Here is a 40783-nt window from a genome sequence, read left to right as displayed (position 1 = left end):
GCCGTCGTCGCCTTCAACAACACCCCGCGACAATGCCTGGACTTCCGCACCCCAGTTGAGGTCTTCTCCGAGCACCTGTTGCACTTCAAACGAGAATCCACCTCCCGGCATTCGCCGGGATGAGCGGGGTTGAGTTTGGACCCTACCGCAGCGCCGCGTTGATCTTCGCCAGCGCCGCCGAGCCCGGGACCAGTTCGGCCTCGTTCAGTTCGTTCAGCGGGGTGTCGATGGTGTTCACCGCGTCGTGCAGGTCGCCCGCCGCCGGGTCGACGTAGAGAAGGCCGGTGACGACCTGTCCCCTCGCCTGCCGGGCCTGGAGGTAGCCGAGCGCCTGGGCGCGGTTGGAGGGGTTGTAGAGCTCGGCCAGCTTGTGGAGGCTGAGGATCGAGCCGTCGTGCTGTTGCACCTTCACCGTCTCGCCGGGCTTGTAGTCCACCTTGATCGGGTCGCGCGGCATGATCACGTCAAGACGGTTCACGGCCTCGTTGTGCTCGCGCACATAGTCGAAGCTCTTGGTGGAGCCGGTGTGGTTGTTGAACTGCACGCAGGGGGAAACGCAGTCGATGAAGGCGGCGCCCTTGTGGGCCAGGCCCGCCTTGATCAGGGGGGTGAGCTGGTCCTTGTCGCCGGAGAATGAGCGGGCGACGAAGGTGGCGCCCATCTGTAGCGCCAGGCTGACCATGTCGATGCCGGCGTCGTGGTGCTCGACGCCCTTCTTGGAGCGCGAGCCGCGGTCGGCGGTGGCGGAGAACTGGCCCTTGGTGAGGCCGTACACGCCGTTGTTCTCCACGATGTAGAGCATGTTGACGCCGCGCCGGATGGCGTGGGCGAACTGGCCGAGGCCAATGGAGGCTGAGTCACCGTCGCCGGAGACGCCGAGGTAGATCAGGTCGCGGTTGGCGAGGTTGGCGCCAGTGAGCACCGAGGGCATGCGGCCGTGCACGGTGTTGAAGCCGTGGGAGTTGCCCAGGAAGTAGTCCGGCGTCTTGGACGAGCAGCCGATGCCCGACAGCTTGGCCACGCGGTGGGGCGGCAGCTCCAGCTCGAAACAGGCCTGGATGATGGCGGCGGAGATGCTGTCATGCCCGCAGCCGGCGCAGAGGGTGGAGACCGAGCCCTCATAGTCGCGCCGCGTGAAGCCCAGGCTGTTGGTGGGCAGCTTGGGGTGATGCAGCTGGGGTTTGAGGATGTAGGTCATTCCGCAGCCTCGATCCGGCCCGCATCCGATTGGGCGGGCGCCATGCGATTGGCGATTTCACGGGCGATGAAGCGCGCCGTGATGGGTGTGCCGTCGTAGTGCAGCACCGATATCAGCTTGCCCGGATCGACCCCGCCTTCGGTGGTGATCAGGGTCTTGAGCTGGGCGTCGCGGTTCTGTTCCACCAGGAAGATGCGGTAGTGGGCGGCGATGAAGTCGAAGATCTCGTCGGCGAAGGGGAAGCCGCGGACGCGCAGGGCATCGAGGCGCAGGCCCTTGGCCTCCAGCATCTCCAGCGCCTCGTCCATCGCCGGCGAAGTGGAGCCGTAATAGATCACGCCGTCGCGGGTCTTGCCGGCGGCGTTGCGGATGACGGGCGCGGGGACGAGGGACTTGGCGGTCTCGAACTTGTGCAGCAGGCGCTCCATGTTGTCGACGTAGACGGAGCCCTCCTCCGAGTAGCGCGCATAGGGGTTTCGCGAGGTGCCGCGGGTGAAGTAGCCGCCCTTGGTGGGGTGGACGCCGGGATAGGTGCGGTAGGGGATGCCGTCGCCGTCCACATCCTTGTAGCGGCCGAACTCCTGGGTGGCGGCCTCCAGATCATCGTGGCTCATGACCTTGCCGCGGTCGAGCTTGCGGGTGTCGTCCCATTCGAAGGGCTTGGTCAGCCACTCGTTCATGCCGATGTCGAGGTCCAGCATGACGAAGATGGTGGTCTGCAGGCGATCCGACAGGTCGAAGGCCAGCGCGCCCATCTCGAAGCATTCGCCGGGGTCGGCGGGCAGCAGCAGCGGGTGCTTGGTGTCGCCGTGGCCGGAATAGGCGGCGGCCAGCAGGTCGGACTGCTGTGTGCGGGTGGGCATGCCGGTGGACGGGCCGCCGCGCTGGACGTCGAAGATCACCGCGGGGATCTCGGCGAAGTAGGACAGGCCGATGAACTCGGTCATCAGCGAGATGCCGGGGCCGGAGGTGGCGGTAAAGGCGCGGCAGCCGTTCCAGCCGGCGCCGATGACCATGCCGATGGAGGCGATCTCGTCCTCGCCCTGGATGATGGCGTAGCGGTTCTTGCCGGTTTCCGGGTCGACCCGCAGATCCTGGCAATATCCGGTGAAGGCCTCGGCGAGCGAGGTGGACGGCGTGATCGGATACCAGGCGCAGACGGTGGCCCCGCCGTAGACGGCGCCCAGGGCGGCCGCCTCATTGCCCTCGACGTAGATCCGGTCGCCCACGGCGTCGGCCTTGCGCACCTGCAGCGGCAGGGCCTTGAGGTAGGTCTGGACGTAGCTGTGGCCCATGGCCAGGGCCTCGACGTTGGCCTTGATCAGCCGGTCCTTGCCGGCGAAGTCCTCGGCCAGCAGCTCCTGGATCGCCTGGATGTCGATCCCCAGCAGGGCGGCGAGCGCGCCGACGTAGATGGTGTTCTTGAACAGCTGGCGCTCGCGCGGCAGTTCGTAAGCCTCATTGCACATGGCCGTCAGCGGCACACCGATCACGGTGATGTCGTTGCGGAAGCGACTGGCGGGGATGGCCTTGGTGGAATCGTAGAAAAGATAGCCGCCGCTCTCGATTTCGGCGACGTCGCGGTCCCAGGTCTGGGGGTTCATGGCCACCATCAGGTCGACGCCGCCGCGACGGCCCAGATGGCCGGCCTCGGTGATCCGGACCTCGTACCAGGTGGGCAGGCCCTGGATGTTGGACGGAAAGATGTTGCGCGCCGCCACCGGCACGCCCATGCGCATGACAGAGCGGGCGAACAGGCCGTTGGCGCTGGCCGAGCCCGAGCCGTTGACGTTGGCGAACTTGACGACGAAGTCGTTGATGCGGAGTTGCTCAGGCATTGACGCCCTCCGCATGGGTCATCTCGAGGAAGAACTTCTGCATGTCCCAGGCGCCGGTGGGGCAGCGCTCGGCGCAGAGGCCGCAGTGCAGGCAGACGTCCTCGTCCTTGGCCATGATCCGGCCCGTCGGCAGCTTGCCGGAGAGGTAGAGATCCTGGGTCAGGTTGGTGGCCGGCGCTTTCAGGCGGGTGCGCAGGTCGGCCTCGTCGCCGTCCTCGGTGAAGGTGATGCAATCCATCGGGCAGATGTCGACGCAGGCGTCGCACTCGATGCAGAGCTTGTCGGCGAACACGGTCTGGACGTCGCAGTTGAGGCACCGCTGCGCCTCGCCCAGCGCCAGCTCGCGATCGAAGCCCAGCTCCACCTCCAGCCGGATATCCTTCAGCGCCTCGTGCTTGTCGCGCATGGGCACGCGGTAGCGATGATCGTTGGAGACGTCGTTGTCGTAGCTCCACTCGTGGATACCCATCTTCTGGCTGACCAGGGTGGCGCCGGGCGGCGGGCGGACCGAAACATCGTCGCCCCGGCAGAACTTGTGGATCGAGACCGCGGCGTCATGGCCGTGGGCCACGGCCCAGATGATGTTCTTGGGCCCGAACGCCGCATCGCCGCCGAAGAAGACGCTGGGCAGGGTGGACTGGAACGAGGCCTGATCCACCTTGGGCATGTGCCATTCGTCGAACTCGAGGCCGATGTCGGTTTCGATCCAGGGGAAGGCGTTCTCCTGGCCGACGGCCACCAGTACGTCGTCGCAATCATAGTGTTCGTCGGGCTGGCCGGAGGGGACCAGGGCCTTGCGCCCGCGCCCATCGAGCCCCCACTCCACGACTTCAAACAGCACGCCGGTGAGCTTGCCGTTTTCGTGGGTGAACGCCTTGGGGACGCGGAAGTTGAGGATCGGAATGTCCTCGTGCATCGCGTCTTCTTTTTCCCAGGGCGAGGCCTTCATCTCCTCGAAGCCCGAACGGACGATGACCCGGACGTGCTCGCCGCCCATCCGGCGCGAGGACCGGCAGCAGTCCATGGCCGTATTGCCGCCGCCCAAGACGATCACGCGCTTGCCGATCGTCTCGATGTGGCCGAACGAGACCGAGGCCAGCCAGTCGATGCCGATGTGGATGTTGGCGGCGGCTTCCTTGCGACCGGGCAGGTCCAGATCGCGACCGCGCGGCGCGCCGGAGCCGACGAACACCGCGTCATAACCCTCGCTCAGCAGCCCCTTCAGGCTGTCCACCCGCTGGCCCAGCCGCATGTCGATGCCGCCCAGGCCGGTGATGAAGCCGACTTCCTCGTCGATCACCTCTTCCGGCAGGCGGAAGCGGGGGATCTGGCTACGGATCATGCCCGCCGAGCGGGTGTCGCCGTCAAAGATCGTAAGGTCGTAGCCCAGGGGCGCCAGGTCGCGCGCCACGGTGAGCGAGGCAGGGCCGCAGCCCACCAGCGCCACGCGCTTGCCGTTGCGCGCCGCGGCCGGCGGCGGCATGCGGGCCGTGACGTCGCCCTTGTTGTCTGCGGCCACGCGCTTGAGGCGGCAGATGGCGACGGGCTCATCCTCCACCCGCACACGGCGGCACGCCGGCTCGCAAGGGCGATCGCACGTCCGCCCCAGCACGCCGGGAAAGACATTGGACTTCCAGTTGATCATATAGGCGTCGGCGTAGCGGCCGTCAGCGATCAGACGAATGTACTCCGGCACCGGGGTGTGGGCCGGACAGGCCCACTGGCAATCGACAACCTTGTGAAAGTAGTCGGTCTCATTCCTGGTCTGCAAAACCCGTTTCCTTCCGGCAACGCTCTACTCCCGGAAACGGGGAGCCCCTGCCCTTGCAGACCTGGCTCCGCAGCCCCGACGCGGCGTTAACAATTCAGATTATGGCGGCGTCACGCCCGAAGCCAACCGTTTCCTGATCAAGGTTCACCAGTTTTCGCTCTCAGAGGCATGAACGTGCACACCAGACTGTGATCCGGCCAGGCCCGTGAACGCCACGAAGCCCATTGCCGCCCGCAGCCGGTAAATGATATCTTAATGATCGGGGAAGCTTCGCGCATGCGCGATAAGGGGGAGACCGACACATGGAACTGCCGATCGAGAACCTGAACGAGACCACACCGCCGACCTATGAGTCACGCGTGAGCTCCAGCCTGCTCCCCCTCGACCCCAACGAAACCCTCGACCTGCACCGCGCCATCAACGAGCGCCGCGCCCAGGTGGAGAACGCCGAGCTGCTGAAGCATTTGCGGTCGATGTAGGGGCGTTTTCCGCCAAAGTCGTAAGCGCGTCAGGTTGCGTCGGGGCTGCTACGTCCGTCCAGCCGCGACCTTGTAAACCAGGTTCCGGTCCCGCCGTCCGACGGCGACCACGACAACCGTCACCACGGCATCATCGACCCGATAGACCAGCCGATAACCCGCCGCACGCAACTTGATCTTGTAGCAGTCCGGCATGCCACTGAGCCTGGATGCGGGCACATGTGGCGACTGCAGGCGTTCCTGTAGCTTCTTCTTGAATTGATCCCGGACATTGCCGCCGAGCGCGCGCCATTCCTTGAGTGCACTAGGCAGGAATTCGAGACTGTAGACCACCTGGGTCCTACAGCTCGTCGAGCGTTACGCGAACGGGTGTCTCGCCGGCTCGGGCCCGAACCAGCTCCGCCAGCTCGATGTCCTCCAGGCGATCCATCAGCTCTTCCCACGCCTTGGCCGGCACCAGATAGGCCGCCGGGGTGTTACGATTGAGCACCGCCACCGGAAAACCGCCCGCCGCCTCGATCACGGCAGTGGGGTTCTTTTTGAGGTCCGAAATGCTGACGCCGGATCCGGCCAGAAGCTGATCGATCATGACCTTTTATTGGGTCTCTGGACAGGTCATGTCAAGGGTCTGGGGCTCAGGTCGCGGGGAGCTCTGTTCTGAACGAACGGTCCAGAAGTGGTACGTGTCCCAACTTTCCCGCTTAAGGTTCTCCACGCAGTACGGCTTGGAAGCGTTGTATGAAAGTCTCGATGTTCGCTTTGACAGAGGCCTCGTTTGCAAGGCGCAACCGTTCAACAGCTATCAAGGCGTCGCCTAACTTTGCCGTTCCCTTAGCGGCGACAGGCTTATCAAACACCGCTTGGCCGCTGTTTGTTTCCACCACTTTGTATTGCACCCGGGACTCCACGGTAAGATCAAGCCCCGCCAAAGGCCGATCCAAGTTCAGCAGCTGTGCCGTGACGCGATACTTTGCGTCCGCTTCAACCGGCGCGAGCATGCCCGCCAGCTCCAGTGAGGAGCGCAGTGCGCTGCCAAACTCCTCGCTGGAGACGTTCGACATCCATAGAGGATTGGTCGACGAGCCTCCTGTCGTGGGCGCCAAGGCCATCGACATATAGCCCGTCTGTCCTGGCTTAAGAGACGTACTGCCCAACCCCGTGGCGATCATCTGCGTTGAGCGAGCGCCCGACGCACAAGCAGTCAGGGTGAACCCAGCCAATACCAGGGTCGCCGCTACCATTAGTGTGTTCAAACGCACCACAACATATCCTCTGGGTTTTAGAATTCTGAGAAGAGCAGAGCTCAAGGTAACAACCTGAGCGTCCTCACTCCGGCATAAGGGCAGGATAAACGGTATCCGGTTAGATCACCAAGATAAAACCCCAACATGTTTCTCTGGAACCGGAAACGGGACACGGAGACGCCATCGGTGGCTGCGGCGAGCGAGGCGGTCCACCTCCCGGCATTCGCCGGGATGAGCGTCCCGCTTGAAACGAGCGGAAGAAAACTCTCTACTCGGCGTAGCCCGCCGGTAGATCGTCTTCCTTCATCAGCTCGTCCTTGGAGACCTCCTTTTCCTTGACCTTCGCCTGGGCGACGATCAGGTCGACGACCTTGTCCTCGAAGATCGGGGCGCGGAGTTGCGCCTGGGCGTTCTGGTTTTCGCGGAGGAGATTGAAGACCTCCTGGGCCTGCGGGCCGTACTTCATGGCTTCGCGACGGATCGCCTCGTTCAGTTCCTGCTCGGTCACCTGCACGTTGTTGGCGCGGCCGATCTCGGCCAGGATCAGGCCCAGGCGCACGCGGCGCTCGGCGATCTTGCGGTATTCCTTCTGCAGTTGATCGTCGGTCTTCTCGGCGTCTTCCGCGGGCAGGCCGCCCGATTCCTTGTCCTGCTGCACCTGATCCCAGATGGAGGCGAATTCGGCCTCGACCATCTTGGGGGGCAGCGGGAAATCGTGCTTGGAGTCCAGCACGTCCAGCAGGGCGCGCTTCAGCTTGAAGCGGGAGGCGTCGGCGTACTGGCCTTCCAGATTGCCCTTGATCAGTTCCCTCAGCTTCTCGAGGTTTTCGATGCCGAGGCGCTCGGCGAAGGCGTCATCGGCGGGCGAATCCACCGGCGCGCGCACTTCCTTGACCTTCGTTTCGAACTCGGCGGCTTTGCCGGCCAGTTCCTTCGACTGATAGTCCTCGGGGAAAGTCACCTTCACGGTGATTTCGGCGTCGACCTTGGCGCCGACCAGTTGCGCCTCGAAGCCGGGGATGAACTGGTTGGAGCCCAGCACCAGCTCCACATCGTTGGCCGTGCCGCCGTCGAAGGCCACGCCGTCCACCCGGCCCAGGAAGTCGATGAGCAGCTGGTCGCCATCCTTGGCCTTCACGGTCTTGCCGGTGCGCGGCTCGTAGGTGCGGTTCTGCTTGGCCAGCTCGGCCACCGCCTCGTCGACTTCCTTTTCGGTCGGAACATAAACCGGCTTGGTCAGCGACAGGGTCGACGCATCCACCGGCTGGAAGTCGGGCATGATATCGATGGCCAGGTTGAAGGCGAGATCGGCCTTGCCGTCCATCACCGCCTCGATGTCGCCGTCGGGCGTCAGGTCCGGCTCGCCGGCGGGGCGCAGATTGTTGTCGGTCAGCACCTTCTGGGTGGTTTCGGTGAGCGTGGCCTGCACCACTTCGCTCATCAGCGCCTTGCCGTAGAGGCGGCGAACATGGGCCTGCGGCACCTTGCCGGGACGGAAACCCTTGATGTTGAGCGTCGGGGTGATTTCCTTGATCCGGGCGTCCAGACGTTCGCCCAGGTCCGCCATCGGGACGGTCACACCGTAGACCCGGCTAAGGCCTTCACCAGACTTTTCAACGATTTGCATCGACATTCTCGAATTCTCAGAGCCCGGCGCAAAACGGCGCCACACGACAAACGGGAAGGGCCGCCGAACAGGGTCCGGCGGCGCGCGGGCGCTCTTATGTCACGACCCGAAGGCGCGTCCAAGCCCCCTGCCCCTTGACCGCGCGTTGCTTCCTCTTTCCCGCGGCCTCGCGTTTGCGAGGACGACGAGAGGGAGAGGGTTGGGAGAGGGCCGGCTGGGCAACTCTGATGTGATGGCGAAGGCCCATGAGCGTCTCCGCCCTGCATCCTCGCCGTCCCATCGGCGGATCACATTTTCACGAGCCAGCCCTCTCCCAACCCTCTCCCTCTCGGCTTCGCCGGGGGAGAGGAGAAGAAAGGCAAACCCCCTACCCCTTGACGCGGCGCCTGTGGCCCTGCGATGGGCAACACCGCTGCGGCTGTGGCGGAATTGGTAGACGCACTGGTTTTAGGTACCAGCGGGAAACCGTGGGGGTTCGAGTCCCTCCAGCCGCACCATTCTTTACGTGCAGGGCACGCTGTGACTCAAGTTTCATGCGCGCCTTTACCTCCCCGCGAAGCAGCGGGAGGTAAAGCAGCCGGGTGACACGGCCTGCACCGCCGCGCTAAAGCCGCTCCATGCCCAGCGGGGTTCTCTTCGTTCACAACAATTTCCCGGGCCAGTTCCGGGATCTGGCGCGCACGCTGATGGCGCGCGGCGTGCCATGTTGCGCGGTGGGACAGGGCCACTCCGGCGGTCTGGAGGGCGTGCGGCTGGTGCGCTACAACCTGCCGCGCGGGACGGGCAAGGATGTCTATCCGCTCGCCGTGCGCGCCGAGGCTGACCTGATCCGGGGCCGTAGCGCGCTGGAGGCGGCACGGCTGCTGGCCTCGGAGGGCTGGGACCCGGCCGTGATCGTGGGCCACCCCGGGTGGGGCGAGATGGTGTTCCTCAAGGAGGTCTTTCCGAACGCCCGGCAGGTGGCTTTCGCCGAGTTCTTCTACCACGCCCACGGTTATGACGTCGGCTTCGACACCGAGTTCATTCCGCTGGACGCCGAGGCGCCGTTCCGGACCAAGGCCAAGAACGCGATCATGTCGCTGACCTACAGCGAGGCGGACGCCATCGTGGCCCCTACCCGATTTCAGGCTGAATCGCTGCCTCCCGCGTTCCGGCACCGCGCCCGGGTGATCCATGAAGGCGTCGACGTCGAGGCGATCCGCCCCGGGCCACCGGAGCCCTTCGACCTGCCCGACGGGCGGCTCATCCTGCCGGGAACGCCGGTCATCACCCACGTCAACAACGCCATGGAGCCCCTGCGCGGCCTGCACATCGTCGCCCGCGCCCTGCCCCGGCTGCTGGCGGAGGTCCCGGACGCCCAGGTTCTGCTGATCGGAAATCCCGGTCGTCGCGCCTATGGCGGCAATCCGCCGGAGGGGAAAACCTGGAGGGACGTCTGTTTCGAGGGCGTGGATTACGACCCGGCACGGGTTCACTTCCTGGGCGCCCTGCCGCACGCGCGCATGCTTCAGGCCCTGCGCCTCGGAGCCGCCCACGTCTACTACAGCTACCCCTTCGTGCTTTCCTGGTCGCTGGTCGAGGCGATGGCGGCTGGCTGTTACGTGATCGGCTCGGACACAGCGCCGTTGCACGACGCCATCACCGACGGCGTGGACGGGCGCCTGCTGCCGTTCTTTGATGTGGCTAGGCTCTCCGGGGCCCTGATCGACGCCTGCCAGAATCCGGCAGGGTCCATGGCGATGCGACTGGCCGCGCGGCGGACGGCCGTGGAGCGGTTCAGCGCGGCCAGTGGACGCGCCGCCTGGCTCGCCCTGCTCGCTGAACAGGGCCTCTCAATCCCCGCCGCCTAGCCGCACCTCACGGCGATGATCAGCCCCGTCGCCCCGTCGAAGATGAAGTTGAGGCGGGTCTCGTCCGCGTCGGTCGCCACCGGACAGGTCGCGCAGGTCACCCGGTGGTATTCAGGCCGGATCGGCACCGGAACCTCTGTGCGTGGTCGGCCCACAAGGTGCTGCAACTCTGCAGCCCCGCAGGTGTCCAGCGCCGCAGCCACGGTCGGCGCCCGCTTCGCAGCGATAGCGACCGGCGTCGGGGCGGGGGCCGGCGGGGTCGAGCAGGCGCTCAGGGTCGCCATCAACGCCACAGCCGCAAGGCCTCTCATCCCTGCTTTTCCCAACCCCGCGCCCCCTGCCGCCAGTAGGTCGCCGGAAGGCCGCGCGCCTGAATGGACTTCCACTGTCCCCGCGCGATCTGGAGTTGCGCCTCATCCGCGCCGTCGAACAGCACCACGCAGCGCTGGTATGCAGAAAGATCGCCGGGCTCGGCGCCATCCACCAGAAACAGCGCCTCGGCCGCATTGGGCCGCTCCTCTCCTGCGGTCAGCAGGATGGGCTGACGCGCCGGGTCTGGCTCTTCAACCGGGGCATGCGGCAGGAAGCTGTCGTCGCGATAGCTCCAGAGCCAGCCGTCGAAATGGTCGATTCGCGCAGGCGTTACGGTGCGGACCACGGCTTTCCAGCCCTTCTGCAGGGTCTTTTCCAGAAGCTCGGGCAGCGCCTGATCCAGCCCGGTCTGCTCCAGGTGATAGAACCAGACCTCGCAAACGCCTGCGTCAGCCAAGGCGCGGCTCCAGTCGCCCGGCCAGGCCCTCGATCGCCGTGGCCACCGCCTCCACATGGGTCAGCATCGCCAGATGGTGCATCGGCAGGCGCACGAGGGGCCAGCCCTGCCGCGTCGCCAGACGGCCTTCCTCGTCATAGGCGCCGCTCAATTGAAGATAGGCCGCAGGCCGCGAGATCTGGATGTCAGGCGCCGCCTCCTCAAAGTAGGCCAGCGGCAAGGGCTCCAGTTCCGACGTCAGCGCCTCGCGTATGCTCTCGTCCGGCAACAGGCGTTGCAGCGCCCCAGGCGGCCACCAGGCGTCCCAGGCCGGCAGCATCCCGAACTCGGCGCCGCCACGCAGGCTCTGGGCCAACGGGGGCGGCGCTGTGTCGAACCAGCTGCGCCCGGGGTGCGGCAGGATGGCGTCCACGAAAATGAAGCCCTGAACGGCGCCGGACGCCGCCTCCAGCGCCGGCGCCAAGGCCCCTGCCCCACTGTGCAGCACCGCGATGGTCGGCGTGTCACCCAGCTCGGCAGCCATGCCCAGCGCCAGACTGCGATAGAAATCGCCGCCCAGATCGCCCAGTTTCGGCCAGGCCGGAGCCGTGACCTCCCGGCCGCGCGCCCGCAGACCCTGCGCCACGCCACGCCAGCTCAGGTCGCCCAGCAGCGGGCTGTGCAACAAAGCAAGGGGCGTGGGCACGGCGGTATCAGCCCTCGTACCGGTCCTGGACCATTCTATTGAGCAGGCGCACGCCATAGCCGGTGGCGCCGTCCGGGCTGGTGGGGGCGGACGACGGCTTGCTCCAGGCCGTGGACGCGATGTCCAGATGCGCCCAGGGCAGGCCGTTCACATAGCGCTGCAGGAACAGCGCCGCGGTGATCGAGCCACCGGGCCGCCCGCCGGTGTTTTTCATGTCGGCGATCATGGAGTCGATCTGCTTGTTGTAGGCCTCGGGCAGAGGCATGCGCCACAGCCCCTCGTTCTCCGCCGTCGCCGCCGCCAGCAGATTGGCGCTCAGCTCGTCATTGTTGGAGAAGCAGCCGGCATAGTCATTGCCCAGCGCGATGATGATCGCTCCGGTCAGGGTCGCCAGATCCACCATGAATTTCGGCTTGAAGCGGTCCTGGCAGTACCAGAGCGCATCGGCCAGCACGAGACGGCCCTCCGCGTCGGTGTTGACCACCTCGATGGTCTGGCCCGACATGCTGGTCAGCACATCGCCCGGGCGATAGGCGTTGCCGTCTGGCATGTTCTCCACCAGGCCCAGAATACCGATGGCGTTCACCTTGGCCTTGCGGCCGGCCAGGGTGTGCATGAGACCTGAAACGGCGCCGGCGCCGCCCATATCCCATTTCATGTCTTCCATGTTTTCGGCGGGCTTGATCGAGATGCCGCCGGTGTCGAAGCACACGCCCTTGCCGACAAAGGCTACCGGCTGGGCGGACTTGTCGTCGGCGCCGTACCACTTGATGATCGCCAGGCGGCTCTCGCGAATGCTGCCCTGCCCGACGGCCAGCAGGGATCCCATGCCCAGCTCGGTCATCTCGGGCTCACCCAGAATCTCGACCTCCAGGCCCAGGCTCTCCAGAGCCTTGACCCGCGCTGCGAACTCGGCTGGGAACAGCACGTTCGGCGGCTCGGACACCAGATCGCGGGTGAAGCTGATCCCGTCGGCCAGCGCCGAAAGCGGCCCGAACGCAGCCAGGGCGGCGTCAGCCGTGTTGGTCGCGACCTCGGCCTTGACGATCGAGGGCTTCTTTTCGGCCTTTTCCTTCGTCCGGTACTTGTCGAACCGGTAGCCGGCCAGGCGAAGGCCCAGGGCAGCATGAGCGGCCAACTCCGCGTCGCCGGAAACCTCGACCCTCAGCACTGTGAGGCCCGAGAGCTTGACCTGATTGTAGCCCGTCGCAGCCGCGTGCTCCGCGCCAAGGGCGTTGAACCCGTCACGTTTGCCGGCGCCCACCAGCACCAGCCGCGCCGCCGCCTCGCCCTGAGGGGCCAGAATGTCGAGGGTCTGCCCCTTGGCGCCGGTGAATCGGCTGGCGGCGACCGCCTGAGCCAGCGGGCCAGTATAGGTGTCACCCTCAAAGACGATCCGGGCGACAGCCGCATTGGCCGCCAGCGCCGCATCGGCCGCGACAAACTGAATGTCCATTCGTATTCTCTCTTCCAGCCTGCATGATGCGCCCACGTCCGGTTGTGCGGGGCCGCGACGCATGGTTTAGAACAGGTCCGCAGCCGGGGCGCGTCAAAATCTCGGAGCTAGCCGTTTTTAATACGATGCGCTTGATTGATCGGTATCTTCTTCGTCAGCTTCTTGGCCCCGTGGTCCTGGCCACGCTCGCGCTCACGGCTGTCGCCCTGCTGAGCCAGAGTCTGGCTGGACTGGACCTCATCGTGAACCAGCGACAGAGCGCGCTGGTCTTTCTGAAGATCACGCTGCTCTACATGCCGCAGCTGATCAATCTGGTGTTGCCGATCGCGGTGTTCGTCGCGGCGCTGGTGGCGCTGAACCGCTTGCATATCGAGCAAGAGATTGTCGTCTGCTTCTCGGGCGGGATGAGTCGCTGGCAGGTGATCTCTCCGGCCATGCGGCTGGCCTGCACGATCGCGTTCATGGCCCTGCTGATCAACATCTTCGTCCAGCCCGCCTCGTTCCGGGCCCTGCGCGCCGAGCTCTTCAACGTACGGACCGATCTGGCCGCCACCCTCGTCCGGGAAGGGGAATTCTCGCAGCCCGCACCTGGCCTCACCGTCTACGCCCAGAGCGTCGACAGCGACGGGAACCTGGTGAACCTGTTTATCCATCAGGTGAAGCCCGACGGCTCGGACACCACCTACACGGCCGAAAAGGGTCGAATCGCACGCGCGCAAGGTCGCCCGGTCCTGATCCTGCAGAACGGATCCAACCAGGAGATTTCCGGGCGCGGCGTGCTCAACTTCCTCAGCTTCGAGAGCTACACCTACGATCTAAGCCCCCTCTCGAATTCCGATGAGCTGATTCACTACAAGCCGTCGGATCGGTGGATGCACGAGCTGTTCTTCCCCGATCTGCAGCAGGACTGGGAACGCCGGAACCGCCTGGATCTGCTGGCCCAGGGCCATGCCCGGATCGCGACCCCGCTCTATAATATCGCCTTCATGGCGCTCGCCCTGTCAGCCATCATCGGCGGCGGCTTCTCGCGCATGGGGTACGGGCGACGCATCGCCGGGATCGCGTCCATCGCCGCCCTGGTCCGGCTGATCGGATTCCTGGCGCTGTCGGCCAGCGAGGACAACGCCTGGCTGAACAGCCTGCAGTACGCCGTGCCGCTCGGGGCAACAGGGTTCGCCCTGGCAACGATCTTCCGCCAGAAAGTCGACCGACAGATCGCGATCGGCCGGGCCCCGCCGAGTGATCTCGCCGCCAGAGGCCGAACATGACGGGCTTCGGTAGGGTTGAACGTTATGTGATCGGCCAGATGCTGCTGGGGGTCATCGCAGCCCTGGCGGTCATCACGGCGGTGGTGGTGCTGATCCAGTTCGTGGAGCTCTCCAGCCAGGTCGGCACCCGCGTCGAGGTGAGCGCCGTCAGCATCTTCGAACTCACTCTGCTGCGCGTTCCGTCGCTCGTGCAGATTCTGCTGCCCTTCTGCTTCCTGGGGGGCGGCATGATCGCCTTCGTCGGATTGAACCGGCGCAGCGAACTGGTGGCGATGCGGGCTGCGGGGGTTTCCGCCTGGCGGTTCATTCTTCCCAGCGCCATCTGCGCCCTGTTGCTGGGCGTGCTCTGTGTTGGCGCGCTGAACCCCATGGCGGCGAACCTGAACGCCCGGTTCGAGGTCCGGCGCGAGCAGGTGATGGAAAACTATCTGGGCGACCAGCCACGCGACATCTGGCTGCGGCAAGGCGACGAGACCACGCAGATCGTCATCCATGCGCGCGACCGCGACAGCCGGCAAGGCGCGGTGACGTTCCGGGGCGTGTCTCTCTTCATCTATGAGAAGAACGATCGCGGCATTCCCGCGTTTCGCCGCCGCCTGGAGGCCTCTGAAGCGACCTTGTTGCAGGGGTTCTGGAGCCTGAAGAATGTGCGTGAGGCGACCGCGGGCGCCTCCTCCATGCGCTCGGAAACCCTGACCCTGAAGTCGACCCTTGACGCCGAGGCGGCCATGGAGAGCCTGGCTTCACCGGAAACCATTCCGTTCTGGCGACTTCCTACGGCGATACGGCTGACAGAACAGGCCGGATTCTCAGGGTCTGGCTACGAACTCCGGTTCCAGCAGCTCCTGGCCACCCCCCTGCTGTTCGCCGCGATGACGGTTCTGGCAGCGGCGTTTTCGCTTCGCCTTACGCGCCTCGGCGGCCTCGCCGGGATTGCCGGGGTGGGTGTGGCGCTCGGCTTCGTCATGTTCTTCTTCAACCAGTTCGCCGGAGCTCTCGCCCGCGCGGACATCGTCCCCCTCTTCGCCGCCGCCTGGGCGCCGGCAGTGGTGGCCCTGCTCTCCGGCATTACCCTGCTTTGCTACACCGAGGACGGGTGAGGCGGGCGGCGCGCTGGCGGCGGCGGTTTCCAGGCCGCGATCACCTTGTTCCCGACAACGTTTCCTGAAAATGGAGGGCTCCAGATTCGTCGGCCCACTATCATCCCATTTCCACAATCCCGTGATGCGCTCTATGCAACCCGGGCCTAAAGACTAAGACACGCGCGGTGCGCCAAGAATCGAGAGGCTTGATGAGTTCCCGTCGGAGAACGCCGCAATCGGCTGGTAAACGGGCCCTTCTGGCGGGCGTCGCGATGGCGATCCTCTGTTCGGCCAACGCCCAGGCTCAGGAACGCGCCGTCACAAAGCTTAAAGCCGCCGACGCGGTCAATGCCGACGGTTTGCAGAGCGACGAAATGTACATGGAGGCCGATGAGGTCGTCCGTAACGACACCGATAGCCGGACAACGGCCACCGGCAATATCGAGGTGCGCTACAACGGTCGAACCCTGCGCGCTGACCGGTTGGTGTACGACGACAAGACCGGTGTCATCCGAGCGTTCGGCAACATCGCGATCGTGAACCCGGATGGCACGTCGGAATACGCCAGCGAGATCGTGCTGGACGAGAATATGGCCGCCGGCGTCGCGCTGGGCTTCTCCATGCGGCTGCAGGAGAACGTCAAGATCGCCGCCGCCAGCGCCGCCAAGCGCAGCGACGATTTTCAGGAACTCAACAAGGCGATCTACACCCCGTGCGAGGTCTGCGCGCCAGACGGCACGGCCAGGACACCGACCTGGTCGATCGCCGCCGACCATGTGGTCCGCGACAAGAAACGCCGGATTGTCTATTATAAGAACGCGCGTTTCCGCCTGTTTGGCGTTTCGGTGGGCTACCTGCCGCTATTCTGGCATGCGGATCCGGAATCGCCGAGAAACTCCGGATTTCTGGTGCCCAAGGCCTCGGCCTCCGACCGCCGGGGCATCTCCTACGAGCAGCCTTACTACTGGGCGATCTCGCCCTCGCTCGACCTGACGATCAGCCCCCAGATCAACACCAAGGTCGCGCCCTTTCTTAACGGCGAGATCCGCAAGCGCTTCTACTCCGGAGAGGTCGCTGTCCGGTTTGGCTACACCAACGAACGCGACTTCGACGGCAAGGGCAACGAGTTCGGCCGCAAGGGAGATCGCAGCTACATCCTCGGCCGCGGCGCTTTCCAGCTGAATGATAAATGGCGGTGGGGCTTCACGGCGGAGCGCACTTCCGACGATCTGATTTTCGACAAGTATGAGATCAGCAAGGTCTATGAGAGCCGCGGCCCTTATGTCGCCGACGACCGACGCCTGATCTCGCAGATCTACGCGATCCGTCAGGATCAGAAATCCTACTTCTCGGCGGCGGCAATCACCCTGCAGGGGTTGCGGCCAGCTAGTTTCGACACGGTGCTCGGGTTCAGCTCGGGTGAGAACGACCGCGTCTTCCCGGTCATTGGCCCCCTGATTGAGGGGCACTATGAGCCCGCCGGCAGTATTCTTGGCGGCAGGCTACGTGTCCATACGAGCGCCGTGGTCCTGGCCCGCGAGCAATCACAGACCAATCTGGCGGTGCGTCTGCCCGGTCTGGACAGCGCCCGGATCACCGGGGAACTGGACTGGCGCCGCGCCTTCACCTCGGCGGCTGGCCTCAGGGTGGAGCCATTCCTCAGCGTTCGCTCCGACGCCTACCAGATCCACGATATTCTCACCGGCGTCGGCTCGGCGACCCGGAACGAGACCATGGGTCGCGCGCTGGCGACAGGCGGCGCCGACATCACCTATCCGCTCTTCAAGCGCACCAAGGACTCGACGCTGATCCTCGAGCCGCTATTGCAGGTTGTGGCGTCCCCCGATTCCAAGCAGGTGGTCATCGGCCGAACCGCCAGGGGCGCGCCGATTTATCTGAACGAGGACAGCGTCGCCTTCGAGTTCGACGAGACCACGCTCTTCCGTCCGAACAAATTCCCGGGGTACGACCTCTATGAGGACGGACTGCGGGTGAATGTCGCCGGGCGGGCGGGCGTACTCTGGGATGATGGGCGCCGCGCCAACTTCATGCTGGGGCGCAGCTTCCGCACGAAACAGAACACGGTCTTTTCGGATCGCTCGGGCCTGCGCAACAAGAGCTCCGACTGGGTCGTCGCAGCCGACGCCCAGCCGCTTCCCGGCCTTTCGGTGTTCAGCCGCGCCAGGCTCGGCAGCGACTCTCTCGACATCAAGCGCCTGGAAGCGGGCGCCAATGCGTCTTTGAAGTATGGCAACGGCTTTGTTCGCTATCTCACCGACGATTTCGACATCAACGGCGCCAAACGGGAAAACCTGGACCTGGGAGGCGAAGTTTACGTCGGCAAGAACTACGGCGTCAGCCTTTACGGCAATCGGGATCTGAAGCGGGATGCCTGGGTAATCCGGGATGTCGGTGTCTTCTATCGCGACGATTGTCTGCGCGTTGACGTGATATATCGACGCGAAGACACGATCATTGGCCGCCTGCAGCCCAGTGAGACCGTATCGGTGCGCCTAACGCTCGCCACATTGGGCGGCTCATTCAATGGTAGATAGACTAAGGACCGCAGTCCGGTCGTACGAAGGAAGACTCCCGTCCATGAAGCGTTATCTGTCGGGCTCTGCAGCGCTGGGTGCGCTGCTTGCCGGCCTCCTGACCGCCTCGTCCGTCATCGCCCAGCCCGCCGAAGCCCCGGTCGGGACAGCCCCGGCGGAGGCGCCAGCTGCGCCCGCGCGGCCATTGCCGCAGGGTATTTCGGAATCCGTCGCTGCTGTGGTCAACGATGACATCGTTTCGACCTACGACCTGGCTCAGCGCATGCGCCTGCTGATCGCCACCTCCGGTGTCCAGCCTACCGACGAAAATCTCCAGCAATTCCAGCGGGAAGCGCTGGTTTCCCTGGTCGACGAGCACCTTCAGTTCCAGGAGCTTCGCCGGGTCGAGAGGGAACAGAAGATCGATATCCTGGCCGACGAGACCGAGGTGACAGAAGAGATCGCCGGCATGGCGCAACAGAACAACATGAGCGGCGATCAGTTTCTGACCTTCCTGGCGCAGCGCGGGATCGGGCCGGAAACCCTGAGAGATCAGCTTCGCGCCCAGATCAGCTGGGCCCGCTGGATTCGGGGGCGTTATGGCTCCCGGCTCCGGGTTGGCGACGATCAGATCGCGGCCGCCCAGGCCCGTCTGTCCGCCGAGGCGGCCAAACCCCAGTACAACATCGGCGAGGTCCTGATCGATGCATCTCGGGTGGGCGGCATGCCGCAGGCCATGCAGGGCGCGCAACAACTTGTCGCGCAGTTGCAACAAGGGGCTCCCTTTCCTGCCGTGGCTCGTCAGTTTTCCGCGCTGCCCACCTCGGCGGCCGGCGGCGACGCCGGATGGGTCGGCGCCGGCGAGATGCCCCCCGAGGTTGAAGCCGTGGTCGCCCAGATGCGGCCCGGTCAGCTGTCCCAGCCGATCCCGGTGAAGGACGGCGTCTACATTCTCTATCTGAAGGAAAAGCGGGCCGGTGGAACCGCGATGCTGGTCAATCTGAAGCAGGCGGCGGTGGGGCTTCCCCAGACAGCCACGCCGGCCGATGAAACGGCCGCACGGGCCAAGCTGGCGGCGCTGAAACCCGACATCAAGAGTTGCGCCACCCTTGAGGCCACAGCCGGCAAGGTTCAGGGCGTGATCGCTGGAGACCTGGGCGAGGCGGAGGTCGCAGATCTGGCCCCGCAGTTCCGCGAAGCGGCCGAGAAGCTGGCTATCGGCGAGATCTCCGATCCGATCCGCACCCAGGCCGGGCTTCACCTTGTGGCGGTCTGCGGTCGTCGTGCGGCATCCGCCGCGCAGGTCGACAAGCAGCAGATCGAACAACGGCTGTTTGGGCAGCAACTGAGCATGATCGCGCGCCGATACATGCGCGACCTGCGCAACTCCGCCACCATCGAGACGCGCTGAAGCCGGGGGCCGGGGTGAACACAGCTCCCCTTGCCGTCACCCTCGGCGATCCGGCCGGAATAGGGCCGGAAATCGTCGTCAAGGCCTGGATGGCGCTGCGGGAGGGCGGGCCGAAATTCTTTGTTGTGGGCGATGCAAAGTCTGTCGCCGCCGCGACGTCGGGCGAACCCGGCATTGTCCGGACCATCTCGGCGCCGGAGGAAGCCCTGGACGCGTTTCCCGCCGCACTACCCGTGCTGGACATCCCGCTCCCTTCTGCGGCGGTGCTTGGTACGCCCAACCCGGCATCGGCGGCGTCGGTGATCCGCTGGATCGAGACCGCCGTCGACCTCGCGCTGGCGGGCAAGGTTCGGGCCGTGGTGACAGCACCCATCGCCAAGGCGCCGCTCTATGACGCCGGGTTCAAATTCCCCGGTCATACCGAGTTCCTGGGTGAGCTGACGGCCTCGACGCCCTTTGACGGCGTCCGCGGCCCGATCATGATGTTGGCGGCGGCTGATCTCCGCGTGACCTTGGTCACCGTTCACACACCTATCGCCCGGGTGGCTGGGCAACTGAGCGTTGATGGCATTGTGCATGCCGCCCAGGTTACAGCGCAGGCCCTCCAGCGCGATTTCGGGATTGCCGCGCCGCGTCTGGCGGTCGCTGGCCTCAATCCTCACGCCGGCGAGAATGGCGGGATCGGTCGAGAGGAAATCGAGATCGTCGCGCCCGCCGTCGCCGCTTTGCGGAACCTGGGAATCGACGCTCAGGGCCCCTTCCCCTCTGACAGCCTGTTTCACGCCGAGGCGCGGGCCCGCTACGACGGCGTCATCTGCCTCTATCATGACCAGGCCCTGATCCCGGTGAAGATGCTGGATTTCTGGGGCGGGGTGAACATCACGCTCGGCCTGCCGATTGTGCGAACCTCACCGGATCACGGAACCGCTTTCGATATCGCGGGCCAGGGGATCGCAAGAGCCGACAGCCTGATCGCCGCCTTGCGCGCCGCTGACGAGATCGCGCTACGGCGCAGTGCATGACGATTGAGTCTCTGCCGCCGCTTCGCGATGTCCTTGAAGCTCATGGCCTCTGGGCCAACAAGGCGTTCGGCCAGCACTTCCTGCTCGACCTCAACATCACTCGCAAGATTGCGCGTCTGGCGAAGGTCGGCCCCGGCGATCACGTCATCGAGGTCGGCCCCGGCCCTGGCGGCCTGACCCGCGCCCTTCTGGAAACCGGCGCCCAGGTGACAGCGATAGAGAAGGATCCTCGATTTCAGCCAATCCTCGATGAAATCTGTAAGATATCCGACAAACTTCATGTGAAGCTTGCGGATGCGCTGAGGGTAGTCGAGACCGACCTGGTGGATACCCCGTACGTTCATATCGTGTCCAACCTGCCCTATAACGTCGGCACCCCCTTGCTGATCAAGTGGCTCACCGGTCCCTGGACCCCAGCCTCCCTGACCCTGATGTTCCAGCGTGAGGTCGCTGACCGGATCACCGAGGGGCCGGGCGAGGAGGCCTACGGTCGCCTGGCCGTGATCGTCCAGGCCACCTGCCAGGCCCATCGGGTTATGGACGTCCCGGCCCGCGCGTTCAGCCCACCGCCCCGGGTTGAATCCGCCGTCGTCCGCCTTGAGCCTCTACCTGATCGTCCCTCGCCCGCCCGGCTGGACGCGCTTCAGAAGATCACTGCCGCCGCCTTCGGCCAGCGTCGCAAGATGCTGCGCTCCAGTCTGAAGGTGCTGGGGGGCGACGCCCTGATCGAGGCGGCCGGGATCGATCCCCAGGTCCGGGCAGAAACCGTGTCCGTGGCGGGCTTCCTGGCTCTGGCCGATGCCTGGATCGCTGCGCGCTGATCCATCGTTGCCGAACGCCGCGCCACAGGCTCCAATAGACCGGACATCCAGGGGGAAATCAGATGCTGAGCCTGTTGGGCGTGGCCGCCGTGGTGGTGGGCTTCGCCGTCCGTCTCAATCCGCTGCTGGTGGTGGTCGGCGCCGCCTTCATCACCGGACTCGCGGCGGGCCTCAGTCCATTTGAGGTGCTGGACGCTTTCGGAAAGTCCTTCAACGACAGCCGGTTCATCAGCGTAGCCTTCCTGGTCCTGCCGATGATCGGCGTTGTCGAACGGGCGGGCATCCAGGAACAGGCACGATCACTCATGTCGCGGCTCCGGGGGATATCCGTCGGTCGGTTGCTGATCGTGTATCTCGCTTTTCGTCAGATTACCTCGGCGCTCGGCCTGACCTCGATCGCCGGCCACACCCAGACCATCCGGCCGATCATCGCCCCGATGGCCGAGGGCGCGGTTGAAGCCCGCTTCGGACCGCTGAACCCCGACGCTCAGCAGGACGTCCGCGCCGCCGCAGCAGCGACCGACAACATCGGGCTCTTCTTCGGCGAGGACATCTTCATCGCCATCGGCTCCATCCTGCTGATGGTGGGCTTCCTCGCCACGGCCGGGATCACAGTCGACCCGATCCATCTGTCGATCTGGGCGATCCCCACCGCCATTGCCGCCTTTCTGATCCATGCAGCCCGGCTGCTGTTATTTGACCGAACGATCCGGCGGAGGCTGAGCCGATGATCGGTCTGTCCATCGTCTACGTCCTGGCCGGGATCGTGTTTGGCGCCTTCGCAGTGCTGAGCGCGCTGGATCGCAACAATCCGAAGCGCATTGGTAACACCATCTTCTGGGGCCTGGTCGCCACAAGCTTTCTGGCCGGAGACCAGCTCGGAGACCGGGGCAACGGCGTCCTTGTCCTGGCGCTTGCCCTGATCGCGGGGTTCGGATGGCTGGGCAAAGGCCAACCGGCCACCACTTCGCCCGTTGAACGCAAGGCGCTGGCCGAACGGTTCGGCGCGAGACTCTTTGTTCCGGCCCTGACCCTGCCGCTGGTCGTCATCTTCGGCGTGCTGGTCCTGAAGCCGCTGTCGTTTGGCGGGCAGTCGCTGCTGGACCCGAAGCAGGCGACGCTGATCGCCCTGGCGCTGGCCGCAGTCGTGGCGACGGCGGTCGGCCTGATCCTGCTTCGGCAACCCCTGATCAGCCCCCTGCAGGAAGGGCGCAGGCTGATGGACACGGTGGGCTGGGCCGCGCTCCTGCCGCAGATGCTGGCGGCCCTCGGCGCCGTCTTCGCCCTGGCCGGGGTGGGCGATACCATAGGGCAACTGGTCACCGCCTGGATCCCCATGGATTCACGCCTGACAGCCGTGGCGGTCTATTGCCTGGGCATGGCCGGGTTTACCATGATCATGGGCAACGCCTTCGCCGCCTTCCCGGTAATGACCGCCGGCGTGGCCCTGCCGATCCTGATCGGACGGTTCGACGGCGACCCGGCCATTGTCGCCTCCATAGGCATGCTGTCCGGCTTTTGCGGGACCCTCATGACCCCGCTGGCGGCCAACTTCAATCTCGTACCGGCCGCCCTGCTGGAACTGCCAAACCGCTACGCCGTCATCCACGCCCAGATTCCGACCGCGCTCCCGCTTCTCCTCGTCAACACAGGCCTGATGTATGTCCTCGCCTTCCGCTGAACGCCTGACACCCGAGCTGGCCTCGTCGTTCGCCCGCATCGCGCTGGGCCATGTGGGGCGTGAGTATCCCAACAAACTGGATCACGTTCTGAACGGGCCAGAGGATCTGCGGGCCCCGCGCGACCTGCACCCCATCTATTTCGGCAGCTTCGACTGGCACTCCTGCGTCCATGGCTACTGGCTGCTGGCCACCCTGCTGCGGCTGGAGCCGGGCATCCCCGAGGCGCCGGCGATCCGGGCATTGTTCGACGACGCCTTCACGGCGGACAAGGTCGCTGCCGAGTGCGCCTATCTGGATCGGCCCTCGGCCCGCGGGTTCGAGCGGCCCTATGGCTGGGGATGGCTGCACAAGCTCCAGGCGGAACTGCTGTCTCACGACGCCCCGTGGGCCGCGACCCACCAGCCCCTGGCCGACGCGTTCGCGGATCGATTCCGCGAGTACCTGCCCAAGGCGACCTATCCGGTCAGGACGGGCGTGCATTCATCCACCGCCTTCGCGCTGGCCCTGGCGACGGACTATGCCCGGGCGACCGAAGACGCCGCACTTCTGAACCTGTTCCGCGACAAGGCGCGGGCCTGGTACCTGGCGGATCGAAACGCCCAGCCGTGGGAACCCAATGGTGATGAGTTTCTTTCGTCGACCCTCATGACGGCGGAATGCCTGCGCCGTCTTCTTCCCCCGGGCGAGTTCCAGACCTGGTTGGCAAGCTACCTCCCGGACATGGCCGATCAGCGGCCCGCCACCCTGTTTACGCCGGCCACCGTGTCGGACCGCACCGATGGCAAGATCGTGCACCTGGATGGTCTGAACCTCTCGCGGGCCTGGTGCTGGCGTGAAATCGCGGCCGCCCTGCCCGCCGGCGATCACCGTCGAGAGGTCGCGCATGCCGCCGCGAACCGTCACCTCTCGGCGAGCCTTCCCCATGTGTCCGGTGATTATATGGGCGAACACTGGCTGGCGTCGTTCGCGCTATTGGCGCTCACGGCGGGGTAGATGTGGGCGGCGCCGCCAGCGAGACAAACCTACCGCCAATGCTGCGGTCACATGCCCGTTTCATGCCCGTTGAAAGATCATCTGCTTTGGACACAATACTCAGGATTGAGCGCCTGCGGATCCGCAATGAGTGCGCCGCCGATGCAGAGAATATTGGCCGTGTGACCGCCGAGGCTTTCGCGCCGATGCCTTTTGGCGACGGAACTGAAGCCGGCCTCATCGAGGCGCTAAGGGCGGCTGGCGCGCTGACAGTCTCCCTTGTCGCGATCCTGGACGAAGAGTTCGTCGGACATATCAGCTTTTCTCCGGTCACGATCAACGACCGACCCAGCACCTGGTATCAGTTGAGCCCCGTCTCGGTAGCGCCACTCACGCAAGGACGCGGCATCGGCAGCGCCCTGATCATCAGCGGTCTGGACCGGCTGAGAGACCTGCGAGCCGGCGGCTGCGTCCTGACGGGGAACTCGGACTACTATCGCCGCTTCGGCTTCGAGAGCGATCCCGTGCTGACCTACAAAGGAAAACCCAACAGGTATCTGCAGCGTCTCGTCCTGGATGGCGTGCCTGTCGCGGGAGACGTCGGTTTCCACCCTGCGTTCGGCGAGTAGGCAGGGCGCACCTCATCGTCGATGGCTGACCGGCGCCGAATCTCACGCCACCGGCTCCGACGCCTTTTCCAGCACGAAGTCATCAGGCTTGGGCGATAGCGTGGCCCGCCAGTAGTCAATGAGCCCATAGGGCCAGTTCTGACTGACCCGGCCGAATTCGTTCTTGTACCAGCTGGACACATTCGGCGAACCCCAGGCCCAGCCAGCGTTGGCTTCGTCGACCGCCTTGTTGAAGCTGTCGAAGACCGCCTGCTTCGGCTCCATCGCGCGGGCGCCCCTGTCGGCCAGCAGCTTCAGGGCGCCGACGATGTAGCGAACGGCGCACTCCGAGAAGAAGATGATCGAACCATTGACGACGATGTTGGTGTTGGGGCCGTAGATCGTGAAGAGGTTCGGAAAGCCCGGATTGGTCATGCCCAGATAGGCCCTCGCGTCACCGCCCCAGGTCTCATGCAGATCGCGCCCGTCCCGGCCCTTGATCTTCAGGAACGACAGGAAGTTCGAGGCCTGGAAGCCGGTGCCGTAGATCAGTACATCGACCTCATGCTCGACGCCGTCGGCCGTGACGACGCCCTTTGGCGTGATCCGCTCGATCTTGTCCGTGACCAGATCCACGTTGTCGCGCTTGAGCGCGGCCAGCCAGACGCCATTGTCCAGCACCGAGCGCTTGCCGCCGATCGGGTAGCGCGGGATCACCTTGGCGGCCAGGTCCGGACGGTCGGCAACCTGGGCCATCAATGAGGCTGTCGCCATCTCCCGCATCATGGCGTTCGCGGCGCTGACCGCGTCCGGCGAGCCATTCCAGGCCGGATCGGACTTCACCATCGGCAGCATGCCCTCGGTGGTCATCCAGAACAGCCAGAAGCGATACCATTTGTCGAAGAATGGCACGTGTTCCAGCGCCCACTTCATGCCGTCGGGCACGTCGTCGTGATAGTGCGGCACGGGCATCCCCCAGGGCGGCGTGCGCTGGAACACCGTGAGTTTCGCCACGTCGGGCGCGATCTCAGGCACGAACTGGTAGGCCGAGGCGCCGGTCCCGATCACGGCCACCCGCTTGCCCTTGAGGTCCACGTCGTGGCGCCATTCCGCCGAGTGGAAAGCTGGCCCCGCAAAGTCGCCAAAACCCTCGATGTCCGGGAAGCGGGGACGGTTCAACTGGCCGACGGCGGTGACCACGACATTGGCCTCGATGACCTCGGTCGCGCCGGTGGAAGTTGTCAGCACAGCCCGCCAGACGGCCCGCGCCTCGTCCCAGGCGAGGGTGTCTACGCGCGTGCCGAAACGGATCGACTTCCGCAGATCATATTTCTCCGCGATGCCACGGAAGTATTTCAGCAATTCGGGCTGCGGCGAGAAATGCTGCGGCCAGGCGTGGTTCGGCTCGAAGGAGTAGCTGTACATGTGGTTCGAGTTATCCACCCGACAGCCCGGGTAGGTGTTCTCGAACCAGGTCCCGCCCACATCGGCGTTCTTCTCGACGATCTCGAACGGAACACCGGCCTGGGTGAGGCGGATGCCGGTCAGCAGGCCTGACATTCCGGCGCCGATCACCAGCACCTTCAGTTTCCGCGCAGCGGCCTGGAGCTTTGGCTGTTCGAACTGCGGGTCCTTGCTGCTCTTGCCGGCCAGGGCCAGCTCGTCGAGCAGGAAGTCGACATAGGTTTCGGGAATCTCGGCGCCCGCGACGAAGTTCATTTGTCGACGCAATAGATCCGTGTCCGGATTCGGCAGCGCCAGGGGCTTGCCCTCCAGGTGGCTCCGGATCGCCATGGCGGCCTGCTTGCGGATTTCAGACTGGGTCTCGGCGGGGATCCCGGTATCTGTTCGCATCGCCGGATTGTAGGTGGGCTTCCAGGCCTCACGCAGCCACTGAGGATCACCCGTCATGTGCACCAGCGCCGTCATCAGCGCCGGCAGGTGGGCGTCCTTCAGAACCGTCTCCAGATCCGCCGGAATTTCGACCATGCTCATCCTGCCCATTGCTTTCGTTATTCGGTTCGATGGATCATGCCCCCGCCAGCACGCGAGCGAAAGGCGTTCCGTCACGGCATGCTCAGCGCGCCCTGGGCGCTTCGAATGCGCCGCATCAATTCGTCGCTCATGACGAGGTCGGTCGCGGCCAGATTCTCACGCAGATGCTCGATGCGGGTGGACCCGAAGATCGCCGCGCTGACATCCCCATTGGCCAGCACATAGGCCAAGGCCGCCTGCGCCCCGGTCATGTCGGGCTGTTCGTGGAGGAAGAGGAAGCGTCGCCCGTTGGCGAGGTCGCGGCGATGGTGCGCCATGGCTCGTGCAAGATACCAGAAGTCACGACGCCCCCGAATCCTGGCGAACAGCGGCAGGGTGTTGGCCATCGCCAGCGGCATACCGGCCAACACGCCCTTCCCGGCGGCCACGGCGCGGCCGATCAACGGCTCACGTTCCGGCCGAAGGACGTTGTAGTCAATCATCACGGTGTCGATGGCCGCGAGACCCAGGGCGTGCTCGATCACCGCCGGGTCAAAACTGTTGAGGCCCACGGCCCGCGTCAGGCCGCGCGCCTTCAGTGTCATCAGGGTCCCAGTCAGCGCTTCCAGTTCGGGAATTGAAGGGCCGTGCAATTGCAGCAACCCAAGACATTCCAGGTCCAGTTGCTGCAGGCTTCTCTCGGTGCTGGCTACGACGGCGGCAGGTGACATATCGCGCGCGATCCTGCCGCCACCGGCGTGATAGGTGCCGGCTTTGGTTGCGATCACCAGCTCCGCCGTATCGCGACCTCTGAGCGCACGCCCCAGACGCGGCTCCGCCTCGCCAGCGGAATAGCTGGACCCCGTGTCAAACAGGGTAACGCCCAGATCCAGCGCTTCGTGGACGACCCGAACTGCTGTCACTTCGTCGAATGTCGACCTGCCCCACCAACTGGCGCAGCCTAGCCCCAGTTCGGAGACCCACAGATCCGTCTGACCCAGTTTTCGCGCACGCATCTCGCTCAGCGCATTCGTGCGAATTCGGTAGCGACAGTGGCAGCCACCACCTTCCAGGCCGGGGTTGTCGGGATGACAACGTCGAAGTGGCTGGCGCCCGGGATCGCGACGGCCTGGCCGACATCGCCGGCCGCGCCAAACCGCGCCACATACGCCCGACCTGTCGGCAGCGGCATCACATGATCCAGGTCACCCGAGATCATGGTCACGCGTACACCGGTGGGTAGCAGCGCTGCCGGTGAGGTGTCGGCATATGCCGCCTCGCGATCCGCCAGGCGGATAATTTGCGGAATGGACTCAGGTCCGCAGGCGCCTGCGAATACCCTGCCCTGCCGTTCAAGGTCGCCGATGCCGCTCAGACTGACGACCGACCGAACCCGCAGAGGGTCGCTTCGCCAGAGTGGGCTTGTGACTGGAATTCGATGACGCGCCGCCGCCCATAGCGCCAGATGGCCGCCCGCAGAGTGACCCAGCGCCAGCACACGACGTGGGTCCAATCCATAGCGGGCCGCGTCCGGCCTGATCCGGTCTACTGCGGTCGCGACATCGAGAAATGTCCCCGGATAGCCCGCGCCGGACTCGCCAAGTTTCCGGTATACGACGTTCCATACCGCGTAGCCTCGACGCGCCAGATCACCGGCGATGCCGCTTGTCTGTGGCAGCCCTTCATACTTGGCGAGGTAACAACCGCTGTGGATCAGGATGACAACCGGATGCGGCCCTCGCCCGGTTGGCAGGAACAGCTCCACCACCTGTGCGGGGTCCGTTCCATAGGCAATCCTGTGATCGGCGACGACCCGGGGCTGGGCCATGTAGTCGTCTACCGTTTTCGGCGCCGCCTGGGCCGTCATAGGTCCGAGCAAGCCGGCCAGGGCCAGAACAGCCGGTCGTCGGATATAGATGAAAGGGTGTGACACAGGTTGCGCTTCTGACACGAAAGCCGTTCAGGCTCCAGTTTCCGACAGGAGCGGGGCGGGGCCCAGACATCAAGACGCCCCGTTGAGCCTGTCTTGATTCGCCCGCGCGTGGTGGGCGGCGACGGGTTCGAACCGCCGACCCTCTCGGTGTAAACGAGATGCTCTGACCAGCTGAGCTAGCCGCCCTTCCGGCGAGTTCTTAGCCGCCCCCCGGTCTACAGGCAATGCGCGGGAACTTGCTCAGCTGTTGAGCGTGTTCTTAAGGGAGTCCCCGACCCGGAACCGGCAGGTCTGCAACGCCGGACGACGGACCTTTTCGCCGGTTCTGGGGTTCCTCGCGATGCCGGCGGCCCGTCTGACAGGCACAAAGCTTCCAAAGCCAACAAGTCGGACTTCGTCGCCCGCCTTCAGGGATGTCGAGACCGAGGCAATGAAGGCGTCCAGCGCTTCCCTCGCCTGAGTCTTGTTCAGGCCAGTTTTGTCGGCCATCGCCGATACGAGTTCGGCCTTGGTCATGTGAGTTTGCTCCCAGCCCAGCTTTTTCTTTTCTGGCGTTAAGGGTTTTGGGCCCCCACCCCCTAAGCCCTTGTCGAGTTAAGGCCGGGAGAGCGCCGAGGTCAAACGCCGTATCCGGGGAACAACTCCCAGAGCGGGGCCTTGTCACCCAACTTGATTGAAAAACCGCTCACCGCCCGTCCTCGCAGGGCCGGACGGTGAGCGCTGGTCCTTCTCAGTGAGCTCGCAAACCCTCGGCTGTGTCAGCGTCGTCCGCTACCGACGCCACCGGCAACACCTCGGTCCACTCGATGGCCACCGGCTGGCGCACCAAGGCCTTGGCCAGTACCTCGTCCATGGTGCTGACCGGAATGATCTGCAGCGCCGACTTCACGTTGTCGGGGATGTCGGCGAGGTCCTTTTCATTTTCCTGAGGGATCAGCACGGTCTTGACGCCTGAGCGCAACGCCGCGAGCAGCTTCTCCTTCAGCCCGCCGATGGCCGTGACGCGGCCTCGCAATGTGACTTCGCCGGTCATTGCGATGTCGGCCCGGATCGGTATCCCGGTCAACACTGAGACGATGGCTGTGGCCATGGCCGCGCCGGCGGAAGGGCCATCCTTAGGCGTGGCGCCGTCCGGCACGTGGATGTGGACATCGGTCCGCTCGAAGGACGGCGGCTCAAGGCCGAACTTCGTCGCCCGGCTGCGGACATAGCTGTTCGCCGCCGAGATCGACTCCTTCATAACGTCCTTCAGGTTGCCGGTGATGGACATCCGGCCCTTGCCCGGCATCTTGACCGCCTCGATCGTGAGGATATCGCCGCCGAACTCGGTCCACGCCAGGCCGGTGATGATGCCCACCGCGTCCTCGGCGTCCGTCTCGCCATAGCGATACTTCTGCACGCCGGCATATTTGGCCAGTCGCTCGTCATCGATGGTGATCGAGGTCAGGGTCTCCCGGCCCAGATCCCGCACCACCTTGCGCGCCAGATTGCCCAGCTCCCGCTCAAGGCTCCGGACGCCGGCTTCGCGGGTATAGTAGCGGATCAGGCCGCGGATGGCCTCTTCCGGCACCACAAACTCTTCCGGCTTCAGGCCGTGATCCTTGGTCAGCTTGGGCAGGATGTGCCGCTTGGCGATCTCGACCTTCTCGTCCTCGGTGTAGCCGGGGATGCGGATGATCTCCATGCGGTCCAGCAGAGGCTGGGGCATGTTGAACGAGTTGGCCGTCGTGACGAACATCACCGGCGACAGGTCGTAGTCCACCTCGAGATAGTGGTCCCCGAACGTGGAGTTCTGCGCCGGGTCCAGCACCTCCAGCAGCGCCGACGACGGATCACCACGATAGTCGGAGCCCATCTTGTCGATCTCATCCAGCAGGAAGAAGGCGTTGGTCGACTTGGCCTTCTTCATCGACTGGATGATCTTGCCGGGCATGGAACCGATGTAGGTGCGGCGATGGCCACGGATCTCGGCCTCGTCGCGCACGCCGCCCAACGACACCCGCACGAACTCGCGGCCCGTCGCCTGGGCGATGGAGCGGCCGAGTGACGTCTTGCCGACACCCGGGGGTCCGACCAGGCACAGGATCGGGCCCTTCAACGAGCCGGTGCGGTTCTGGACCGCAAGGTACTCGAGGATCCGTTCCTTAACCTTCTCAAGGCCATAGTGGTCGTCGTTGAGGGTGTCCTCGGCCTTTTGCAGGTCGATGGGCTTTTGCTTGGCCTTGCCCCACGGGATCGACAGCAGCCAGTCCAGATAGTTACGGACCACGGTCGATTCCGCCGACATCGGGCTCATGTTGCGCAGCTTCTTCAGCTCGCTCTCGGCCTTGGTCTTGGCTTCCTTGGACAGCTTGGTCTTCTTGATGCGCTTCTCGAGCTCCATCAGCTCGTCGCGCGTGTCGTCCGGCTCACCCAGCTCGCGCTGGATCGCCTTCATCTGCTCATTGAGGTAATACTCGCGCTGGGTCTTCTCCATCTGCCGCTTCACGCGATTACGGATCTTCTTTTCGGTCTGCATGACCGAGATCTCGCCTTCCATAAGGGCGTAGACCTTCTCCAACCGCTTCACGACATTGAAGACTTCCAGCAGTTGCTGCTTCTCGGCGATCTTGACCGAGAGGTGACCCGCGATGCGGTCGGCCAGTTCGCTGGGATTGTCGATCTGCGGGATCGCGGCCAGCGCCTCGGGTGGGACCTTCTTGTTGAGCTTCACATAGTTCTCGAACTGCTCGATGACCGCGCGGCTCAGCGCCTCGGCCTCGGGCGAGCCGACGCCATCCTCCTGGACCATGGCGATCTCGGCTTCGTAGAAGTCGCCGGACGAGGTGAACCTGGTGACACCCGCGCGGGCCTTACCCTCGACCAGCACCTTGACCGTGCCGTCGGGCAGTTTCAGCAGCTGCAGGATCGTGGCGACCACGCCCACGCCATAGATGGCGTTTGGCGAGGGATCGTCCTCGTCCTTGTCCTTCTGGGTCACCAGCAGGATCTGCTTGCCCTCCACGCGCATGGCTTCTTCCAGCGCGCGCACGGACTTTTCACGACCGACAAACAGCGGGACCGGCTGATGCGGAAAAACAACGATGTCCCGCAACGGCAGGATCGGAAGAATTTTGACGTCAGACATTACGCTCTCGAACTCCTGGCCGGCCCGCAGTTTGCCGAGCCTAACCTTTGCGGGCCGTGGTCACCCAAACGATGCGCTTGAGTCGGACGACCCGTCCGCCCGAAGGGGCCGGACCTTGTGCTTATTCATGTGGATGGTTTTCCCTGGCGTTCAAGCACCAAGAGGTCCGGCGCGACAAACCGTCTCAGAGCCCTACCCTCGCGGGTTCCGCCCCTTCCAGTTGAGCTCAATGTTCACGCCATTGAGATCGCGCACGAAAATCTGCCGGACCGACGAGCCGGGCACCTTGGTCTCGAAAAACTTCAGCCTGGTGGCCTGGACCCGTTTCAAGGCCTCTTCATAGTCGGTGATGTCGAATGCGAAGTGGTCCAGCGCCGAGCCGTCGGATGCCTCTGCGGGCCTGTCCACCTGAACCAGGTGCACGACGTCCTTCTCCCCGGCATAGAGCCAGGCGCCGGGGAATGGAAACGCCGGCCGCCAGCCTTCGGTCAGACCCAGCACATCCATAAACATCGCTTTGGTAGAGGCGAGATCGGCGGTTCGGATATTGACGTGGTCGAGGGCGCGGACCAGGGACATAAGCGCCCCTAGGCCGCCCCGCCCTTGTCCCGACGCTCGGCGTAGATCACCAGCGGCTGGGCGCGACCTTCGATGACCTCTGCATTGACCACGACCTCCTCGACACCTTCGTAGGTGGGAAGCTCGTACATGGTCTCCAGCAGCACGCCTTCCAGGATCGAACGCAGGCCACGCGCGCCGGTCTTGCGCAGGATGGCCTTGCGGGCGACGGCGTTGAGCGCGTCATCCGTGAAGGTCAGGCCAACATTCTCCATGTCGAACAGGCGCTGGTACTGCTTCACGAAGGCGTTCTTGGGCTCAGTGAGGATCTTCACCAGGGCCGTCTCGTCGAGATCGTCCAGCGTCGCAATGACTGGCAGACGGCCCACGAACTCCGGGATCAGACCGAAGCGCAGCAGGTCGTCCGGCTCCACCTGCCGGAATATCTGGCCGGTGCGGCGCTCATCCGGGTCAGAGACCTTGGCGCCAAAGCCCACCGAGGTGCCCTGTCCCCGCGCCGAGATGATCTTTTCAAGGCCTGCAAACGCCCCGCCGCAGATGAACAGGATGTTGGTGGTGTCAACCTGCAGGAATTCCTGCTGCGGATGCTTGCGGCCGCCCTGCGGCGGCACGGAGGCGACGGTGCCTTCCATGATCTTCAGCAGGGCCTGCTGCACACCCTCGCCCGACACGTCGCGGGTGATCGAAGGGTTGTCGGACTTGCGACTGATCTTGTCGACCTCGTCGATGTAGACGATGCCGCGCTGCGCGCGCTCGACGTTGTAATCGGCCGACTGCAGAAGTTTCAGGATGATGTTTTCGACGTCCTCACCCACATAGCCAGCCTCGGTCAGTGTGGTGGCGTCGGCAACGGTGAACGGTACGTCGATGATTCGGGCCAGCGTCTGGGCCAGCAGGGTCTTGCCGGTGCCGGTAGGACCGATCAGCAGGATGTTGGCCTTGCCCAGTTCGACGTCGTTGTTCTTCGTCGCGTGGTTGAGGCGCTTGTAGTGATTGTGCACCGCGACCGCGAGCACCTTCTTGGCGTGATCTTGCCCGATCACGTAATCGTCCAGGACCTCGCGGATTTCCTTGGGCGTCGGCACACCGTCCTTGGATTTGACGAAAGAAATCTTGTGTTCTTCACGGATGATATCCATGCACAATTCAACGCACTCATCACAGATGAACACGGTTGGGCCCGCAATCAACTTGCGAACCTCGTGCTGGCTCTTGCCGCAGAAAGAGCAGTAAAGCGTGCTCTTGGAGTCTCCGCTGGCGGCCTTGGTCATGGTCTCATCTCACTCTCTCGACGAAGTCAGCCTTACGAACCGGCAAACTCCGCGCCAGGGCGCCTGCGCCCGGACACTGCACTATACGCGCCGCTGGTTGTCCAAGTCTTGACATTCCCTGATCCGCGCTACGATCACAAGCCTTCGCGCGCCTGAGCGAGAAAGAGTGGTGATCCGCCCGAACCGTGGGCATGTCACCTTTCCAAATGGGAAACGCGCCTGAATGGCACAAGACACAGAACAGGTTAGCGATCCAATCGTTGCGTTCGACTTCGACGGCACGCTGACCACGCGAGATAGTTTCACGGCCTTTCTGAGGTGGCGAACTCCGCCAGCGCGCTGGGTCCTCGGGGGCTTGCGGCTGGTGCCGGCTGCTCTGGCCTATATCGGGCATCGGGATCGCGGCCGGATCAAGGAGGCTGCCGTGCGGGAGTACCTGCGTGGCGTCACGCGGGACCGCCTCGAATCCGATGCGCGGCGGTTTGCGGAATTGCACTCCCGCAGCCTGCTGCGCCCAGACGCTGTGATGGCCTGGAAGCGCTGGCGGGATGAGCGGGTGCGCCTGGTGATCGTCACAGCCTCGCCGGATATTGTGGTGGCGCCGTTTGCGCGGGGTCTGGGCGCCGATGATCTGATCGGGACGGCCCTAGCCTTCGACGCCCAGGGCAAGGCGACTGGCGCCTTCGCATCCCCGAACTGTCGCGGACCAGAAAAGGTCGTGCGTCTGACCCAGGCCTACGGTGCGGACCTGGAGCTCCGAGCCGCCTATGGCGACACAGACGGCGACACCGAGATGCTGGCCGCGGCGCAGGAGCCCTATTTCCGCGTTTTCACCGGCCGCCCGTGAAACACGCAACCCCCAGTGCGCTGGACCAGCTGGAGACGCTATTGGAACAGCTGCGTGCCGTTCCAGGCCTGAGGGAGCGCTCCCGCGGCGTATTCTATCGCAAGAGCCAGGCGTTCCTGCGCTTCCACGAAGACCCCAAAGGCCTGTTCGCCGATCTACGCGATGCCGCCGGCAAAAACTTCGACCGCTTCAACATCTCCGCCGAAACGGGCAAAGCCGCTCTTGTCACGACCGCCCGGACCCGCATGCAGGGCTGACGAAGCTACGCCTCGTCGTCCTCGCGGCTTTCCCAGACCTTGTCGACCAGACCCCAGTCGCGCGCTTCCTCGGCGGTCATGAAGTGATCGCGATCGAGGGTCTCTTCCACCACCTCAATGGGCTGACCAGTGTGCTTGGCATAGATCTCGTTCAGCCGGCGCTTGGTCTTGATGATGTCCTCGGCGTGGCGGCGGATGTCCTGCGCCTTGCCTGAGTATCCGCCCGACGGCTGGTGGACCATGATCCGCGAGTTCGGCAGCGCGATGCGACTGCCCTTCTGGCCGGCCATAAGCAGGAACGATCCCATCGACGCGGCCATGCCCAGGCACAGGGTGATCACCGGGCTGCGGATGTATTGCATGGTGTCATAGATCGCGAGGCCCGACGTCACCACGCCACCCGGCGAGTTGATATACATCTGGATCTCTTTCTTGGGGTTCTCGGCCTCAAGGTGCAACAGCTGGGCGCAGATCAGGCTGGCCATGCCGTCCTCGACGGGGCCGGCCAGGAAAATGATCCGGTCTTTGAGCAGACGCGAAAAGATATCGTAGGCGCGTTCGCCCCGGCTCGTCTGCTCGACGACCATCGGCACGAGGCCCAGGGCGGTAGTGACGGGGTCACGCATAGGGAGGCAGTCCTTCTTGGGTCTCTGTTCGGACGGCGAACGCCCGTGCATGACCCCCGATATCGCGTGCGCCGCCCTCCGGCGCAAGGCAGGCGAAGACGATGATCCGGAAACCATCGCCTTCCGCGACCTGAATCAGGCCCCGCGGAGGTTCAACGATGCCGGGCGCCGACGGGCGCGAAGGGCGGAGCCGATCGCTCCGAACCCCACAATCATCAACGTCCAGGCGCCGGGCTCGGGAACTGCAACGGCCACATTGTCCAGCAGCAGCTGGCTGGAATAGGTCGGGTCAGGCACGCCGACATTGCGAACGCCAGCTTCCAGAATGTAATCGCCGACATCCAGCTCGTCGCTGGTGAACGAGAGCCAATCCGTGTGGCCCTGGTTTCCCACAGCCGCCACGCTGGACGCGAAGATAATCTGGCTTTTGCCCAGGCTGATAATCCGGACATAGGCATCATCGTTGTATTCATCATAATCGAACGCCAGGAACGCGGCGTTGAAACTGACCCGTGATTTCACACCGAGCTTAAACGGCTGAAACAGCCGCGTGTAGTCCCCCTCGACCGGGCCCGCGACCAGCTTGGCAAAGTACCTTCCCTCTGTCGCGGTGTAGTGTTGCCCAAAGATGGGGTCCGCCAGCGCGTCATCGGCATCGGTCACAACCTCAACGTCGCCGCCGGAATGACTCCAGCCGGACAGGTCTCCGGATTCGAAGCCGGCGTTCAGAAAGGAGGCAGCCTGGGACGGCGCGGATAGCAAGACGGCGATCGCGGCGCCCAGCAGGAGGAATTTCATTTTCATGGTCGATCCTTACGCGAACAGGAAGTCGGAAGACTGAAGGCTGCCGACCTGGATATTGTTGAGTTGGAGGCTGTCGCCCGCTGCACCGGTGATCACGACGTTGGCGCCGACCTGCGTCGCACGCGCCAGAACATCGTTGAAGTCGACGAAGCCCGCCCCGACGAGGCGAATGTCGTCGTCTGCGGATCGGAAGTCGGTGATCACGTCGCGACCAAAACCCGGACCGAAGACGAACACATCAAGACCCCGACCGCCCGTGAGGACGTCATTGCCGAGGCCACCGACGAGCAGATCGTTCCCGTCACCACCAGACAGACTGTCGATCCCCGAGCCGCCGTCGAGCGTGTCGTTGCCCGCGCCGCCGACCATGGTGTCGGTACCGCCGAGCCCGATCAGGCTGTCGTTCCCGGCCGCGCCGTCCAGCCTCTCGTCCAGGACCGTGCCGGTCAGACTGTCGGCGCCCGACCCGCCCGTGCGGGTCGCGCCGTCGGCAACGCCGCTGATCGTCACCTGCACCGTGGCTGTGCTTGTGGCCCCGGCCGTGTCCCTCATCACGTAGCTGAAGCTGTCGCTTGTGCTCTGCCCGGTCGTGAGCAGATCGAAGCTGTCGGGGTCCGCCGTGTAGACCACCTTGCCGCTGACGATCGCCAGGGTAGCGCCCTTGGTCGTCGCACTGACCGAAACAACGGTCTTGGTGTCACCGGCGTTCGGATCGTTGTCGTTGGCGAGAACGTCGATGGTGACGCTGGCATCCTCGTTGACCACCGCCGTGTCGGCGACCGCCGTAGGACCAATGTTCATCTGGAACCGACCGACCAAGCCATCGTGATCTGTGGTCTGGTTCACCGACGCCTGGCTGCTGTTCAGGTGGACGATATCGAACTGGGCGCCGGCGTAGAGGCTCGGCGAGGCCAGCATGTGGTCGAGCTGCTGACTATTGCCCTCAAAATTGTAGGAATAGCGGTCAGTGGGCGCCAGCAGGTTGTTGAGATTGGTCAGCGCGCCGCCGCTCTCGAGCTGGGTCAATGAGGGCTCGAACTGGAACGCGTTGAAGTCGCCCATGACCACGACCTTGGCTGTCGGATTGGCGGCGATCAGGCCTTCAACGAAAGCCTTTACGAACGAGGACTGCTCCAGCCGGGTCGCATCGCCGGCATTGAGCGCCGGCTGGTTGACACCGAAGAGGGCGTTGCTGCCGCCACGCGAAGTGCTGTGCAGGTCAACAACGGTGACGGTCTCGCCGTTGAAGGTGAACACCCCCACAAGCGGCTTGCGGCTGTTGGCGTAGGCATCGCCGTTGTCCGGCGTGGTGTCGACGATCTGGTTGACCGAGACGAAGCCGACCCGGTCCGGGTTGTAGAGATACCCCTGGCGGATATTGCCGTTGGGCTCGCCGCCTGTGGTGTTGGCGACTGTAGGCGCAACCTCGACATAGACATAACGGGGGCCGCCGGCGGCGACGATGGCGTCGATCAGTTTGTTCGCGGTGGCCGCACCGGACAGGTTCGCGCCCGTACCGGGCCCGTCCGCGTCCTGGACTTCCTCCAGCCCGACGATATCGGGCGAACCCAGGTTGAAGCGGATGTTTGCCGCCAGGGCGTTGAACTTCGCCTGCGGATCGAACGGATCCAGGTTCTCGACATTGAACGAGCCGATGGTCAGATGATTCGCATCGCCCACCAGGGTGGTCGTTTCCCGGGGCAATACGATCGGGCCGCTGCCCGTTGAGCCGATCGCGGTCGGCACCAACTCATAGTCGCCGCTGAAGTAGCGCAGGATGCCGGTCACGTCGCCGAGCAGGTCTCCGGTCACCGCGTTCGGCTTCACCCCGGCAGGCGACAGCCCTGAGTCGAAGAAAATCTGCACCCGTTCGGGGTTGAGGTCCCCTGCCGATATGGTCAGCCCGCCAGCCGGGTTCAGACCGGTCGCGTTCGCACCTTGGTTGGCGACGACCCAGGTGGTGTTGCTGCTGGTCGAGCCGACCGCCATGGCGTCGGGGATCGTGACCCGCATGCCTTCCAGCGACTCGTAGAAGTCGATGGCGTCCTGGGCCGGGTCGAAGACCGAGAAGTTGTCATTGTCGATCACTTCCGTGGGAACCAGGCGGCCACCCGTCCCCAGCACAATCGCGGCCGGCAAGGCATTGCCGCTGGACAGCACCGTGATCGTAGGCGCGTCGATCTCGGTGATCGTCAGGCTATTGGTGTCGGAACCCCGAAACTCGGCGACGGTGCCGGCGACGCGTACGCTGTCGCCGACGGCCACCGTCGGCGCGGAGTTGGTGAAGATGAAGATGGCCTCCGACGTCGCGACGTAGGCATCGGGATTCGGGTCCTGGATCCAGAAACCGCGCGCGCCTGTGGTATCGATCGCCGTGACGATGCCGGAGGTCACAACGGTCTGGCCGTTGAACGGCGAGGTGTGACCAGCGCCCTGGATGTCGTGGATGGCCACGAGCGTGACGTCGTCGTTGTTGATTGTACCTGTGGCGGAGCTGTTCAACAGCGCGGCCGTACCCGTCACATTGCTGAGGTTCGACAACAGGAGACTAAAGGTCTCGTTCGGCTCGACCGTAGTATCGCCGTTGATCGTGACCGACACTGTCTGGCTCAGCGCGCCGCCAACCTCGAAGGTGAGCGTGCCGCTCACCGCGGCATAGTCCGAGCCTGCAGTCGCCGTGCCGTTGGCGCTGCCATAGTCAAGGGTGAAGGCGCCGTCATTGCTGCTGCGATTGACGGTGAAAGTCAGTACTGACGTACCGCTGTCGCCCTCCGAGATCGACACGTTGCCCACCGAAACCGAGGCGCCAGCGGCGGCGTCGCTGGTCACGCTGATATTGTCGATGCCGACCCATTCGTCGTTGCCGACGGCGTTGGTGGTCATGATCCTGACCTGTATCTGGCTCTGGCCGTTCACTGCGGCAGGCAGGTCAAGCGTCAGGTGGGTAACCTGGGTCGCCAGCGACGGCCCCGTCGTGGCGTCGGCGATGTAGCCGCCGGGCACGTTGGTCCATGGGCCGCTGGGGCCGACCCGATACTGGACGTTCACCTGCTGCGTCGCGTTGTCGACTGACCCATCGAGATCGCGAATATCCACGTCGAGACGCAGGTTCTTGCGGCCAGTACCGTCCAGGTGAAGCACGATGAAAGGCGCGTCAGCCGTCCCCGAACCGTTGAGCGCAATGGTCGGGTTCGCGATCGCAAACTCGGCGACACCGCCGGTGGAGAAGGTGCCGGGGTTGGTCTGGTTCGCGGAAACGTCGATCGGCCCCGTAGCGTCGCTGGTCAGGGTTCGCGGGTCCGTGCCAGTCGCGGAGGTCAAATCGTCGCCGCGGTAGCCGATAATGCTGGGCACGCCGTCCCAGTTGTCATCACTTGTGATGAGACTGGTGTTCGTCCAGTCCTGGAAGAAGTTTGCAGCCGACAGGTTGAAATAAACGCCGCTCATCGTAGCTCCCGGATCCCAAAAATCACCAACATCACCCCAGACGCCGGCCGCTCAAACCGGCCATTCTGACGGCACCGCACAGACGGAATTTCGAGTATTCCATCAGCTTGCCGTCAGCAATCGTCGGCTCGTCACCGTTTGCGCAGGCGGGGTCATAACCACCTCGAGTGACAGTTGAACGACAGTATTCATAGATACGCCTGACACCAGAACTCGCGGAGATTTTTCCCCAACAAGTTGTATTTCGAGACTTGATTTTCGGATTGCCAACGGCCTCGGGAACCCACCGGGACCATGCCCTGATCTCACACAGCATTCGATCTCTCTCTGGAATCCGGGCGGATGGCGAACGCCGCTCCCAGCACTTCGACCGGCGCCCCGAAGTCTGGCCTGCGACGGCGGAACGTGACAACCGTGGGACGGATCGATCAACATAGACCTACCGCGCGCTGTTTGCGGGATTTCCGGAGCCATTCAATGATGCGAACAGCAGTTATGGCGGCGCTCATCCTTGCCGCCACTACGCCCGTCGTGGCGGCTCCAAAGCCCGTCAAGGCCGACAGCAGGATTCTGGCCGCCGCCGAGGCCTTGCGCGACGACCAGATCAAGCTCCTGGAGACCGTCGTCAACATCGACAGCGGCACCGGCGATGTTGCGGGCGGTCGAAAGGTCGCGGCCCTTCTCGCGGAACGCCTGAGAGCCATGGGCGCCGCGATCGAGATGGTCCCGGCGGAGATCACCGGGCTTCCTGATAATCTGGTGGCGACCTTCACGGGCAGCGGCAAGGGGCGCGTCCTGCTGATCGGGCACCTCGACACGGTCTTCGAGCCCGGCACGGTCTCGCGGTGGCCATTCCGGATTGAAGGTGATCGCGCCTATGGCCCGGGCGTCTCCGACGAGAAAGGCGGCGTGGTTCAGGCCGTGTTTGCGCTCCAGATCCTGAAGGATGCCGGGTTCAGGGATTTCAAGACCATCACCTACCTTATCGAGACATCCGAGGAACGCGGGTCGCCAGGCACACGCGCCCTGATCTCGCGGCTGCTCAAGGATGCTGACGTCGAGCTCAACCTCGAGCCGGGTGACGCCCCCGACGTCATCACAGTCTGGCGCAAGGGCTCCAACACCTTTTACATCGACGTGAAGGGCCGCGCCGCCCACGCCGGGGTAGCGCCGCAGGATGGCCGCAATGCCGCCGACGAACTGATGCACCAGTTGCAGGCTGTGGCGCCGTTCCCGAAAACGGGAGACGGCATGACGGTCAACCTGACGCTGATGTCCGCCGGATCGCGGTACAACATCATTCCCGAAGACGCCTCGGCCGCCATCAACGTGCGTGTGCGTGAGAAGGCGCAGGCCGAACAGGTCGCCCAGGCGCTTGAGGCCAGCGCCCGAGCGCCCCTGATCCCCGACACAAAGGTGAGGGTCCGCCGCGAAACCTCATTCCCGCCCCTGTCGAGCAATGCCTCAACGGACGCGCTAGAGCGTCGTGCCTGAATCGGGAATCGAAGGATTCCCAAATCTGACGAAGCGTGATTCACCGTGGATGGAGGTGGATCATGGGCAAGAGCTATTCGATGGACCTGCGCGAGCGGATCGTGGCG

At 64.5% G+C, this 40783-nt stretch carries 36 protein-coding genes and 2 tRNA genes; 16 read left to right on the top strand and 22 right to left on the bottom strand.

The genetic code is table 11. The annotated features are described in order from the left end of the window. Positions 1-142 precede the first annotated feature (142 nt). From ACIQ3B_RS09520 to ACIQ3B_RS09510, 3 genes are read right to left on the bottom strand one after another with little or no spacing between them, the layout of a single operon-like run. Complete coding sequence (locus tag ACIQ3B_RS09520; protein ID WP_397401933.1) at positions 143-1198, bottom strand: 2-oxoacid:ferredoxin oxidoreductase subunit beta; 1056 nt, start codon at positions 1196-1198, stop codon at positions 143-145. Further along, positions 1195-3036 (bottom strand): 2-oxoacid:acceptor oxidoreductase subunit alpha, encoded by a 1842-nt coding sequence (locus tag ACIQ3B_RS09515; protein WP_397401931.1) that lies wholly within the window; start codon positions 3034-3036, stop codon positions 1195-1197. Before ACIQ3B_RS09515 ends, ACIQ3B_RS09520 begins: the two co-directional genes overlap by 4 nt. Then, positions 3029-4807, bottom strand: coding sequence for an FAD-dependent oxidoreductase (locus ACIQ3B_RS09510; RefSeq protein WP_397401929.1), 1779 nt, complete (start codon positions 4805-4807; stop codon positions 3029-3031). Before ACIQ3B_RS09510 ends, ACIQ3B_RS09515 begins: the two co-directional genes overlap by 8 nt. A 302-nt stretch (positions 4808-5109) precedes the next feature. Between ACIQ3B_RS09510 and ACIQ3B_RS09505 the strand changes: the two genes are divergently transcribed. Beyond that, on the top strand, positions 5110-5286 hold the full coding sequence (locus ACIQ3B_RS09505; protein WP_397401927.1) for a hypothetical protein: 177 nt from the start codon (positions 5110-5112) through the stop codon (positions 5284-5286). A 48-nt stretch (positions 5287-5334) separates the two neighbouring features. Here the strand turns inward: ACIQ3B_RS09505 and ACIQ3B_RS09500 are convergent, their stop codons facing one another. The 4 genes from ACIQ3B_RS09500 to tig all read right to left on the bottom strand — a co-directional run bounded on the left by ACIQ3B_RS09500 (position 5335) and on the right by tig (position 8157). Next, positions 5335-5619 (bottom strand): type II toxin-antitoxin system RelE/ParE family toxin, encoded by a 285-nt coding sequence (locus ACIQ3B_RS09500; RefSeq protein WP_397401925.1) that lies wholly within the window; start codon positions 5617-5619, stop codon positions 5335-5337. A gap of 7 nt (positions 5620-5626) precedes the next feature. Then, positions 5627-5875 (bottom strand): type II toxin-antitoxin system Phd/YefM family antitoxin, encoded by a 249-nt coding sequence (locus tag ACIQ3B_RS09495; RefSeq protein ID WP_397401923.1) that lies wholly within the window; start codon positions 5873-5875, stop codon positions 5627-5629. Between the two features lie 112 nt (positions 5876-5987). After that, the gene (locus tag ACIQ3B_RS09490) at positions 5988-6401 is read right to left on the bottom strand and encodes a hypothetical protein (protein ID WP_397401921.1); all 414 of its coding nucleotides are present in this window, start codon (positions 6399-6401) and stop codon (positions 5988-5990) included. Between the two features lie 397 nt (positions 6402-6798). After that, positions 6799-8157 carry a trigger factor gene (tig, locus tag ACIQ3B_RS09485; protein WP_397401919.1) on the bottom strand — a complete coding sequence of 453 codons (1359 nt, stop codon included), beginning with the start codon at positions 8155-8157 and terminating at the stop codon, positions 6799-6801. A gap of 414 nt (positions 8158-8571) precedes the next feature. Here tig and ACIQ3B_RS09480 point away from each other — a divergent pair. Continuing rightward, a tRNA-Leu gene (locus ACIQ3B_RS09480) sits at positions 8572-8654 on the top strand. Between the two features lie 120 nt (positions 8655-8774). Further along, positions 8775-10007 (top strand): glycosyltransferase, encoded by a 1233-nt coding sequence (locus tag ACIQ3B_RS09475; RefSeq protein ID WP_397401918.1) that lies wholly within the window; start codon positions 8775-8777, stop codon positions 10005-10007. On the opposite strand, the gene ACIQ3B_RS09470 is transcribed toward ACIQ3B_RS09475, so the two are convergent. From ACIQ3B_RS09470 to ACIQ3B_RS09455, 4 genes are read right to left on the bottom strand one after another with little or no spacing between them, the layout of a single operon-like run. Then, on the bottom strand, positions 10004-10318 hold the full coding sequence (locus ACIQ3B_RS09470; RefSeq protein ID WP_397401916.1) for a hypothetical protein: 315 nt from the start codon (positions 10316-10318) through the stop codon (positions 10004-10006). The two genes, ACIQ3B_RS09475 and ACIQ3B_RS09470, sit on opposite strands and share 4 nt — an antisense overlap. Continuing rightward, a complete protein-coding gene (locus ACIQ3B_RS09465; RefSeq protein ID WP_397401914.1) occupies positions 10315-10776 on the bottom strand; it encodes a DNA polymerase III subunit chi in 462 nt (153 codons plus the stop codon). Before ACIQ3B_RS09465 ends, ACIQ3B_RS09470 begins: the two co-directional genes overlap by 4 nt. Next, positions 10769-11461, bottom strand: a complete 693-nt coding sequence (locus ACIQ3B_RS09460; RefSeq protein WP_397401912.1) for a hypothetical protein — start codon at positions 11459-11461, stop codon at positions 10769-10771. Before ACIQ3B_RS09460 ends, ACIQ3B_RS09465 begins: the two co-directional genes overlap by 8 nt. Positions 11462-11468: 7 nt before the next feature. Then, on the bottom strand, positions 11469-12917 hold the full coding sequence (locus ACIQ3B_RS09455) for a leucyl aminopeptidase (RefSeq protein WP_397401910.1): 1449 nt from the start codon (positions 12915-12917) through the stop codon (positions 11469-11471). Between the two features lie 125 nt (positions 12918-13042). Here ACIQ3B_RS09455 and lptF point away from each other — a divergent pair, with 125 nt between their 5' ends. The 10 genes from lptF to ACIQ3B_RS09405 all read left to right on the top strand — a co-directional run bounded on the left by lptF (position 13043) and on the right by ACIQ3B_RS09405 (position 24338). Continuing rightward, a complete protein-coding gene (gene lptF / locus ACIQ3B_RS09450; RefSeq protein ID WP_397401908.1) occupies positions 13043-14185 on the top strand; it encodes an LPS export ABC transporter permease LptF in 1143 nt (380 codons plus the stop codon). Continuing rightward, positions 14182-15285: an LPS export ABC transporter permease LptG gene (lptG, locus tag ACIQ3B_RS09445; protein ID WP_397401907.1), complete on the top strand. Its 1104-nt coding sequence runs from the start codon at positions 14182-14184 to the stop codon at positions 15283-15285. The genes lptF and lptG overlap by 4 nt, the downstream gene beginning before the upstream one ends. A gap of 191 nt (positions 15286-15476) precedes the next feature. Beyond that, positions 15477-17822: an LPS-assembly protein LptD gene (locus tag ACIQ3B_RS09440; protein ID WP_397401905.1), complete on the top strand. Its 2346-nt coding sequence runs from the start codon at positions 15477-15479 to the stop codon at positions 17820-17822. 43 nt (positions 17823-17865) lie between these two features. Continuing rightward, complete coding sequence (locus ACIQ3B_RS09435; protein ID WP_397401903.1) at positions 17866-19212, top strand: peptidylprolyl isomerase; 1347 nt, start codon at positions 17866-17868, stop codon at positions 19210-19212. 14 nt (positions 19213-19226) lie between these two features. Beyond that, on the top strand, positions 19227-20234 hold the full coding sequence (pdxA, locus tag ACIQ3B_RS09430; RefSeq protein WP_397401901.1) for a 4-hydroxythreonine-4-phosphate dehydrogenase PdxA: 1008 nt from the start codon (positions 19227-19229) through the stop codon (positions 20232-20234). Continuing rightward, the gene (gene rsmA / locus ACIQ3B_RS09425) at positions 20231-21055 is read left to right on the top strand and encodes a 16S rRNA (adenine(1518)-N(6)/adenine(1519)-N(6))-dimethyltransferase RsmA (protein WP_397401899.1); all 825 of its coding nucleotides are present in this window, start codon (positions 20231-20233) and stop codon (positions 21053-21055) included. Before pdxA ends, rsmA begins: the two co-directional genes overlap by 4 nt. A gap of 62 nt (positions 21056-21117) precedes the next feature. Then, a complete protein-coding gene (locus ACIQ3B_RS09420) occupies positions 21118-21786 on the top strand; it encodes a DUF969 domain-containing protein (RefSeq protein WP_397401897.1) in 669 nt (222 codons plus the stop codon). Continuing rightward, positions 21783-22736, top strand: a complete 954-nt coding sequence (locus ACIQ3B_RS09415) for a DUF979 domain-containing protein (protein WP_397401895.1) — start codon at positions 21783-21785, stop codon at positions 22734-22736. The genes ACIQ3B_RS09420 and ACIQ3B_RS09415 overlap by 4 nt, the downstream gene beginning before the upstream one ends. Next, positions 22717-23730 carry a DUF2891 domain-containing protein gene (locus tag ACIQ3B_RS09410; RefSeq protein ID WP_397401893.1) on the top strand — a complete coding sequence of 338 codons (1014 nt, stop codon included), beginning with the start codon at positions 22717-22719 and terminating at the stop codon, positions 23728-23730. Before ACIQ3B_RS09415 ends, ACIQ3B_RS09410 begins: the two co-directional genes overlap by 20 nt. 86 nt (positions 23731-23816) lie before the next feature. Further along, positions 23817-24338 (top strand): GNAT family N-acetyltransferase, encoded by a 522-nt coding sequence (locus ACIQ3B_RS09405; RefSeq protein ID WP_397401891.1) that lies wholly within the window; start codon positions 23817-23819, stop codon positions 24336-24338. A 42-nt stretch (positions 24339-24380) separates the two neighbouring features. Here the strand turns inward: ACIQ3B_RS09405 and ACIQ3B_RS09400 are convergent, their stop codons facing one another. The 8 genes from ACIQ3B_RS09400 to clpX form a co-directional block, all read right to left on the bottom strand. Next, the gene (locus ACIQ3B_RS09400) at positions 24381-26306 is read right to left on the bottom strand and encodes a flavin-containing monooxygenase (RefSeq protein ID WP_397401889.1); all 1926 of its coding nucleotides are present in this window, start codon (positions 26304-26306) and stop codon (positions 24381-24383) included. Positions 26307-26383: 77 nt separating this feature from the next. Then, positions 26384-27307, bottom strand: coding sequence for an aldo/keto reductase (locus ACIQ3B_RS09395; protein ID WP_397401887.1), 924 nt, complete (start codon positions 27305-27307; stop codon positions 26384-26386). 5 nt (positions 27308-27312) lie between these two features. Then, complete coding sequence (locus tag ACIQ3B_RS09390) at positions 27313-28224, bottom strand: alpha/beta hydrolase (RefSeq protein WP_397401885.1); 912 nt, start codon at positions 28222-28224, stop codon at positions 27313-27315. Between the two features lie 109 nt (positions 28225-28333). Beyond that, positions 28334-28410, bottom strand: a tRNA-Val gene (locus ACIQ3B_RS09385). Positions 28411-28464: 54 nt separating this feature from the next. After that, positions 28465-28740 carry an HU family DNA-binding protein gene (locus tag ACIQ3B_RS09380; RefSeq protein ID WP_397401883.1) on the bottom strand — a complete coding sequence of 92 codons (276 nt, stop codon included), beginning with the start codon at positions 28738-28740 and terminating at the stop codon, positions 28465-28467. A 214-nt stretch (positions 28741-28954) separates the two neighbouring features. Beyond that, positions 28955-31351: an endopeptidase La gene (gene lon, locus ACIQ3B_RS09375; protein ID WP_397401881.1), complete on the bottom strand. Its 2397-nt coding sequence runs from the start codon at positions 31349-31351 to the stop codon at positions 28955-28957. A 192-nt stretch (positions 31352-31543) separates the two neighbouring features. Further along, positions 31544-31930: a VOC family protein gene (locus ACIQ3B_RS09370; protein ID WP_397401879.1), complete on the bottom strand. Its 387-nt coding sequence runs from the start codon at positions 31928-31930 to the stop codon at positions 31544-31546. Between the two features lie 8 nt (positions 31931-31938). Beyond that, entirely contained in the window at positions 31939-33201 is a 1263-nt protein-coding gene (clpX, locus tag ACIQ3B_RS09365) for an ATP-dependent Clp protease ATP-binding subunit ClpX (protein ID WP_397401877.1), read from the bottom strand. Between the two features lie 223 nt (positions 33202-33424). Between clpX and ACIQ3B_RS09360 the strand changes: the two genes are divergently transcribed. After that, the gene (locus ACIQ3B_RS09360) at positions 33425-34048 is read left to right on the top strand and encodes an HAD-IB family hydrolase (RefSeq protein ID WP_397401876.1); all 624 of its coding nucleotides are present in this window, start codon (positions 33425-33427) and stop codon (positions 34046-34048) included. Between the two features lie 41 nt (positions 34049-34089). After that, positions 34090-34305: a hypothetical protein gene (locus tag ACIQ3B_RS09355; protein WP_397401874.1), complete on the top strand. Its 216-nt coding sequence runs from the start codon at positions 34090-34092 to the stop codon at positions 34303-34305. Between the two features lie 5 nt (positions 34306-34310). Here ACIQ3B_RS09355 and ACIQ3B_RS09350 read toward each other — a convergent pair whose 3' ends face one another. From ACIQ3B_RS09350 to ACIQ3B_RS09340, 3 genes are all read right to left on the bottom strand, one after another. Continuing rightward, positions 34311-34931 carry an ATP-dependent Clp protease proteolytic subunit gene (locus ACIQ3B_RS09350; RefSeq protein WP_397401872.1) on the bottom strand — a complete coding sequence of 207 codons (621 nt, stop codon included), beginning with the start codon at positions 34929-34931 and terminating at the stop codon, positions 34311-34313. Positions 34932-35066: 135 nt separating this feature from the next. Then, the gene (locus ACIQ3B_RS09345) at positions 35067-35735 is read right to left on the bottom strand and encodes a PEPxxWA-CTERM sorting domain-containing protein (RefSeq protein ID WP_397401870.1); all 669 of its coding nucleotides are present in this window, start codon (positions 35733-35735) and stop codon (positions 35067-35069) included. A gap of 9 nt (positions 35736-35744) precedes the next feature. Continuing rightward, complete coding sequence (locus ACIQ3B_RS09340) at positions 35745-39182, bottom strand: Calx-beta domain-containing protein (protein ID WP_397401868.1); 3438 nt, start codon at positions 39180-39182, stop codon at positions 35745-35747. A 477-nt stretch (positions 39183-39659) separates the two neighbouring features. Between ACIQ3B_RS09340 and ACIQ3B_RS09335 the strand changes: the two genes are divergently transcribed. Beyond that, on the top strand, positions 39660-40676 hold the full coding sequence (locus tag ACIQ3B_RS09335; RefSeq protein WP_397401866.1) for a glutamate carboxypeptidase: 1017 nt from the start codon (positions 39660-39662) through the stop codon (positions 40674-40676). The last annotated feature ends 107 nt before the right edge of the window (positions 40677-40783 follow it).

Origin of the sequence: Phenylobacterium sp., from assembly GCF_044358365.1 — a bacterium.
In the GTDB taxonomy this organism is placed as follows: Bacteria; Pseudomonadota; Alphaproteobacteria; order Caulobacterales; family Caulobacteraceae; genus Phenylobacterium.
This window is presented reverse-complemented; position numbering and strand designations above follow the sequence as displayed.

What these genes read in the sequence shown, in the direction of transcription:
- ACIQ3B_RS09340 (WP_397401868.1), bottom strand. Translation starts at nt 39,182, where the DNA reads ATGAGCGGCGTTTATTTCAACCTGTCGGCTGCAAACTTCTTCCAGGAC.
- ACIQ3B_RS09380 (WP_397401883.1), bottom strand. Translation starts at nt 28,740, where the DNA reads ATGACCAAGGCCGAACTCGTATCGGCGATGGCCGACAAAACTGGCCTG.
- clpX (WP_397401877.1), bottom strand. Translation starts at nt 33,201, where the DNA reads ATGACCAAGGCCGCCAGCGGAGACTCCAAGAGCACGCTTTACTGCTCT.
- tig (WP_397401919.1), bottom strand. Translation starts at nt 8,157, where the DNA reads ATGCAAATCGTTGAAAAGTCTGGTGAAGGCCTTAGCCGGGTCTACGGT.
- ACIQ3B_RS09420 (WP_397401897.1), top strand. Translation starts at nt 21,118, where the DNA reads ATGCTGAGCCTGTTGGGCGTGGCCGCCGTGGTGGTGGGCTTCGCCGTC.
- ACIQ3B_RS09415 (WP_397401895.1), top strand. Translation starts at nt 21,783, where the DNA reads ATGATCGGTCTGTCCATCGTCTACGTCCTGGCCGGGATCGTGTTTGGC.
- ACIQ3B_RS09515 (WP_397401931.1), bottom strand. Translation starts at nt 3,036, where the DNA reads ATGCCTGAGCAACTCCGCATCAACGACTTCGTCGTCAAGTTCGCCAAC.
- ACIQ3B_RS09520 (WP_397401933.1), bottom strand. Translation starts at nt 1,198, where the DNA reads ATGACCTACATCCTCAAACCCCAGCTGCATCACCCCAAGCTGCCCACC.
- rsmA (WP_397401899.1), top strand. Translation starts at nt 20,231, where the DNA reads ATGACGATTGAGTCTCTGCCGCCGCTTCGCGATGTCCTTGAAGCTCAT.
- ACIQ3B_RS09350 (WP_397401872.1), bottom strand. Translation starts at nt 34,931, where the DNA reads ATGCGTGACCCCGTCACTACCGCCCTGGGCCTCGTGCCGATGGTCGTC.
- lon (WP_397401881.1), bottom strand. Translation starts at nt 31,351, where the DNA reads ATGTCTGACGTCAAAATTCTTCCGATCCTGCCGTTGCGGGACATCGTT.
- ACIQ3B_RS09410 (WP_397401893.1), top strand. Translation starts at nt 22,717, where the DNA reads ATGTCCTCGCCTTCCGCTGAACGCCTGACACCCGAGCTGGCCTCGTCG.
- ACIQ3B_RS09335 (WP_397401866.1), top strand. Translation starts at nt 39,660, where the DNA reads ATGATGCGAACAGCAGTTATGGCGGCGCTCATCCTTGCCGCCACTACG.
- ACIQ3B_RS09435 (WP_397401903.1), top strand. Translation starts at nt 17,866, where the DNA reads ATGAAGCGTTATCTGTCGGGCTCTGCAGCGCTGGGTGCGCTGCTTGCC.
- ACIQ3B_RS09505 (WP_397401927.1), top strand. Translation starts at nt 5,110, where the DNA reads ATGGAACTGCCGATCGAGAACCTGAACGAGACCACACCGCCGACCTAT.
- lptF (WP_397401908.1), top strand. Translation starts at nt 13,043, where the DNA reads ATGCGCTTGATTGATCGGTATCTTCTTCGTCAGCTTCTTGGCCCCGTG.
- ACIQ3B_RS09495 (WP_397401923.1), bottom strand. Translation starts at nt 5,875, where the DNA reads ATGATCGATCAGCTTCTGGCCGGATCCGGCGTCAGCATTTCGGACCTC.
- ACIQ3B_RS09475 (WP_397401918.1), top strand. Translation starts at nt 8,775, where the DNA reads ATGCCCAGCGGGGTTCTCTTCGTTCACAACAATTTCCCGGGCCAGTTC.
- ACIQ3B_RS09345 (WP_397401870.1), bottom strand. Translation starts at nt 35,735, where the DNA reads ATGAAAATGAAATTCCTCCTGCTGGGCGCCGCGATCGCCGTCTTGCTA.
- ACIQ3B_RS09395 (WP_397401887.1), bottom strand. Translation starts at nt 27,307, where the DNA reads ATGCGTGCGCGAAAACTGGGTCAGACGGATCTGTGGGTCTCCGAACTG.
- ACIQ3B_RS09490 (WP_397401921.1), bottom strand. Translation starts at nt 6,401, where the DNA reads ATGTCGATGGCCTTGGCGCCCACGACAGGAGGCTCGTCGACCAATCCT.
- ACIQ3B_RS09440 (WP_397401905.1), top strand. Translation starts at nt 15,477, where the DNA reads ATGAGTTCCCGTCGGAGAACGCCGCAATCGGCTGGTAAACGGGCCCTT.
- ACIQ3B_RS09370 (WP_397401879.1), bottom strand. Translation starts at nt 31,930, where the DNA reads ATGTCCCTGGTCCGCGCCCTCGACCACGTCAATATCCGAACCGCCGAT.
- lptG (WP_397401907.1), top strand. Translation starts at nt 14,182, where the DNA reads ATGACGGGCTTCGGTAGGGTTGAACGTTATGTGATCGGCCAGATGCTG.
- ACIQ3B_RS09455 (WP_397401910.1), bottom strand. Translation starts at nt 12,917, where the DNA reads ATGGACATTCAGTTTGTCGCGGCCGATGCGGCGCTGGCGGCCAATGCG.
- ACIQ3B_RS09470 (WP_397401916.1), bottom strand. Translation starts at nt 10,318, where the DNA reads ATGAGAGGCCTTGCGGCTGTGGCGTTGATGGCGACCCTGAGCGCCTGC.
- ACIQ3B_RS09360 (WP_397401876.1), top strand. Translation starts at nt 33,425, where the DNA reads ATGGCACAAGACACAGAACAGGTTAGCGATCCAATCGTTGCGTTCGAC.
- ACIQ3B_RS09400 (WP_397401889.1), bottom strand. Translation starts at nt 26,306, where the DNA reads ATGGTCGAAATTCCGGCGGATCTGGAGACGGTTCTGAAGGACGCCCAC.